Origin of the sequence: Acinetobacter sp. YH16053, from assembly GCF_013417035.1 — a bacterium.
Lineage (GTDB): Bacteria > Pseudomonadota > Gammaproteobacteria > Pseudomonadales > Moraxellaceae > Acinetobacter > Acinetobacter towneri.
In genome coordinates this window covers 57,672-110,597 of record NZ_VPEP01000007.1, presented here as the reverse complement: position 1 = coordinate 110,597, position 52,926 = coordinate 57,672, and the positions used below count along the sequence as shown (strand labels likewise).

Below are 52,926 nucleotides of genomic sequence, written 5' to 3'. Positions count from 1 at the left end.
CAGCTTGCTTCAAGATACTCATGATCAAGCTGTCTGAATACTTAGATGTTTTCATAGAAAATCTCCTTAAATCAAGGTTATTCGATTTTCTACTTTTAAACTCAATTATTTTTAGGGGGGATTACCATTCCACTGATAATTAATTTTATTACTGAATAACGTTGGTGACTTAGGCAAGCTTATTTTTTCTTCAATAATCTTCTCCCCACCCTCAAAACAATGCTGTCCTGCTTTCGCCTCAAATTTAGCTGAAGTACTCACAAAAACACCTTTTGAATTAATTTTGATTTGTGAACCACCTGCCGTTAGCACAATTTCTTTTGGACTGGTAATTTCCACCCGATCTTCCGTAGAAATCAGCTTGATTTTCTGGCGTGCAATTGCATCTATAGCACCATCTTGTGCCTGAATTTCGACTTTACCCTTGGCTGCAAAAGCACGTATACCTTGCTCCGCTGCAAATAAACTGATTTTATCGCGTGCATGTGTAATCACAGATTTTTGGGTAGAAACATTAATACTGCCTGCGGCACTTTGATGAATATGTTGATCTGCAGAAAGGTGTAAATCTTGCTGAGTTGAAACTGCAATTGAGTTGGGCGCACAAAGAATCATAACCGCCTGCTTAAAACTTGCCGCTTTAGTTTGATCTTCTAGTTCAATTTGATTTAAAAATTCTTTGAGATGCTCCAGTGTTTCCAAAGGATCTGTTTGCTGATTTTGTGCCAACTCACTTAAGCCTTTGCTTGCCGCTAAACTGGACTCCAATTGCCTTTTGGCAGGACTCGCATCTAAATGATACGCTTGTGCCTGTGCTTGTAGATGAGTTGAAAGCAGTAAGCCTGCACCTGCACGCACAGCTCCCCACCGATCAGTTCTTAATTCAAAGCCTTCGCCGCGCCCAATTGAATCCTCCTGCCGCATTGGATGGCTCAAATATCCTAAATTCAACTGACTCGCAGCATGACTACTCTGCAATTGCGCACTGAATTGTTTGGTGGTGTCATTGAAGCGAAGTTGGTTAAACCCTGCACCACGTATTTCTTGTGAACGAATCCCGCTCAAGTATTTGGTATCGGGTAGAGTTCCAACTGTATCGAATTGTGTCTGTTGTCGTTCTGCCTCATGTAAACGTCCAACCACAAAAGGACGATCAATATTGCCATCAAAGAAATCCACCACCACAATTTCACCAATACGTGGGTGAAATCTTGCACCATAACCCTCACCTGCCCACGGTGTGAGTACATCCACCCACGCCGAATCGCTCTCATTGTCGTTGGCACCCGCACCACCATCATGCAAGTGGTCATCACTTCGGGTAAATAAAAACCGAACTTTAATACGCCCCCACGCATCTACATGCACGGTTTCATCCTCAGGTCCAACCACTTTAGCGCGCTGTGGATAAGCCACGGGACGATGCAGTAATGGATTAAACTCTGGAACGAGCGCAATATGTCGTCGAATCAAATTCAATTGACAAAATTGTTGAGGATCACCCTCCAACGGTAACTGAAATGTCCACTGACTTTGTTGCAGCAGACTCAAAAAATGCTGTTGTAATTCAGGTGCTAAATTGTTTTGGTTATAAAACTGTTTGGACAGTATTAAAAACTCTCGTTCAGTTTGGGGATGTTGATCAATTTCAGCATGCCCGTGTAATTCAAACCAATACCCCACTTGCGCATCACGTAAATTACTTTGCGCGGAAAAATATTTTGCCTGCAAATCATAATACTGAGCCAATTGTTGTCCCAATTGTTCTAATTGTTCGGTACTTGCAGCTGTCACCTGATCTTGCCCAGTTAAGTCTTGCATCCACGCAGGACTCACGCACCACGCCTGTTCTAAACTTAAAGCTTTACTATTTTGTGTGCTACTTTGTAAGGGCGATGTGAACTGTACTGAATTTTGGTCCTGTGCCAAAAGATCGGGTTGCCAGCGTTGTAACTGTACTTCAGTGGGTTGCAGGTTACGCTGTGCCATCCAAGTGTAAATGCTATCCCGCTGCTCGATTGCACTTGTACGCTGAAATGCCACTCGTCTACGTTTTAAGGGCTGATAATGACTATTCTGCTCAATCAGTCTTAATTTTTGTGTATCCATAGGCGTTAAAAAATGCTCAACCCAAGGTTGTTTTTCATCCACCAACCAATTGATGCCTTCGCTACGCCACAAACGGGTTAAAAACTCATAATCGCTTTCGTTGGATTGTATGATGAGAGGTCGAACTGCATAACGCTGACTGAGACCACTTAAATCTAAACTTAAACTTGCAGCAAATAATGCACTGCGGTCTTGCCATTCTTTAAACAGAATTTCACTCACCTCCACCACAGTTTTATTCATAAATACCCGACTGTTGCGGCGTTTATGCCACAAAGCCGTTGCATCCTGAATCTGCAATCTATAGAGACTGAGCGTGCCATCACTTTGCCATTGCGCTGCTGCAGTAATAATGCCGCTATGTCGAAATAATTCGCCTTGATCGGTGAGTTGATCTACAGCCACCCGACTGCCAATAAATTGTTTCAACGGCAAATTTGCATGCGGTGAGAGGCATAAGACATCCATCTGCAAACCTTGGTTGATGGCATGCTGACCATAAACGCACTGCAAAAAGACCTGATGATTTAAGGCTGAATTAGAAAACTGGATATGAATTGTGCGGTGTTGAGGGCTTAAGCCAAATTTTTCTAATACAGCAAAGAGTGAACTTTGCATTGTTATTATCGTTGCTATTTTTATAGTGGCGCTATTCTAATCAGCAACTTGGCAATTATCTAGAGCGTAAAATGGATAAAGCGATAAACGGAATTTGCAGTTAAGACCATCTCCATCGCCAATTTTGATAATCCTCAATCCCTCTATTGATGAAAAATCAACAAACATGACACATTGCGTTACTCTGCAGTCAAGACAATCTTCAATCGCTATGCTACAACTGAGTTATGCCGTCAAAAAAGGAGAGGTGAAGAAATTTATTGTTTTTTATCAAAACCTTTTTTTATTTTTATTTCGTCATCTCAGCTTTCTACATAAAAGGGTCATCATTAAGCTTTAGCATAATAAAAGCATGCAAATGCCTTACATATATAACTGCTATTCGGGAGCGAACATGAATAACAGCCAAAATTATGTCAAACAAATTAAAAATGCTAAACGTGGAGGATATACGCCTACCATCGCCAAAGACATCAACAAACATAAGATTCAAAAAGCCATTCGCCTAATTGAACAATGGAGAACGCTCGCAAATGAACTCAAACCACAAATGCAACTTGATATGGCCTTTACCTTAGAAGAATGTGCACAGGATTTAGATCGCATCTTAAGAAATAAATAATCGCTTTTCACACTTCATTTCAAGTTATTTTCTTCAATGAGCCCACCCGCTGGGCTCATTTCATACAAAACCTTCTATGTGATTTCCTCGTTTGTAACGCGCCAAAATACTGTGTACAAAATCTTCAAAAACTCTATGCCCTGCATTAAACGGTTACTTTTTGGCTTGCGCACACGTAAAAATTCTGTAAAATTCTCTACACAACGCCGGCATAGCTCAGTTGGTAGAGCAACTGACTTGTAATCAGTAGGTCCACAGTTCGAATCCGTGTGCCGGCACCATATTAAACCTCATAAGCTTTTAATTTATGAGGTTTTTTGTTTCTATAAACGTATATTTTATCTTCCTCATGCTGCTCGAATCTCCAATTTATTTAGGGCTTCGATTTATCTGCAAAACTTCAATTGCAATACAAGATTGTGACTTTTCACTTGTTAAATGTATTTTATGATTTAGAATGCTGTACACATATTTCAGATCGTATTTTTATATTGATGGTCTATTTTGTTGATGTTTCATCCATATAAACTGACATTTAAAAATATTTTTGTGAATTAAAATAAAAATTTAAAATTATAAGTCTTAGAAAATTGAGTATTAAAACAATGCTTCTCTAAAATTTTCCAGTTTAAGGAAGACCTCATGGCTCAAAGCTTTGCAACGCATCATTCCATGACCAATCATGGTGGAATCATCCTTGCCAATCAAATGCGTGTTTCTCAAATGGGAAATTTATTTTTAGTGGCGGGTAATGGACATTTCTGCCCTAAGTGCCAGCGTTGGTCCACAATTATAAAAAGTCACGATCATATTCTTTTTGATGACAAAGCCGTGGCTTATGTCGGGGATCAATTGACGTGTGGCGCAAAAATTTTACCGAAACAGTTTCATGTGGTGGGTGGGATTTAAAGCCAATTATGAACATCCAAACACCGAAAAACTTCATTATCTAGCAGCTGATTACGATAGATTAAGCTTTTTCCGCACTCACCTGCACATATTTAATCCAGCCATCCGCATAGAGCTTGGCACATAAACGTGCGGTCATGGCAATTTTAAACCAGTCTGTATCTCGCGTTTGTACTCGATGCTTGAGATGCTGATTCACATAGTCAGCAAAACCCGCCAAAACTTGTGCCGACAAATCTTCCACCTGAATCTGTTTAAATTCAAACTGTTCTAAAACCGCTCGAAGCTGACTTTCAGACATCAGATCTTTAAAATTGACAGCGGCAGATTTTAATAAGGCACGATATTGCAGCTGTTTGAACGCATGCGTTGGCGCTTGTTCTGCCCAAATTAAATAATGAAAGCCCAAACGTCCATTTGAATTCAAGACCGCACTGACCTGACTTAAAAATGAATTCAAATGACTGTGATATGCTGCATCGATACAGAACACCACATCAAAACGTGGTTGTGGAAAAAGTGCTTTTAAATTTAAAAATGAAGCAGCGTGAATTTTAATATTTGAATTTAAATGTTGTCGAATCGACTGCACATGATGATCTTGTAGCTCAACAGCTTCAAGTCGTTGTATTTGATAGTGTTCCAACCAATATTTAAGACTGGCACCTTGCCCACAGCCTAAATCCAGTACAACATCTTTTGAATTTAAATGCACTGCTGCTGCCAAATGCGCTGCCAAATTTTGACATGCAGCGGGATAATCAGATCCCACTGCATCTGACCAATAACCTAAATTGCTCCACGGCAATGCGGAAGTATCTCCCAAATATGCCGCTTGAATGGCATATTTATGTTTTGGAAAATGCTGTCGTATCGCCTGTTGCCATTTCATGCTGACTCAGTCTAATTCAAAAAAGAGGGGCTGTTGATAATTCATCTATGTTTGCGACAACGCATATTTTTTAGCTGATATAAGGCATGAGGCAGGAAATTTAGTCATTCTAAATGACTGACTCATAACGCAATAGCAGCAAAAAATATGCTTGTCCTTCGCTGCGACTTGCGCTACAAACAAAGCAGTGCTTGTTTTTGCTCAGGCTGTGGCTAAAACTTTCTCAGATTGCGTTATGAAACTTGGCAATAGTCTCGCTATTCCCTGCGTTTCATGCCTGATCTGCTCAGTTTTAGCCTACAGCACAAACCATTTATGAAATATCAACAGACCCTAAACTTAATAACCTAATTGCGGCGCAACCTCAACTTGTGGTTTTAAATCAATAAACGGTAATGGTGCACCAAAAATTTCTGCAATATGCATAGCGGAAGTCACTGCAGATTCTAAAATTGGTAAACCATCGCACGACCATGAACCGCAGAAGAACACTTTACGATTGTCTTGGTGATGGCGCTGCTGCAACTCTTTGTTTAATGCCACTGTCTTTGAATCCACCACAGCGCGGGTTAAAGTTACCGTTGAAATGATCTTTTTCGGATCAATTGGTGTAACTGGACGCCATGTTTGGAACACTGGCGATTTACCGACCAAAGTTGGTTCGATCGAGTTAAGCCATACCGTAAATTGCTGACGAGTAAATTTACGATCCATCATATAACTTAAAACAGACCAATCTTTACGTTTTGGCGGCATCACCGTTTGATCAGTGTGAATCACCAAATCACCCTGCTCGAATTTGAACTGTTTAAGCAATTCAATATCTTCTGCAAATTGTTGATTGTCCAAGAAGTCTTGGACTTTAGTGGTTGGCGTTGCAATCACCACACGGTCAAATGTTTGCGACTGACCCTCAGAATTTTCAACAATTACACCATCTTCTTGTTGATGAACACGAGTAATCGCTGCACCACTTTGAATATTAATACCTTCAATCAACTTATCAACCAATGCAGGCGTGCCACCTTGTAAACGCAATAATGCATCACCATCAGTCAATTGGCGTAAAAATACCAACAATGGTTTTGCTGGCCATTCACCAATGGTTTTAGGGTCACAAGTACAAATGGTGTAAAGCACTGGCATCACTGCACCATGCCAAAACACTTCTTCAATTTCGTTACGGTTGATAAATTCCGCAAGGGTAATGTCTTGGTTTTTAGATTTGAAAAATTTAGCGATGGCTGTTTTTAACTGCAACATGCCTTTTACCAAACGCCAGCCGTATTGTTGTATGCCTTTACGGTTGTTAATGATTGGGAAATTACCAATACGGGTACGGCTTGTGGTCAGCCAAGTTTCGGTACGATCTTCAAATAACCAACTGCACGCCATATAAGTACGCACAGGATAAGTTTTAATGCCTAAATGTGTGGCCAAGCTGAGGGTGTTTTTCCACAAATGTGGGTTCATGACCCGTAACGGCGCATCAATTAAACCATCCTCAAATTCGATGCTATGACTGTCCATTCCACGACCAGGCAGCGCCTCAAAAATTGTAATGTTATGCCCTGCATCTTTAAGAATTCTTGCGGTAGCCAGTCCAGCCATACCACTACCGATCACTGCGATATCCAAACCGATCATCCATCTTTTTACATACTTTATGAAATTATGAACCATGCCTAAGGAAAATGAGCTATTAAAAACTACCAGATTGTGTACTTTTCACAGAGAAACAACACAAAGTGCATTGGCAATATGATTACATTTTTTAACAATCAGAAAGTGCTTAAATAAGCCTTAGAATTTATTCATATTATTTCTTTAATACTATAAATAGTGTTCTAAACCATGTAGATAAATTCACCAATTTTATAATTTTCGTTTTACAAATAAATCTCTAAACGCTATGATACCAAGCACAAAAATGATAACTACATCACATATAATTATCATAAGGAATATGATCAATCCGCTAAAACTAGAAATTTGACAGCGCCAGAACAACAAAAGCCTCGGTCGGGACATCGACATGAGGCTTTTTTCTTGGCTAAGATTTTTTAAAGCTTAACCCGCTTGATGTTGAATCGGAATTTCACCAAACTTGCCTTGATTAAAATCTTCAAAAGCTTGAATGATTTCCTGCTTGGTATTCATGACAAATGGACCATAGCCTTGAATAGGTTCATTTAATGGCTTGCCTGTCAGCACTAAAAATTGCGTATCTTGCAGTGCTTCAAGCTGAATTAACGCTTCACCATCTTGAGCAAATAACACCACTGAGTGATCTTGCACAAGTTGACTGCCATTGACCCGCACTTCACCTGCCAACACCACCAATAAAGTATTGTGATCTACCGGCACATGCAGCGCTTGGGTCTGTGCAGCTTTCAATTGTCCATCCCAAACATTGACAGGGCTAAAGGTGCTGGCAGGCCCAGATTGTTCTGCGTACTGACCTGCAATAATGCGTAAATGCCCCGCCTGATTTTCAAACTCAATTTCCGGAATATTTTGAGATTCAATGGCTTGATAACGTGGCGATGTCATTTTGTCTGCGGCAGGCAAATTCACCCAAAGCTGCACCATTTCAAACAATCCGCCTTGTGCTGCATAGTCTTTGGAGTGAAATTCCTCATGCACCACACCAGCACCTGCTGTCATCCACTGCACATCACCTGTTTTAATGGTGCCACCACCGCCTGCCGAGTCTTTATGCGTCACTTCACCCCGATAGGCAAGTGTCACCGTTTCGAAACCGCGATGTGGATGCGAGCCAACTCCATGTTGTGCCGTTGTCGCATCAAAATGATACGGCGCTGCATAATCCAAGAGTAGAAATGGACTGATCGCCTGCCCTAAACGGTCATAAGAAAATAGATTTTTGACTGGAAAACCATCGCCCACCCAATGCATGTTTTGGTTGCGATATAAACCGATTATTTTTTTCATGTGTTACACCTATTGCTAGGAGAATAGATGTTTTGATCTTAATCGCTCATCACACCACAACCTAGTGCAAATTTGGCATACAGCATTGCAAGAATGGAATAATCTTGTTGAAACTTATACATGGTTAAACAAATCATGAGCATAAAAAATCCAGAAGCGAAGTTCTGGATTTTTAAAATTGAGTAAGATGACTCGATTAGATTTTACCCACCAAATCAATAGATGGTGCTAGGGTTGCATCGCCTTCTTTCCACTTGGCAGGGCAAACTTCGCCAGGATGCACATGTACATATTGCGCTGCTTTCACTTTACGCAACAATTCTTGCGCGTCACGACCAATACCACCTGCATTGATTTCTACAATTTGGATTTTACCTTCAGGGTCAATCACGAAAGTACCACGATCTGCCAAACCTTCTGCTTCAATCAGCACTTCAAAGTTTTTAGACAATGTCCAAGTTGGGTCGCCAATCATTGGATATTGAATCTTTTTAATTTCTTCTGAGGTGTCGTGCCATGCTTTATGGGTAAAGTGTGTGTCTGTAGATACTGAGTAAATTTCCACACCCATTTTTTGGAATTCAGCATATTGATCGGCTAAATCGGCAAGTTCAGTTGGGCAAACAAAGGTGAAATCTGCAGGGTAGAAAAACACCACTGACCATTTACCAATAAAGTCTTGCTCAGATACGTCAATAAATTGACCATTGTGGTAAGCGGTTGCGTTAAATGCCTTGACTTGGGTATTGATTAAACTCATGGATAATTCCTCATTTCATTTCAGGGATTGCTTATCTTGTGTAGTTAGAATACGAAAAACCAATGAATCGGTAAAACAGTGTTTTTTTATAAAAATAATCGGATTTACAAATTAACAATCCTATCATAGTTTGAAATTTAATCGAGAAAATAGATATTTGCTGAATATCTGCATAAAAAAACCCTTTGTCGAAACAAAGGGTTTGGATGATAATTTCCATTTTAATCAAATGGTTAGTCTAAAATGGCAAGTCATCATCTAAATCTGCTGGTGCAGTTGCAGGCGCAGCTTGTGGCTTCGGTGCAAAACCACTCGGGTTATTGTTGGCATAGCCGCCACCCTGATTTTGGTTAAAACCGCCTTGATTTTGATTCGCATAACCTGTGGCTGGAGCTTGGTTATTGTTAAAACGTGGTTGTGCAAACCCACCATCTTGCTGGTCAGATTGTCCACGGTTCGAAGAATCGAGCATTTGCATTTGATCACCACGAATTTCAGTAGTGTAACGCTCTTGACCGCTTTGATCGGTCCACTGACGTGTACGCAATGAACCTTCAATATATACCTTAGAACCTTTGCGTAAATATTGCTGTGCAATCTCGCCTAAACGGTTATGTAAAACAATGCGATGCCACTCTGTTTGCTCTTTACGCTCACCTGTGTTTTTGTCTGTCCAGACATCACTGGTTGCGATAGAAAATTGAGTGAGAGAACCCCCATTTGGGAAAGTTTTTGTTTCAGGATCACGACCTAAAGTACCCACTAAGATGACTTTATTTACACCACGCATTAGATGTTTTCTTCCTATTTGTTTCTATTATTTACTTTATAAGAGTTATGCTTAAATGGCTACCTCTTTCCCAAACAAGTGCGTTAATTGTTGTCGCGCAGCATCATCAATATGCTGTTTATCAACCTTTACATACGCCACTTGTTGGTCAGACATCACCACGACCTCTTCAATACCACGAATTGCCAATAACTGAGAAGTCCATTCATCTGTTTCTCGATTCTCAGGCAAGCGCAATACCAAAGATGAAAGATAGCGCGGCTGCGCCAATCCAAAACTAACAAGCAACCAAATTATAGCAATCGCAGTCAAAATACTCCAACCCATTGCGGTGTGGTTGAGCATCAACAACTGCCCACCAATCATCCCACCAAAAAATGCTCCCAAAAACTGACTGCTCGCATTCACACCCATCGCGGTGGCTTTAGATTGAATTGGCGCAGCCTTTGACAACCACGAAGGTAATAAAGCTTCCATAACGTTAAAAGCAATAAAGAATAAGCCCAAACCCAATAAAAGGATGTACTTCGATTCAAACCCAAAAATCAGCACCAACAGACCTAAAATAATACCTGCAATGGCGGTCAGGAAAATGCCACGCATTTTGCGATATTTTTCTGCCAAAACAATGCTTGGAAATGCCACGAACAGACTGACCAACAACAATGGCAAATACACCCAACCATGATGCTGCAAAGGAATATCGGCAAATTGGATTAATTGCGAAGGCACATAAATAAACATGGCAGTCAGCAATAAATGTAGGGTAAATACCGATACATGCAGGCGGTTTAAATCGCCCATTTTCAGGACTTGCTTTAACTGAGTGATATAGCCTTGCTGAAAATTACGATGATGGCGCGTGACTTTAGGCACCAATAACAGCATGAGAATTGCTGCCAACCCCATCACTGTGGTCACCCAAAACAGTCCTGAAATACCGACCCAGCCCGTAAGCCATGGCCCTAAACTAAAGGCCACTACAAAAGACATACCGATACTCATACCCATCACCGCCATGGCTTTCATGCGGTTTTCTTCGCGGGTCACATCGGCCAGTAATGCCATCACCACGGCAGATACTGCGCCACCACCTGCAATGGCACGACCAATAATCACGCCATAAATGGTGTCAGACATGGCTGCAATTGCACCCCCCAAAGCAAACAGTAATAAGCCAAAAACCACCAATGGCTTACGGCTATAACGGTCTGCAATTAAACTAAACGGAATTTGTAAAATGGCTTGGGTGAGTCCATAAACACCAACGGCAAGACCAATCAGTGCAGGAGTTGAGTATTGATATGACTGCCCTGCTACTGAAAATACAGGAATAATCATGAACAGACCCAACATGCGCAATGCAAAAATACTGCTTAAAGCAAAGGTCGAGCGGCGTTCTAAGGCATTCATCATATCAATCGACTAAAACTAAATAATTTTGAATTTGCAGATATCCTACAACATTCAGCTTAAGGATGCTGATTTTTCCCGATGTTTATTCAACAGACCCTACTTTTTCAATAAAAAAGGGCGCAACGTTGTGCACCCAAATTTATATTTTATACAGTCTTCATCACCGTATTGCTCTGTGATTTCGCGGCAATACAGCAACGGGCATCACCATAGCATTAACCCGCTTTTGCCTGACGTTTTTTAAATTGAATAGATGCAATCACCGCCCAAACAATAAAGGCAACACCAATTAAACCTGTCACCACTTCTGGCACATGCAAGCCTGTACCGCTGGCAATCATAATAAAGGCCAACGCACCAATCGCATAGTGCGCACCGTGTTCAAGGTAAATATAGGCATCCAACGTGCCTTTTTCGACTAAATAAATCGTCATCGAACGCACGAAAATTGCACCAATCGCCAAGCCTAACATGATGATCACCACATCAGAGGTGATTGCAAATGCACCAATGACACCATCAAAACTGAACGAGGCATCTAGCACTTCCAGATATAAAAAGCCCCCAATACCCGCTTTCACCACGCCTGTCGGTACGCCATTTTCGTCATGACGCACAGCATTGCCCTGTTCATCGACCTCTGGTTCACCGCCCAACATGTGACTCAGCACTTGTACGCCAATATAAATCACGATGCCCCAAATACCCGCCATCGTCACCACAAGGCGCTTATCTTCCACCACATTGGCCGCCATGATTAACAAAGTCACTAAGGCCAAAAATACCGACATGGCAGGCACGCTTGCCAGATTGCTCAAACGACGCTCAAACCATCTAAACCAGTGCGTGTCTTTTTCATCATCCAAGAAAAAGTTTAGGAAAACCATCAACAAGAATGCGCCACCAAAAGCAGCAATTTCAGGGTGATGTGCCATCAGTTTAGCCGAATATTGCTTCGGATCATTCAATGCCAGTTGCACCACTTCCATCATGCCCATATCGGCAGTGACCGCCACAATGACCACAGGGAAAATTAAACGCATACCAAAAACTGCAATGATAATCCCCACGGTTAAAAACAGCATTTTCCAGAAATGATCCCAACCGCGCAGCACTGACGCATTCACCACCGCGTTATCAAACGACAACGACACTTCCATAATCGCCAAAATTGCGGTAATGGTTAGTGCGGTAAGCATGGTTTGCACACCTGCTTCTGGGCCATGGGTATAGCCCCAGTATGCAGATAGCGCAAGACACACAATCGAAAATACGATTGAGAAACCAAAATGTTTCATCATGAGAAACGACCTATCACTATATTTTGATCTGAACTTTTCATCTGCCGAATCTGTACCATCAACGCAAAGTACAGTTTTGATTAAGCTTTAACAGATACAAAAATTCTGAAAATTGAATTGCCCGAATTTTAAATCAGACAAAAACTGAGAATGTAAAATTTTATGCTGCAATTATGACGCTTTTTCCTCAACTTCGGCAAAATTCTTCGTATGATTTTTGGTTTCCCGATCAGATACCGTGAAAACCGTGTTTTTCATTCCCAAACTGCTATAGTGAAATGCAACGACATATTAGGAATTTAGGATGCGCTTTTCTCAAGACGCTTGGCAACGTAACCTTGCCCTTTATCACAAGACGCTCGCTTTACCATTTAATCAGGAGTTGGCACAAGGCACCTTAAGTAAAGCTGCTTTTGCACATTATGTGATTCAAGATTCACATTACTTAATTGCCTACGGGCGTGCACTGGCAGTCTGTGCGGCTAAAGCTTTTGATGCAGATGATATTATTCAGTTCGCAGATGCCGCCAAAATCGCAATTGTGGTGGAACGTACCTTACATGACAGCTTTATGCAGGAGTTTGATATTTCCAAACAGGAATTTGAAAGTACTCCGCTGACCCTTGCCTGTCATCACTACACTTCTTATTTAGTCGCAACCGCATGGTCAGAAAGCTATCCTGTGGTATTGGCATCACTACTGCCATGTTTCTGGATTTATGCCGAAGTTGGTAAAGATATCGTCAATAATTCTGCACCGAATAATCCGTATCAGGCATGGGTCGATACCTATTCGGGCGAGGAATTCCACACCGCAGTCAATAATGTGATTCAAACCATAGACCGTGTTGCTGCGCGCTGTGATGCCGATACCCTTGAAAAAATGCACCACGCCTACACCAAAGCTGCAGAACTGGAATGGTTATTCTGGGATAGCGCCTATCATCAACGTCAGTGGCCGGGTTTAGATCAAGCTTAACGGCCGCCCTCACGCACCGTATGGGGATCACTCCATACAGTGCGACAAGCCATGACCGATAAAGCATGAAAAATAACACTTGAACAATTTTCATGCGCTATCATATATAGGTTTTTCATTTGCAAAATATCGAGAAGTTTTTATGAGCCAAAGTCATATCCGTATTCGAGGTGCACGTACCCATAACCTAAAAAACGTGAACCTTGATATTCCACGCGATAAATTTGTGGTAATTACGGGTTTATCTGGTTCAGGAAAATCTTCACTGGCGTTTGATACCCTTTATGCCGAAGGACAGCGTCGTTATGTCGAATCGCTTTCTGCATACGCACGCCAGTTTTTATCGCAAATGGAAAAACCTGAAGTCGACTCGATTGAAGGTCTAAGTCCCGCAATTGCCATTGAACAGAAATCGACCAGCCATAACCCGCGTTCAACCGTGGGTACCATTACCGAAATTTACGACTATTTGCGTTTACTGTATGCACGTGTCGGCACACCTTACTGTCCTGAACATGATTTACCAATGGTGGCGCAAACTGTTTCAGAAATGGTCGATGCTGTAAAAGCACTGGAAGAAGGCACTGCCTTAATGCTACTCGCGCCTGTGATTCGTGAGCGTAAAGGCGAATATGTGCATCTGTTTGAACAGCTACAAAGTCAGGGTTTTGTACGCGCCCGAGTTGATGGCGAAGTCATGGACATTGACCCACCACCAGAACTCGATAAAAAGAAAAAACATACCATTGAAGTGGTGGTAGACCGTTTTAAAGTCCGAGATGATTTGGGCAACCGTATTGCCGAAAGCTTTGAAACTGCACTGCGTTTAGGTGGCGATTTAGCCATTTTATCGTGGATGAATGCGGAACAACCTGATCGTATTTTTTCGGCCAAGCACTCTTGCCCGCAATGTGACCGTGCCGTGGCAGAACTTGAACCGCGCCTGTTCTCATTTAACAACCCTTTTGGCGCTTGTCCAACTTGTGATGGTTTGGGGACACGTAGCCATTTCAGTGCGGAAAAATTGATTCCAAACCCTGAACTGTCGATTAGTCAGGGCGCAATTCGCGGCTGGGACAGACAGCGTCCGTATTATTACAGCATGCTGGAAAAAGTCGCGGCACATTATGAACTCTCACTCGATACGGCATGGAATCAGCTGGACAGCGTGACACAAAAGAAATTCCTGTATGGCACAGGTAAAGACAAAATTGACCTGAGCTATACTGATGAACGTGGACGCCACCATAAACGTGTGATTGCGTTTGAAGGCGTGTTACCGCATTTAGAACGTCGTTACCGTGAAACCGAAAGTAATTATGTACGTGATGATTTGGCGCAGTATTTATCTAATGCTGCCTGTGATGCCTGCGGTGGTTCACGTTTAAATGAAATCTCTCGTAATGTCCGCGTGAAAGACAAAACCATTGCTCAAATTACCCAAATGTCGATTGGCGATGCCGAAGACTACTATCAAGGCTTAAATCTTGAAGGGGCCAAAGGTGAAGTCGCAGATAAAATCTTTAAAGAAATTCGTGAACGTCTGCACTTTTTAGTGTCGGTGGGTTTGAATTATTTAAGTCTGTCACGCTCCGCCGAAACTCTTTCAGGCGGTGAAGCACAACGTATCCGCTTGGCATCTCAAATTGGTGCGGGGCTTATGGGCGTGATGTATGTGCTAGATGAACCTTCAATTGGCTTGCACCAGCGTGACAATGATCGCCTGTTGGAAACCCTGATTCGTTTACGTGACTTGGGTAACACGGTGTTGGTGGTAGAACACGATGAAGATGCGATTCGCGCTGCCGACCATATTATTGATATTGGCCCAGGTGCAGGTGTGCATGGTGGACATATTATTGCCGAAGGCACCTATGCAGAACTGGCCGAACATGCAGACTCCCTAACAGGGCAGTATTTATCGGGCAAATTAAAAATTGAAGTGCCGAAAACGCGCACCCAACCGCCACATCCCGAACAACAAATTAAGCTAATGGGCGCAGCAGGACATAACCTGAAAAAAGTGGATCTCACTTTGCCTTTAGGGGTAATGACTTGTGTCACAGGCGTGTCGGGTTCAGGAAAATCGACCTTAATTAACCGCACTTTATTGCCTTTGGCTGCAACACAATTAAATGGTGCCACGACCTTAAATGCAGAAAAGTTCGACTCAATTGATGGTTTGCAATATTTAGATAAAGTCGTGGATATTGACCAAAGCCCAATTGGACGCACTCCACGCTCTAACCCTGCGACTTATACTGGCTTGTTCACTCCAATCCGAGAACTATTTGCGCAAACGCCTGAAGCCAAAGCGCGTGGCTATGCGGCTGGTCGCTTCTCCTTTAACGTTAAAGGTGGACGCTGCGAAGCTTGTGAGGGTGACGGTATGATTAAGGTAGCGATGCACTTCTTGCCAGATATGTACGTGCCTTGCGATGCCTGTCATGGTAAACGCTATAACCGCGAAACTTTGGAAGTCAGTTATAAAGGTCGCAATATTTCTGATGTTTTGGAAATGACCGTTGAAGATGCCATGCATTTCTTTGATGCCATTCCTGTGATTCATCGTCGGTTGGAAACGTTAAATCAGGTTGGCTTGGGTTATATCCGCCTTGGTCAATCAGCTACAACTTTATCTGGCGGTGAAGCACAGCGCGTAAAACTGGCGCGTGAACTGGCCAAACGAGATACAGGCAAAACCCTGTATGTACTGGATGAACCGACCACTGGTTTGCACTTCCATGACATTGCCAAATTGCTCGACATCCTGCATGAGCTACGCAACAAGGGTAATACCATTGTGGTGATTGAACACAACCTAGATGTGATTAAAACTGCAGACTGGATTGTCGATTTAGGCCCTGAAGGTGGTGCAGGCGGTGGACAAATCATTGCCGAAGGCACACCTGAAACTGTCGCAAAATCTAAAATTTCACATACCGCAAAATTCTTAAAACCGATGTTAAAAGGCTAAAATAGATTATTTCAGTTTTTAAGCCCATTCAAGTTTAAATACAGATTCAGCACAAACTTGTGCTGAATCTTTCACTCTAGGCTTTTTATCACTTCGGAAATGCTCGTGGATCAATTACTGTGACTTAGTCACCAGCAACGGCATTGCGCCCACGTGCTTTGGCTCTAAATAAGTGTTTATCGGCTTTTTCCAACAATCTGCTCCATGACGCAGCACCCACCGCCACGCCAGCACTGACCGACACTTGAATATAATCATTCAGTTCTGGAATAAAAATTTCTTGATTCACAATATGGCAGCGCAATTTATCTGCCAAATACAGCGCCTCAGTAAATTCTATTTGCTCAATCAAAACCAAAAACTCATCGCCACCATAACGCACCACCAAGTCTGAGGCACGGACATGCGCTTTGAGAGTATCGGCAATACATTTTAAAGCTTGGTCACCTACCACATGCCCGAAGGTATCGTTAATGTGTTTGAATTTATCCACATCCATAATAATCAGACCAGTTTTGCTCAATTTTTCAGGTCGATGTTCTAAATATTTGATGTATTCCTCAAGCGCCAAACGGTTGGAAACACCAGTTAAGGCATCGGTATTGGCAATATTACGCAGCTGAAATTCTAAAATATCACGCTGCTCTAGGCGTTGTTTTAATTTTTGAATGGCCTCTAAGAGCGTTACCTTGTCTGGATTTTGCGTCCCTTGAGCTTCATCATCATAAGCTGCCAAGCGTAAAATTTGGCTACGTGCCTGAATTAAAGGAATAAAGACCTTTGAGCGCGCATAGACCATGGTGAAAATAGCAGCCAATAACGAAATAATTGACGCTACTAGGGTTAAAATGAAAATACGCTGAGCTTGATGATAATCTTTGTGCGCAACCTGCAAACTGTGCGCTAATATAAATGACTGCAAACTGACCACAGTGTTGAATTTATCCACCATTTTTTGGGTGAGTTCAGTGCCTGTCAATGAATAGGGTTGCCCATCAATACTTTGCTGAATCAATTGATTGACGATAGGAATTCCCTCATCCAGAAACTCCTTTTTTAATTGATCATGCAAAATATTATATTCAGGAATTTTATGTGCTTCAGGCAAAATGGTATGGATTAAATCCCACAAATAATAAGCTTGGCGTTGGGTTTGCAAAGAGCTCGCCAAATTGGTTTCAGGAATTTTTTCAGCAAACGTTACCGCGGCAATAATATTGGATGCCACCCTTCCCGCTTGATCACGCAAATCTGAAAGAACAAAAATCACACTATAATAGGTCGATACCGATGAGTCTTTTGCCACTGAATCGAGCATGACGTGTTTCAGCACATGCTGAGAACTGTCCCATGCCGCAAACATTTTTTGAATCGCATGATCCATCTGTTGAGAGCTACGCAAATGCTGTGGAGTTGCTGCATATTCATCGACCGCCTGACGCCCTTGTTCTAAAGCGGTCTTTAAATGATGCGCATGGATAATAAAACCTTCTTTTCTTAAAATATTGATGGTCTGTTCTACTTGTTGATCCACGCCAGCACGGTACGCTTTCAATTCTTGTAAATTTTGCTGAAATTCAGCTGCTGAACTCGACATGACTTTGTTCGCAGGCGCTCGTTCACGCGAAATACTATTGGTCAGTTCAGCCACTTTGCCTAATACAGAAATTTCAATTAAAGCACGTTTTGTTTTTTGATAACTCTGATAACTATTCACCATCAGAGGAACGCAAATAAAAAGCAATGACACGATAATAATGATCATCGAGATCAACAGTCGCTGACTGATATGCTCTGTGCGCAATTTCATCATCATGCTAAGTTTCACCTACGTCATTATAACTGTGCAAAATCGTGGACTTGATCACTTAATCGGCGACTATATTACATGAGCAATCTTTAAATTACTTACAAAAAAGATAATTAATTCACTTATATTTTAAAGCCGTCTAACTAAGTCATCTCATTCAAGAAAATTTCTAAAAGCATGCCCTGCGCCGACTTACCTAAAACAACAAATACAAAAAATAATGTTTCAGCATGCAGAAAATATTTTACAGATGCAACATTTGGGTGCATAATGCACCTCATTAGGGCGAGTTTAGTTTTTCCTCAGCAGTAAACTAAATTTACCCGCAAATTTTGGCGAAAAATCCCAGTTTTTGAAAGAAAACTGGGATTTTTTTATGGGTTTTGATCATATCACACCCTCAAACTGCACCATATCAGTGCAATTTTCGCAAAACCATTTGCGTTTTCACATGCAAAAAAAAACCCAACCTTGGGGAAAGTTGGGCAGATAAAAAGCAAACAATTATGGAGAATCAGATCGCACTACTGGATGAACCAAGCTTAGGATTTGATGGTTAAATTATGAGATAAGTCACATAATTTACAAACCCGACTTAAGTAGTAGGACTTCATGGTGGAATTATGAAATAAATCACAGTTTATGTAAAGCCTAGTCAACCAGTCTGATTTATTTTTATACAAATATTAAAAATTAATGTGATTAAATTCACATTATTCCAACTATTTCACTCAAATTTATTCTGAACAGACCTTATTTTTAGTTTGTTTTTTATCCAAAAATCATGATTTCACCCTAAAACAGGTGAGTTTTTCCGTTATTCTTCACTCTCCAAGAATTATTATTACAGATAATTTCAATTAAATTTATCGATTAATCCAATTAATGCTTTGCTTATTATTTCTACTTTTGTTGCAAAAACGAACATATCGACTTGTTATCCATACAGTTTTTAGGTTGACAGCAAAAATTTTATTTGAATATTTTTTAAACACCAAAGTCAATTGGACTTAATTCTTAAATAAAGTCCTTTTAGTTCATTGACTTAATAATTTGTTACACTAAAATGATCAATGTTTCATCCATTTTTAACAAAACTGGTAACTATCATGAAAAAACTCGGTTTAGCCACTGCATTATTATTAGCCATGACCGGTGCTCAAGCGTACCAATTCGAAGTTCAAGGTCAATCTGAATACATCGACAATACAGTAAATGATAAGAATTTCACTGGTGCTGTTCAAGGTACTTACTACTTCAAAAATGTTGATGCGACTAAAGGTCCATTGGCTGAAGCTGCATTCTTAAACCAAGCTTCTAACTTCTCTTTAGCATACAACTATGGTGAATATGACGAAGATGGTTTCGATATCGTTTCTCACACATATGGCGCTAAAGCTGAAGCGTATGTACCAACTAAGCTTGTACCTGTTTATGCAAGTGCAGCATATAGCCATACAATTAATGACAGCAAAAATAACCTTAAATCTGATGACCAAGGTGACCGTTATGCCTTAGAACTTGGTGCAGTAGTAGCGCCTAACTTCTTGGTTGCGGTAGGTTATACAAGCGTTGCCGATCAATATTCTTTAGATGCTTTCAATATCCTTGCTAATGGTGTTGCTAAAGCAGCGCTTGAGTCAGACACAATTGATCAAGACCAAGACGCAATCACTGCACGTACAAAATATGTAGGCGCAATTGACGGCACCAATATGGCTGTTGGTTTTGAAGCAGGTCTTGTATATGGTGAAGATACTATGTACAACTTAAAAACTGATCTTTACTTAACACCAGCACTTAGCGTGGGTGCTTCTTATGCAGAAACAAGTGCTAATACTGATGTCGATTCTGCTTGGGGCGCGAACGTAAACTACTTCATCACTCCTGCAGTTGCTGTAGGTGCTAGCTATGTAAATGCGAATGCTGTTGGTGTAGCTCGTGACACTCAAACTGTTGGTGTAAACGCTAAATTCCGTTTCTAATTTCACATTAGATACTGAAGTTAAAAAAGACGCTCATCTGAGCGTCTTTTTTTATGCCTGAAATATTTCATGAAAAAATTGAACTGCTATTTCACTCAGATGAATCATCATGGTGATGATGCGGTAAGTGGCGAATGTACTGCAATGCGATTAAACGTGACACGATCAATGCCAAATACATTACCCCACAAAACATTTGTAACATGGCAATCACCCGGGCTTCTGGGCTAACAGGCATTAAATCAGATAAACCTGTTGCAGACTGCAAACTAAAACTCAGAAACAGTAAGTCTAGCCAGCTTTGCATGCCTATAACATTTGGATTTTGAAAACTCTGCGGAATTAATATCTGGCAAATGCTATATAAAAATGCAAATCCCCAAGCAATTAAAGTAAAGACTGCTGCCGCAGCAAACAGCTCATCTTTGGTTAAATAGCGATCATGAAACATATAACGCAGTAAACCATAAGCAGCACTAAAATATGCAGCCGCTTCGCAGGCATGACTCATCACCAATACCAGCGGATGCCGCACCCCCAACAAAATCAATACTGAAAAAAATAGTGAAGCATATACAAAACTTAGTCCCAGCACGCTCAGCATAGGAGTCTGACGTATAACTTTGGCAATCAATAACAAGACCAGTACGCCGACCATCCATGTTATGACTTTATAAGGCATGTTGTGATGTGCAAAAAGTGAGAGCAGCAAAATCACAAATTGCAAGAACAACAGCCATGCCGAAGGTAATACCCGAAAACCTTTTCATACATTTTGTAGTGCTTGCATACGCCTCGGCTGCCTTTTTATTGTTTTGATTTCTAACATAACATGCTGCCAGATCACTGCATGCATGGACTCTGTATCAAAATTGCATATATAAAACCTCTCTCTATGCTTTAGATGAAATAGCCCTCCTAGATGCTAGATAGATCATCCACAAAATTTCAGCCATAAAAAAAGTCCCATTGCTGGGACTTTTTTGAGGTGTTTCAGACCTTAGTGGTCAGATGCACCAGAGATACCAATACCAGTTTGTGAGCGTACGAACTGTGCATCGAATGCTTTACGTTCAGCTTGTGCTTGCGCAGAGTTGTCAGTGATAGAGAACAACCAGCAGCAGAAGAATGAAAGTGGCATTGCAAAGATCGCAGGACCGTTAAATGGGTTGATTGGTGTGTCAGAAATTTGAAGCGTATCTACCCAAACTGCTTTAGACAATACAATCAAGGTTACTGCTGAAGCTAAGCCTGCTACACCACCAATCACTGCACCGCGAGTCGTTAAGCCTCTCCAGAACATAGACAATACAAGTACTGGGAAGTTTGCACATGCTGCTACAGAGAATGCTAAACCTACCATGAACGCAACGTTTTGTTTCTCGAAAAGAATACCCAAGATCATTGCGAAGATTGCTAAGCCTAAAGTTGCAATTTTAGACATGCGAAGTTCAGATTCAGGAGTCGTTTGACCTTTCTTGAATACGTTAGCATACAAGTCGTGAGAGATTGCTGAAGCACCAGACAATGTCAAACCAGCTACAACCGCAAGAATTGTTGCGAATGCTACCGCTGAAATGAAGCCCATGAACAAGTCACCGCCAACTGCGTCAGACAAGTGCACCGCAGCCATGTTGTTACCACCAACAAGTTCTAACTTGCCAGTAACTGCCATTTTCGCAACATCAAGGAATTGTGGGTTGTTTGATACATAAAGGATCGCACCAAAACCAATGATGAACGTTAATAGGTAGAAGTAACCAATGAAACCTGTAGCAACTACAACTGATTTACGCGCTTCTTTTGCATCTTTTACAGTGAAGAAACGCATCAAGATATGTGGTAAACCTGCAGTACCGAACATTAATGCAAGACCAAGCGAGATTGCATCAATTGGGTTAGAGGCTAACTTACCAGGACCCATAATGTTTGCAGCATCTGCCAAGCTCAAGTCATGTACTTTAGCGAAGACTTGGATCGATTGCTCAAACATGTTAGTGAAGCTGAAGCCCACACCTTTCATTACCATGAAGGCCATGAAAGTTGCACCTGAAAGTAACATCACCGCTTTGATGATCTGTACCCAAGTTGTTGCCAACATACCACCAAACATTACGTAAGCCATCATGAGTAGACCCACGATTACTACTGCAAGGTTGTAGTTCAAACCAAAGAGAAGTTTGATTAACTGACCCGCACCTACCATTTGTGCAATCAGGTAGAATGCAACTACGACAAGCGAACTGAATGCTGCAAGGGTCCGTACTGGCTTTTCAGCTAAACGGAACGATACAACGTCAGATAGGTTATATTTACCTAAGTTACGTAAACGCTCAGCAATCAAGAACAATACAATTGGCCAACCGACCATGAAGCCAAGTGAATACAGCAAGCCGTCAAAGCCTGACATAAACACCATTGCGGAAATACCCAGGAACGACGCTGCTGACATATAGTCACCTGCAATCGCTAGACCATTTTGGAAACCTGAAATACCACCACCTGCGGTATAGAAGTCCTTAGTGCTTGTGGTTTGCTTCGCTGCCCATTTAGTAATGAACAAAGTTGCGCCCACGAAAATCAAGAACATAATAATTGCAGGCCAGTTGGTTGGCTGCTGTTCTGCTGCACCTAAATCTGGTCCTGCAAATGCCATACCTGACATTAATACAGTAGACGCAGCCAGTGCTTTCAATGAATTCCATTTCATCTTAGTGCGTTCCTTTCTCATGTGTAATTGCTTCAACTTCACGCATCGCTTCTTCGTTCAATTGGTCAAGTTTGCCATTCGCAATTGATGAATAAACAGCACACAAAATGAAAGATAAAACGATAATGCTCAGACCTAATGGAATACCCCAAGTCGTCACACCGCCAGAAATTGAACTCAATAAGAATTCTTTGTTATAGCCCACTAAAAGCATGAAACCTACGTACACAAACAACATGATTGCTGTTAATGTCCAACTTAGGTTACTTTTTCTGCGAACCATTTCTTTGAATTTTGGGTTTTGTAGAATGCGTTCTACTTGTACCTCATCCATAACCTGCTCCTTCAAGCGCCCTGCCTTAGGCGCAAATTTTTAATTCGAATTATTTCGAACTTAAAATTAACAATGTTGGAGCCGATTTGCAATTTAGACTTTGGTCGCTAAAAAAATGATCAACCTCAGCGCAAAGGCAATGGAATAGGCTATCATAGCCCTATTGTCGATACTTTTAAGGCATCATGAACAGCTGGCTCATTATGGGGGTTTTAGCCCTCTATATCGCATTACTTTTTATTTGTGCTTTCTATGGGGAAAAACACGCCAGTCGTTTAAGCACGCGTGGGCGCATGCTCATGTTCAGCTTAACTTTAGGGGTGTATTGTTCGTCATGGACTTTTTATGGCGCAACGGGCGCAGCCGTTCGTGAAGGGATCATCTTTTTACCGATTTATTTAGGGCCATTGCTGTTTGTCGCAATTGGTTATGATATTTGGCGACGTTTAGGTCGAGTACGGCAACACCACGCCATTTCATCGATTGCGGACTTTGTCGCTGCACGTTACGGTAAAAGTGGGCCATTAGCATCCTTAGTCACCATTTTAGCGGTGATTGCGATTATTCCCTATCTGGCCTTGCAGTTACGTGCCATTGCGCTGAGTGCCGCAGTGATTTTGGATCAAAGCACCAATGTAGAAAGTACCACCAATGCGGTGTTGTTCCTGACAGGTTTATTGGCAATTTTAGCTATGCTGTTTGGTACCCGACAAATTGCCAATACGGAGCAGCACGGCGGTTTAATGCTTGCGGTTGCCTTTGAATCGTTTGTGAAACTGTTTGCATTACTCGCAGTAGCATTCTTTTTTGTTTTTGAAGCACCCGGCAATATTCATCAAATTGCCAATGACGTTTCAATCACATTTAATGAAGTCCAGCTATTTGGTGTGCCTGAAACCTTCTGGGTACAAACCTTATTGGCTGCATTAGCCATTATTTGTTTGCCACGTCAGTTCCACGTGGCTGTGGTTGAATTGCGTGATGAAAAGCACATTCGGGGCGCACGTCGCTGGTTTGCCGTTTATCTGATTTTAACCACAATCGCCATTGTTCCCATTGCCAGTTGGGCCTTGCACGCAGCGCCACAATATTTAGCCATCCCTGATGTAGCAGTATTGTCCTTACCACTTAGCTACAACCAAGACTGGCTAACTCTGTTGGCATTCTTGGGCGGTTTCTCAGCGTCTACAGGTATGCTGTTGGTGTCTTCTGTTGCGTTGTCAATCATGTTGAGTAATGACCTGATCATGCCTGCCTTGTGGCGCATGGGCATTTTCTCACGCCATGACAAGCGCTTGCCTTTGGTACTGAAATTCACCCGACGCATTTGTATTTTAGCGGTGATGCTGCTCGGCTTCCTGTTCTTCAACTTCTTTAACGATATTGATCAACTTTCTGTGTTTGGCTTGTTGGCCTTTAGTGCAGTGGCACAGTTCTCCCCTGCCCTGATTGGGGGGTTATATTGGCGTGGTGGCAGTAAACAGGGCGTTTATGCAGGCTTAATTGTTGGATTTGCGATGTGGGCCTATACCCTGCTACTTCCGACTATTTTACGCAGCCTGCCAAGTCAGTTCAGCGAGTTTACCCGTGAATTTTTATTGCTGGGACCTTTAGGCATCAACTGGTTACGCCCTGAAGCCTTGCTGGGCTTTGAATCTTTTGCCCCGCTCACACATGGGGTGGTTTGGGCGCTCGGTTTAAATATTTTGTTATATGTTTGGGTGTCACGTATTTTCCGCCCAAGTGTGGCAGAACAGATTCAGGCCGAAAGTTTCTTTTATTATGAAACCAAGCCTTTGCCAACTCAGAACATGAGCAACGAGGTCAGCTATTCACATCAGGATGTAGCGCGTTTAAAAGTAGGCGATTTAATCACACTGGCAAAACGCATTACAGGCGAATCTCCAACCCGACAAGCCTTTGAGCAGTTTAGTCAGCAAAATAATGTGGTGCTGAATGAAAATGCCAATGCCAACGGCATGTGGTGGCGTTTTACCGAACAATATTTGGCAGGCACCATTGGTGCAGCATCTGCGCGTACTTTGCTCACCACTGCCATGGTCAATAACGGACTCGCTTTAGGGCAAGTTGCGAATATTCTTGACCAAGCCTCACAATGGCAACGCTTTAACCAAAACCTAATCATGACCATGATTGACCACATGACCCAAGGGGTGAGTGTGGTAGATGAAAATATGTGCTTGGTGGCGTGGAACAATCAATATCTTAAACTATTTGATTATCCTAAAGATATTGTCTATGTTGGCTGCCCAATTGCCGATTTGATTCGCTACAATGCCGAACGTGGCGAATGTGGCCCAGGTTCAATTGAAGAACATGTGCGTAAACGCATTCATTGGATGAAAATGGGCAGTGCGCATGAGTTTGAGCGCATCCGTAAAGATGGCCGTGTCATTCAAATGCGTGGCAACCCAATTGAAGGTGGTGGTTTTGTAACTACCTTTGCCGATATTACTGCGTTCCGTGAAAATGAAGCCGTACTTGAAGCACGGGTGCAGGATCGTACCCAACAATTGGCCGATGCCTTGTCCGAACAACAATTGGCTCGTGAACAAGCCGACAAAGCCAATATGTCCAAAAGCCGCTTTATTGCTGCAGCCAGCCATGACTTATTACAACCGATGCATGCGGCCCGTTTGTTCAGTACAGCTTTAGAGCAAACTATTCAGTCGGATGAAGACCGTAAAACCCTGCAGCAGCTAGATCGCGCCCTGCATGGTGCAGAAAGTATGCTTTCCGCCTTGCTGGATATTGCCCGTTTAGAGGGCGGTACCATTCAGCCAAAACGTCAAGCATATCCACTGCATGATTTACTCAGCGATTTAAGCCTGCAATTTAAATCGATTGCAGCACAACGTGGCATTGAATTCCGTGTGCATGATGTGCAGTTCTGGATTGATACCGACCCACAATGGATTCGTCGTATTATCCAAAACTTTGTCAGTAATGCCCTGCGCTATACCGCCAAAGGGCGTGTTGTGGTAGGGGTACTGCGTTCTGCCGAGCATCCACAGCATATTCGGATTGGGGTTTGGGACACCGGGCCGGGCATTGCCGAAGAACAGCGCATTAAACTGTTTCAGGAATTTGAACGTTGTGGACATACTTCACCTTGGGGTGAGCAAGGTCTGGGCTTAGGCTTGGCGATTGTGCAACGTATGACCAGCCTGCTGAACTACCCTGTGCATGTCTATTCTGAACTGGGCAAAGGCTCTTGCTTTATGATTGAAGTGCCAATCGTAGAAGCACCAAAAGTGGTGGCAGCGCCTGTGCAAGTGGTACCAATGAAAACCAAAGCCTACAAAATTTTATGTCTGGATAATGATGAGACCATTTTGGAAGGCATGGCGACCCTGCTCAGCAAATGGGGCTATCACGTCTTTAAAGCCACTGAACCTGAACAAGCCATTGACCTGATTCAGCGTGAACACATTCAGGTCTGGTTGGTCGATCAACACTTAAATGACGATAAAATTGGTTTAGATTTTATTCTGGAACATCGTCAAGCCGATGTACCTGTGGCGTTAATTACTGCTGACTCTGATCCAGAACTACCGCAACGCTTAAAAGAACTCAACATCGTCTTGCTGAAAAAACCATTAAAACCAGCATCGCTACGTTCTTGGTTATCGGGTCTGAAAATTTCGGAGACTTGATTCACATACCTAACTTTGGCTAATTTGGGGCGCTCATCCCACAGAGATAAAGCTGAGATGAACGCACCGACCTTGTTACATTTTCTGGTTTGGTTACATTTGTTAGTCTGATGACCAAGCTTCACTTTACATAGCGAAATATGGCTACAATGAAAATCCAACACATTTGCTGTCAATATTGACAGCGATTGACCTGATGCAGCACACCAATTGACCAAACTTTTCAAAAACACTGCCTTTTGATGCGCTACAATTCACATTAAATATCATGGTCAGATTCGCTATGGCAAAGTCTGACAAGATCGTAAGCAAATACACCCAAACTTGCTTACAATTTCTTTAATTGCCGAGTTTGTAAAGGCTTTTCTGAGCACATTGCAATACATTAGACTTTAGTCTTATACATCTATTGACTATCTGCGCGCATAACTAAGTACAAGAAATGATCAGCGCATTCATCTTCAAGCCACATCCAAACAAATTTCCTGCCCTATTAAGCGTTGATCGACCTGTTTTCACGTTTTAGGAAGAATCTCATGAATACCGTGAACCATGAACAGCAGCTTGCCGAACAATCTCAGCAGCTACAGCGTCAATATGGCGTAAATGCGCTATTGCCCGAAATTCACTGGGATCGTCTGTTTCAAAACAGCAAACTCAAAGCTCCTCATCTACAAGCGCTGAATACCCTGTATCAAACCGCAGTACCCTTAGCCCTACAAGTCTTTGAAGAACTCAATTTTGATGTGTTTCGCCCTGCGGCGTATCAACCACAAGGTTTAGGTCTGTTAAACAAACTTTCAGCACAGGAGGAGCAATTACTGGATGTTTTGGAACAAGAAGCGCAAGGCTTAGATCAAAGCACCCGCCAGCATATTTGGAGTATGTTATTACGTGGTGGTGCGGTACTGGTCTTTAAAGCATGGTTAGGCAAAGTCAAAACAGATGAGGCACAACTCGATACAGCTCAATTTGATGAATTGTCCGATTTGCTGTTCATTAAAACCTCACCTTTTGAGCTGGCAGAACGCTTAAAAGTCGATGCGCATGCACCCACTGAACATATTTTTCTACTGTATGGCAATGACGTGTATTTAGACCGTTTTAACAGTCTTGAAACGGCAGCCTTATTTGTCGATTTAGGCGTGTACGATGCTGCGTTTATAAGCCTGAGAGATGACCACGTTGCAAAATACCTGATTGGACAAGGCTATGTCAGTGAGCAGCAAATTGATGAATTGCAATGTGCCTTAAATCCTTTGAATTGTGCCGATTTAAATCCAAAACAGAACTATATTGCTTAGTGTGAGTTGAAGACTTAAATTCCAAGTAATCACATCGCAAACCCCATCCTATTCCAAATAAAAACAAGGCGTGCAACAACACGCCTTGTGGCTTATTTCATTAACAATACACGAATGAATTTTGCTTAAAACGTCACACGTTTATAATCACGATATTCAGGCTTCCAGAAATTAGCCTCAATTGCCTCTCGTAATGCCTCATCACTCATGACAGCTGCAACGCCTGCATCCATTGCTGCTTTTGCGACTCTAAATGCAATAAATTTAGACACCTGCTGAATTTCATTTAAATCAGGCAATAAATCTGCATTTGGATCCTGCAACAATGGTGAGCAGTCCGCCAGCGCATTACTTGACGCAATCAGCATACTGTCTGTCACACGTGTAGCCCCTGCAGCGATTACTCCTAAGCCTATACCTGGGAAAATATACGAGTTATTGCATTGGGAAATATTATAAAGTTTGCCCTGATAGTTCACTGGCTCAAATGGGCTACCTGTTGCAATTAAGGCCTTGCCTTCAGTCCACTCCAAAATATCGGCAGGAAATGCTTCAACTTGTGAGGTTGGATTTGACAATGGCAACACAATTGGACGCTCGCAATTGGCAGCCAAGGTTTTAATCACCTCTTCAGTAAATAAACCCGGTTGCCCCGAAACCCCAATCAATACCGTTGGCTTGGCGTTTTGAATGACGTCCAACAGCGAAATCACACCTTCAGGATTGCCCCAATGTGCAACACGGTCAGGACTTTGTGCCAATTTACGTTGGAAATCGAGCAAGTTTGGCTGATTGCTGGTGAATAAGCCAAAACGATCCACCATATACACACGAGCACGTGCTTCAGCATCGCTTAAGCCTTCCACCACCATTTGCGCCACAATTTGCTCGGCAATACCACATCCTGCAGAACCCGCGCCCAAAAAGGCAATGGTTTGATCTTTCAGCTGCTTGCCTGCCGCACGTGATGCAGCAATTAAACTGCCCACAGATACAGCAGCAGTGCCCTGAATATCATCATTAAAACAGCAAATCTGATCACGATATTTATTCAGCAAGGGCATGGCATTTTTCTGAGCAAAATCTTCAAACTGAATCAATGCCTTTGGCCAACGGCGTTTCACCGCATCAATCACCTGATCGACAAATTGATAGTATTCCTCACCACTAATACGTGGCTGATTCCAGCCCATATAGATCGGATCATTCAGTAATTGTGGGTTATTGGTGCCTACATCTAAGGTAATGGGTAAGGTATAGGCAGGACTAATACCGCCACATGCTGTATATAAAGACAGTTTTCCAATTGGAATACCCATGCCGCCAATGCCCTGATCACCCAAGCCTAAAATACGCTCACCATCGGTAATCACAATCACTTTGACATTCTTTTTATTGATGTTTTGTACAATATCATCAATATGGGCACGGTCTGGATAGGAAATAAAAATACCCCGATGACGGCGGTAAATATCGGAAAAACGCTGACATGCCTCGCCTACAGTTGGGGTGTAAATAATAGGCATCATTTCACTCAAATGCTGTTCAATCAGGTGATAAAACAGGGTTTCATTGGTGTCCTGAATGTTGCGCAAATAAATATGCTTGTTGATGGCATCGCTAAAAGCAGAATATTGCTGATACGAACGCTGGCTTTGTTCTTCAATATTTTCAATTGCATGTGGAATTAAGCCATGCAAGTTAAAACGGGTGCGTTCTTCTTCTGAAAATGCAGAACCTTTATTTAATAAAGGCAATTCTAAAAGGCCGTTGCCCGCATAGGGAATATATAAAGGACGTTTCTGCTGCAAATTTGCGGTTGTCATTGTTCATCTCATTCTAATCGGTTGCTGATGGCGCATGGATTGAGATGCACCATCTGACATCTGACTAGCTTAGCCCGAATTGCAGCAAATAGGGCATTTAGAAGTTTGATAACCAAATCTGAATGATTTTTATTTCTGATAGCCCATGTTATATAGGCATCGAACCTAATTTATTTGGGTGGTTGCAGTGGCGTCATATCTACAATTAAGCCAGTGAACTTACGCACCAAAGGCAGCACACATAATACGACTGGAAAAGCAAACGCCCAAGAAATCATCCAGTTATGCAACCACAGGGTAAAAAATCCCTCAATCCAGCCCAAATTTCGGATCATATTAATCAACGAAATGATGCCACTCATCAAACATGATAAAAAGAAAGGCATTACCACCGTGGCCCATTTCATGGGTAATTTGGGTACATTGCCAAAAATCATTGCACGTTGTTTCATGCTCCAGCCTTTTCGCCTCACTGAATGCCGCATACTATGCCATGAATTGCTTGCTTAAAGGATGATTTTTCAGGCAATTTGTTCATGCTTAGCTACAATCTCTGAAATTCGATAAAGCATACAATTGCACTCCCCTAAAGCCCCTGAAATTTGCTATATTTAGCGTTTTTCTGCACATCTATTTTTCGACTAAATATGAATACGGCAATACAAGCAGCGCTCGATCATGCAGTGCAATCCCTTCAAGCTGAAGGTGTACTCCCATCTGACTGGAACAATACGAGTAATTTAACCCGTACCAAAGACCGCAGCCACGGTGATTTCGCATCAAATATTGCCATGATTGCCTCTAAAGCCGCAGGCATGAAGCCACGCGATTTAGCCGAAAAAATTCTTGCTGCTCTGCCTGAAGTTGCAGACATCAGCAAAGCAGAGATTGCAGGCCCTGGTTTTATTAACTTCTTTTTAAATGCCGACCAGCGTTTTAGTGTTTTAGATCAAATTCAAGCACAAAAACAACAATTTGGACGCAGCCAAATCAATGCAGAAAAACGCATTCAGGTCGAGTTCGTTTCTGCTAACCCAACCTCAAGCCTACACGTGGGTCATGGTCGTGGTGCTGCTTATGGTATGACAGTTGCCAATTTACTTGAAGCCACAGGTGCTAAAGTTGACCGTGAATACTATGTCAATGATGCTGGCCGTCAAATGGATATTTTGGCGACTTCAACTTACTTGCGTTATTTGGAACTGGCAGGTCAAACGCTGGTGTTCCCCAAAAATGCGTATCAGGGTGACTACGTTAAAGACATCGCACAAAGCATTTTAAAACAGGATGGTGAACGCCATGTACGCCCTGTTGCAGATGTATATAACAATGTGCCTGAAGATGTGCAATATGCGGCAGAACTCGATGCCGATGGCAACAAAGTGGTCTTGTCGGGCGACAAAGAAAAACACATTGATGGTTTGATTTTCAATTCACAAACGCTCTTGGGTGATGATTATCGCGTGTTCCATCAGGCTGCGCTGAATGCTATTTTGGCCGACATTAAAGATGACTTGGGCGAGTTTGGTGTCACCTTTAACCAATGGTTTAGCGAAGCGTCATTGACTGAAAAAATTGATGAAGCTCTGCAAACACTAGATCAACGTGGTTATCTATACGAACAAGACGGCAATATCTGGTTTAAATCGACCGCATTTGGCGATGAAAAAGACCGTGTGGTGAAACGCCGCAATGGTCAAACCACTTACTTTGCTTCAGACATTGCTTATCACCTGAATAAATTACAACGTGGCTACACAGACCTAATTGATATTTGGGGTTCAGATCACCACGGTTATATTTCACGTGTGAAAGCGGCCATTGATGCACTAGGCTACGACTCGAAAAAATTAACGGTACTGTTAGTGCAGTTCGTGAGCTTATGGCGTGGTGGTGAAATGGTACAAATGTCATCCCGTTCAGGTCAGTACGTGACCTTGCGTGATTTGCGTAAAGAAGTCGGCAACGATGCTGCACGTTTCTATTACGTCATGCGCAAATCTGAACAGCACATTGACTTTGACCTAGATTTGGCCGTTTCACAAAGTAAAGACAATGCGGTCTACTATATTCAATATGCTCATGCACGTATTTGTCGTATGCTCGAAAAAGCTGCTGCTACGCAATTGAATTTTAATGCGACAACTGCACGTCAGTTTGCCGCTAAACTTGAGCTAGATGCTGAAACTGAAATTTTAGCCAAACTGGCTGCGTATCCTGAAATTTTAGTACGTGCTGCCAACAGCCACGAACCGCATCAGGTAGGTAACTATTTGAAAGAATTAGCAGCATTGTTCCACGGTTGGTACAATGAGCATAAAGTTCTGAATGATGATGCAGCCTTGACTCAAGCACGCTTATTGCTTTCAGTAAACGTACAACAAGTCTTGCGTAATGGTTTAGAATTATTAGGTGTCTCTGCACCAGAAACAATGTAAAAGCCAAATAAAAGCATAACAAGAGGAAGTCCACGTGTTTGGAAAAACGCAACGCGGTGTATCTGAACGACCGAATAAGCCCAAAAAACCACTAATTCCAACGTGGTTAGGCACACTCGTGGTGATTTTAATCGTGTTGTGTTTTGCTGTAGCCTTAATGCTATGGAAACCGTGGGCACCTGTACAGCCTAAAGGGCAAATCAATTCTGAGCATTATCAGGAAGATACCAACAAAGACTATCGTTTTTATGATTTGCTGCCACAGCAACAGGTTACCCCAATTCCTGAGCAAGCGGTGCCTGAAACACAGCAACAGAATACCGTAGTCATTGTTGAAGCGCCTGCTGCTGTAGAGGCGCCAGCGGCCAGCGAAGCCAATGTTGGTCTGACAGAAATGCCTGCCCCTGTGGTACAAGCCAGCTATATTCTACAAGTGCGTAGCTATACCGACCCAGATGCTGCAGATGCACGTCGTGCCGAAATTATTTTGAATGGTTTATCGGCAGATGTAGTGAAAAGTGTAGAAGGTGGTGAAACTTGGTATCGGGTGATTTCAGGCCCTTATGATTCAGCCGATGCTGCAGTGATTGCTCAGCAAACTTTGCAGCATAGTGGAATTGATTCAATTGTCGTGAAACGCTAAGCCTCATTGTTATCAATCGACCAAAATCAATTAAAAAAAGATGCCTCGGCATCTTTTTTTAGGTCTATAGAACGATGTACTCACAAAAATCATCGCTAGATTTGCATTAACTGCTGCTCACGTTCGCGTGCACGCTGAAATGCAGGACGCTGTTCCACGCGTGCCAAATAAGCCGCAATCTGTGGATAATGATGCCCAGTACGGCTTTGCAATGCTTGGAGCGGGAAACCCATTTGAATATCGGCAAAAGAAAAATCCCCTGCAAAATAATCATGTTTGCCCAAATAATCTTCTAAATAAGCAATATGATCTTTTAAACGAGGCTGAATAAACCCTGCTTTAACACCTGCAGTAATTTTTTGCGCCATTGGTCGAACTAACCATGGCACATGCTGCGGCACATTAGTCATCACCAATTGCATCACTAACAATGGCATTAGCGAGCCTTCTGCATAATGCATCCAGTATTGATATGCTTGCTGTGCTGAAGCCTGCTGCGGTTTAAACTGCCTTTGCGTATCATAATGCTGCTGCAAGTACTCCAAAATGACTGCAGATTCTGCAATGGTCTGCTCTGCATCCGTCAAAATTGGTGCTTTACCCAATGGGTGAATCAGCTTCAATTCATTGGGCGCACTTAAATTGGGCTGACGGTGGTAAAACTTGATTTCATAGTCCAAACCCAGCTCTTCGAGCGCCCACAAAATGCGGAAAGAGCGGGATTGATCAAGGTGGTGTAAAGTAATCATAAACGTCCTATTTTGTTTTTATTACATCTGTTTTAAGTGATTGTTATATCTTCTGTTTCACGCAACATTATAAAAAGGCATGTCCTGCATGCCTTTTTATAAGAGACGGATTCAACTCTAGGTTTAACCCAATTCAGTACGAATTTCCACACTGCGTAACAAGGTTTTCGTCACAGGTGTTTTTTGACAGATATTCAGTACTTTTTGCTGTAATTCTGCATCTAACGCTGCTTCAGTTTGCACACGGCGTTCAATCCACTCCTGCCCTTCCTGATTGGTAAAGAAGTCCGCCTCGACCTGAATTTTGCCAAAATCCAAACCCTTATGCTGTGCATACATACGCAAGGTAATCATGGTGCAAGCGACCAAACTGCTACATAACAGATCATAAGGTGCAGGACCTGCATCTTGACCACCTAACTTTTCAGGCTCATCTACCTTCCATTGGTGCTGACCACTTTGGATCTGACCTTGCCATGCCGTGTCTAAACTGCGTACCTGTGCTGTGCCAATCTTGGCCATAAGATGCTCCCTATAGATTGATATTCCATCATTTATTTTGATGCACGCATTTTTGCGGGGAAAGTCGGCGCTTCTAAACGTGGTCCATCGTAGTCTGGTATTGTGCCAAAACGAGGATCATGATTGACCCATTGCTCACGTGCAATGCTGAGTTCCTCTTGGGTACGACCGACGAGATTCCACCACAACAAAATTGGCGACTCAAAAGGTAAACCGCCCAATAGCAACAGACGCGCACCCGCATGTAAATCTAGCTGAATTTCGGTTAAGCCCGGTTCAAGCACCAGCATATTTTCATCGTTTAATTCATGCCCATGCACAGTGGCTGTGCCTTCCAGCATCATCAAACCATATTCAAATTTAGGATTCAGCGGCAAACGGGTTGTCGTGCTGGTTTCACTATAAATATCTACCCCTAGCAACTCACTATGTACTAATACTGGTGAAGTGGTATTTAAAAATTCACCAACTAAGATGGTAAATTCCACTCCATCTAGCAAAACCACAGGCAAGTCAGGGTAATGATCAAAACGTGGCGCCATATTGCGCTGATCATCAGGTAAAGCAATCCACAGTTGCGCTGTATGCATGTGTGTTTCGGTGTCGGGAGCAACTTCGGTATGTGAAATACCATAACCCGCGGTCATTAAATTAACCTGTTTGGGACGAATCAATTGCTTAGTACCCAAACTGTCGGTATGCATAATGCTGCCTTCAATCATCCAGGTGAATGTTTGCAAACCAATATGTGGATGCGGCCCGACATCTAAGCCTTCACCTTGTGGAAAATTAACAGGACCTGCGTGATCTAGAAAACACCATGCCCCAATCATGCGTTTATGCCGACTCGGTAAAGCACGTTTAATTAAAGTTCCCTGCCCAATTTCAGCACTACGCAGTGGAAATTCCTGTATAAATTGCTTGACGTACTTATCACAATCGTCTGAATTGGAAAGCTCGGTATAATTGCTGTTGCTCATCCTATACCTCTTATATTTCTGTAAATTCCTTGACTATTAAATATAGTAAATCACTAACGAAGAGCAAGATGAAATTTGTTGTTCTGATTTTTATGGTTCAAACTTGAACTACACCTTAAAATATATGGCATAATTTTGACCAAAATTTAAAAAAAATAGAGAAAATACCCAAATTTAGGGAGGTTATTTTTTCTGCATTTTGCGCATAATCCTCACTATAAGTTGTCAATTTGAGTAAATATCGCTATGTCTGTAAAAGCTCGAATGGGGGAACAGACCCGTTCGAAGATTTTAAGCAATCAGGAAGCCTCAGAAAAACTTTTAAAAACAACTGAGTGTGATCTTGAAAACCGACAAGCAATTGAAAAAGCATTGCAGCACCCTGCTGCGCAACTCCCGCCGCAATTTGAAACACATTTTTATCAACACCAGAATTTACATCAGCGTCGTTATTTACGCCAAGTCAATTACATTGGGCAAATGACGTTCCTGCTGTATTTCTTTATCGATTATTTCATCATTCCAGATGTCACTACACTCTCGGCCACACTCCGTCTCAGTGCTGTTGTATTGGCGCTGATTGGCAATTATTTCTGCTTTAAATTGATCAAAGATATTCGCCTGCTAGATTTAATTTTACCGGTCAGCGCCACACTGTGCTGCGGTATTTGGTTCTATATCCTGTCGCAATCACAAAGCCCTTGGATTTCCACGTATGTGTATGCCTCGGTCATTTTTGTGCTCATGGCGAACCTATGTATTCAAGTGCGTTTCCGCCCTGCGGTCTACAATTCATTGGTCATGAGCGTACTCATGTTTTTTGGGGTGATTTCCCTCACCAACTTGCAGGATGCCTTAGTTTTTATGGTGGTGTATATCCCTGTATGTTTGTTGAGTTTATATATCAGCTGGATCAACACCCTAAATGCCCGCCATCACTTTTTACGCAGTTTGCTAGATGACTGGAATTTTCATACCTTGCAAGCCTTGGCTCATACCGATGAACTGACCCAACTCAATAACCGACGTCAGTTTGTACACATGGCAGAACACAAAATTCATGCATGGCCTAAATCTGAATCGGTCTGCTTGTTGATGTTTGATGTCGACTTTTTTAAACAAATTAACGATACCTATGGGCACGATATTGGAGATCGAGTCTTACAAAATATTGCAGACATTGCCCGTAAAGAAATGCGCCGCAAGGATATTTTGGCACGCTTTGGCGGTGAAGAGTTTATTGCACTGCTTAGTGAAACCAGCTTAGATGAAGCACTGATGATTTCGGAGCGCTTAAGACAAAAAATTGCTCAGCATGAAATGTGCATTGATAAAAAATGTTTTAATTTTACGGTCTCCATTGGCGTGTCGAGTTTAAAACCACAACAAACCGACTTGCAGACCCTAATTAAAGAAGCCGATTTAGCCTTATACCAAGCCAAACAACGTGGACGAAATTGTGTCATCAGCTTTGATGTGGGGATGCCTGAGCCCCCTAAATCTGCGGTAAAAAAAGAAATTAAATCTTGGATTGTTTAGCATGCATAAAAAAGAGCACATGGAGTGCTCTTTTTTATGTACAAGAGAAAAACTAGTTGCCGCAAACATCTTGCGCCTATCTTAAAGCTGTGCTTTAAAATGGGCTCATGTCGTAATTTAGGAACGAAGCAGTGCTGTCCGAAATCCCTCACTGCCGCGCGCATCTTGCACCCATTTTAAAAGCCGTGCTTTAAAATGGGCTCATGTCGTAAAACTGGCAAGCAGCAGTGCTTCGTGAAATCCCTGAATTACTCCCATTCAATGGTTGCAGGTGGTTTAGATGATACGTCATAAACCACACGTGAAACCTCTGCAATTTCATTCATAATGCGTGTTGAAATACGATCCACCAAGTCATACGGCAAGTGTGCGAAACGTGCGGTCATAAAGTCCACGGTTTCTACGGCACGTAGTGCGATTACCCATGCATAACGACGGCCATCACCTACGACACCAACAGATTTTACAGGTTGGAATACTGCAAATGCTTGAGCTGTTTTGTCATACCAACCACTTGCACGTAATTCCTGCATGAAAATATCATCAGCTAGACGCAAAATGTCTGCATATTCTTTTTTCACTTCACCCAAAATACGCACGCCCAAACCTGGACCTGGGAATGGATGGCGGTAAATCATGCTGTGCGGTAAACCTAAAGTGGTGCCAAGTTTACGAACTTCATCTTTAAACAAGTCACGTAATGGTTCAACCAATTCAAAAGCTAAATCTTCTGGTAAACCGCCCACGTTGTGGTGTGATTTAATCACATGCGCTTTGCCTTGTTTACTGGCTGCAGATTCAATCACGTCTGGGTAAATCGTACCTTGTGCCAAGAATTTCACGCCATCCAGCTTACGTGCTTCTTCTGCAAAAACTTCAATAAATTCACGACCAATGATTTTACGTTTTTTCTCTGGATCAACTTCACCAGCCAATGCGCCCAAGAAACGCTGTTCAGCATCAGCACGAATTACGCGAATCCCCATGTTTTCTGCAAACATTTGCATCACTTGATCGCCTTCGTTCAAGCGCAACAAACCGTTGTCTACAAATACACACGTTAATTGATCGCCAATGGCACGGTGCAATAACGCAGCAACCACAGATGAATCGACACCACCAGACAAGCCAAGTAATACTTTCTCATTGCCAATTTGCTGACGTAATTGTTCTACACGCAAGTCGATAATGTGTTCTGGTGTCCACAAACCACGACATCCACAAATTTGATGCACGAAGTTAGACAGTAGTTCTGCACCTTTAGCCGTGTGCGTTACTTCTGGGTGGAATTGAATACCATAGAAACGGCGTGTTTCATCAGAAATCATCGCCACAGGGCAGCTTGGTGTGCTTGCCGTAATTTGGAAGCCTTCTGGAATGCGTGCCACTTTATCGCCATGGCTCATCCAAACGTGCAATTGGTTTTCACGGTCTTGCAAGTTACCAATCAGTTTGTCACGTACCAAAATATCGACTTCGGCATAACCGAATTCATGCACTGAGCCTGCTTCAACCTTACCGCCCAGTTGTTCTGACATGGTTTGTAGACCATAGCAGATACCCAATACAGGTACGCCTAAGTTAAATACAATTTCAGGTGCGCGTGGACTACCCTCTTGGTGAACACTTTCAGGTCCACCCGATAAGATAATACCGTTTGGATTAAATGCACGAATGTCTTCTTCCGACATATCGTAGGCATACATTTCAGAATATACGCCCGCTTCACGAACACGACGTGCGATCAGCTGGCTATATTGCGAACCGAAATCCAGAATCAGGATACGATCTTCAGTAATTTGAGTATTGGTAGTCATGACAAACAACTATAGAAAGGCAAACGAATTAAGCGCGCTATTCTAGCATTTTTCCACGCCTTGCGCACACTATTCAGACAATCCTAAAAATGGCTATTTTTCTTCGTGATATTGCAGTGACCACATACTCTAAGTTTTAAAAGACTATGCATTTTCTATGGCATAAAAAAAGCAACCTTCTTGAAGATTGCTTAAATTGTTGAGCTGATGTGGAAATCAATGACTTACTTTTTTGCTTCCAAAAGATGGTCTAGACTTATTTTGCCTGCACCGTAAAGCATGATGTAGAAGAAACCGCCAGCCAAACCAATATTTTTCATAAAATTCAGCGCATCTTCTGGTGCAGCATGGAATAAAAATGCAGTTAAAAGACTAAAAACACCTAAACCCAAACCCACGACACGTGCTTGTAAACCGAATAGAATTGCCAAACCACCACCAAGTTCTAGCAAAATCACCAAAGGTAGCAATGAACCTGAAACACCCATAGCTTGCATATAGCCCACTGTTGCATCATAGCCTGCAATTTTTCCCCAACCAGATACAATAAATAAATACGCTAAAAAAGCACGTGCAAATAAACTTACAATGGCTTGCACACTTGCTTTTTCGACCACACTTTTTAACACAACATTTGGATTAAACATCAGATCACCTATATTTTTGATTCATTCTTGAAGACAAATACATCTTAGTTTTTTCAAAATTCAGGATAAATACGCATTTAAAAGACATGTTGTTGCATCTATGCAACGAAAAAGAACCGATGTGGCTGGTCTAGCATCCCTAAAATCACTGTGAAAATTATTTACCTTTTCATACTGACTTTCCGCCTGTGGACTGCTAGGATTTGAGCACACTTTCGCTTGTTTTTTCCCATGGAACTGATTGATTTTATATTACACGTCGATGAACATTTGCTCGAATTCATCACCCAATATGGGGTATGGATTTACGCTATTTTATTCCTGATTATTTTTGTAGAAACAGGCTTGGTGGTCATGCCGTTTTTACCTGGCGATAGTTTGCTGTTTGCAGCAGGCGCACTGGCTGCATCGACAGGGGTAATGGATCCGTGGATTTTGGGTATTTTATTGTTTACTGCTGCGGTACTTGGTGACACCCTGAATTACCATATTGGTAAATATATTGGTCCACGGGTTTTTGAACTGGAATCACGTTTTATCAATAAAAAACATTTGATCGAAACCCAGAAGTTTTTTGAGCGACACGGCGGAAAAACCATTATTTTTGCGCGTTTTGTGCCTTTTGCGCGTACCTTTGCGCCCTTTGTGGCGGGTGCAGGCAGCATGAATTATAAATACTTCCTAACCTATAACGTAATTGGCGCTTTTTGCTGGATCGCGTCGTTTATTACACTCGGTTATTTGTTTGGCAATATGCCAATTGTGAAAGACAATTTCACCCATTTAATTTTCGGCATTATTATTTTAAGTGTCTTGCCTGGGGTGATTGGTTTTATTCGCCAAAAACTCAAGAAAAAAACTGCTTAAGTTGTGAAATTCTTTGGGCATGCCTGTTGAACAGTGCTGCCCTTATCCATTCAAAATAGGTGAGATGAGTGCTCAACTCACCAAAAATCTCTAAATCTTTAGAAAAAACGTGCTACCACTGGCAGCATACACACCACCAACAGCAAAGCCGAGCCTTTATATAACAAATCTGCCGTCACTTTATTGGTTTCTCGCGCCAAAACTGCTCGCCCAAAAGACATCCAAAATAATGCTGTTGGCAATAAAATCAGACCAAATAAGACATAGACCATAGCAAAGTTGGTCGGGTTATCCCACGTTTCTGTAGGAAAAATACCTGCAGCAAATAACAAGGCTTTTGGGTTTTTAAAAGTCGAAAAAAATAATTGTGCAGGGCGAATGGCAGAGTGTTTTTGACAATGTTGCTCTAAATGTGACTGCTTCCATAAATGAAAAGCCATCCAAAACACATAGCCTGCGCTTAAAACATGCAGTATATCAATCAAATAAGGCCAAATTGGCGCACTCAAATGAATGAATAACGCCCACAGACTAATGGCATACATATAACCAAAAAACTCTGCGGGAATCAGCAGACTGGTTTTGGCAATGCCTTGTTGGTGGGCTGAGCTTGCCAATAGCGCATTGGTCGGGCCAGGAATCATCAAGACCGCAATCATTGCTAGGACAAAGAGCCAACTTTCAATCATAAACACCAGAGCATGCAAATCAAAAATAGGAGCACACCTTATATGAAAGCCATTGAAAATGACAAGTTTTTCTATCTGGCAGGACTGACCCAAGGGTATAAATAGAACAGAAAATAAAATTAAGTTTTTGTTTTTAAAATATTAGATTGAGATCAACCTTGAATTATCTTGCTACATTTTTTAAGCAATGGTGCTGCACAAATGGCAGCACCACGGACGAAATATTCGCAAATCCTAAAATTTAAGATGTTACAGGTTTGGGCTTAACAATAATCGGGCAAGCTTTAAATTTTGCTGCTTGCACAATGGCTTCTTGCTCACCTAAAAGACGTGCCAATTCTGTTCTTTTGGTATTGGATGACTGTCCCATATTGACAGAAACACTCGGTGCAACGCCCCAACCGCCACGGCTGCCCCAACCACCGCCTAAACCGATACCCATACCAACACCTGTACGTTTCGGTGCTTCAACACCGCTTTCAATATATTGCTGAATACGGTTATATTCGCTTTGTAATTGTTGGCAATTCAAAGCCTGATAATGTGTAGGCGACACATAGCTAGGTTTCACTGTGGTCGCACAAGCCCCCAGCAATAAACTACTTGCCGCGACAAGACCAATTGCAAATGTTTTCATGTCTACCTCTGTATCACGCTTGCTCAATTTCATTGAACAACGATTGATAAGCTTGCGTCAATTTATGATCTGTTGCCAAATGAATTAATGGCAAATTTTTATGATGTGATTCTTTCATCAACACCGAAGGCGGCAACATGCTATTCAAAACAGGCAAACCTTCATCTTTAAGTTGCTGCACCACTTCACGCGGTAACTTGGCCTGTGCTTGATATTGATTCACCACAATGCCTTCAATTTGCAAGTTTGCATTGTGGTCATCCTGAGTTTCCAACACATTTTCAATCAAACTTTGCAAAGCACGTTTAGAAAAGACATCGCAGTCAAATGGAATGAGCACCCGATCTGCAGCAATTAATGCCGACAAGGTAAAGAAGTTAAATGCAGGCGGGGTATCAATAAACACGCGGTCATATTGATCGGACAATTGTTGCAAGGCATCGCGCAGTTTGTAAATTTTATGTTTCGATTCAAGTGCGTGTGCCAAACCGCCCAATTGCGGACTCGCAGGGATCACATCCAAATTTTTAAATGGCGATTGATGCACATAAGCTTCTAAACCTTTGCTGCGGTTTTTTAAAATTGAGCCCAAAGCATTGCCCAGTAAACCTTTGGATTGGTTTGCACCCAACACTTCTTCAAAATAATTTTCGATGTTGGGCTCAAGCGCAGGCTTGTCGGCAGAATAAGTAGCATCATCACCCAATAAATATTGGCTGGAGTTGGCTTGCGGGTCAAGGTCAATCACCAATGTTTTTAAACCCTGATGCGCACTGATTGCAGCCAAATTGACGGTAATACTGGATTTTCCAACACCACCTTTCTGATTAAACACCACACGTGTGCGCATTGCCGCCCCTCTTTTCAATTTTTGTTATGACATCACTTCAGTTTAACTGAGCTTTCAATATTCTTGCCAAATTATGTCTAACAATTCGCCAGTGCTCAAATATGCAGCCAATCTTTTGCCGATATTTACATACATTCAATGCTCGTGAGTTCACACCCACGAGCAACATCCACAATAAGATCTGCTGACTTAGCCAAAGCTTGGCTTTAACATCACCAAACCTAAAATGGCAAAAAATGCGACTAAGGCTAAGCCCCAACCAACACGGCGTTGAATCAACAAAATACTGTCATCTTTTTTATACGCTTTGATTAAAGATGACAGCATCACCAAAAATAAAATAATTTTGGCATAAAACCATGTTTCGACTTGAAAGTCTTTTAAAAACAAAGCAATGACACCTGTCACTACAATCAACGTCAGTGCTGAATGTTGCAATGCCACAAAGACTGTCCACGCTTTAGGATTAGGCGAGTTATTTTGTGTGCCCTTAAACAAAGTCATGGCACGTACAAACAGCACCAATAATAATAAAGCCGCCGCAGCAACGTGAATGGTATTCAGCATTCCTAAATTTTCCATTTATTTCATTCCATTACGATGTTTTTGGTGCGTGGGCGCATTCTGGACTGCTGGTGTCTTGTCCCTGCCATTCAGATGCAACAAAGGCATGAATTGCCAATGCATGAATTTTACTTGGGGCGAGTAAGTCACCCACAGCAGCATAAATTTTTTGATGACGTTGTACGGCGCGTAGCCCCTGAAAATCTTCACTCACCATCACCACTTTAAAATGCGACTCTTTACCCGGGAAATAGCCGCCATGTCCTGCAGATTCGTTCACCACCTCTAAATGGCTTGGATTGAAAACGGCTAAGCGTTGTAGCAACTGTTGTTCTAAGCTCATGCTTGTATTTCCCCGAATGGTTTTAAAAGCTCTCTGAAGTATAACGTGTTCTGTGTGATTCGCAGCATCTTGCCGTGAGGATTCTTCGATTTACGATTCGCACCACTTTTCGTTATGAAATTTAGGCTGATGACTGCTGTTTTTTCTAAAAATGTTGTTTATTTATTCAGTCAGTACAACGATATGCAAAAAATGATTGACCCTATTTTTGCATCATGTATTATACACCGCATGCGGGAATAGCTCAGTTGGTAGAGCACAACCTTGCCAAGGTTGGGGTCGCGAGTTCGAGTCTCGTTTCCCGCTCCAGATTCTAAAAGCCCCAGTCGAATGACTGGGGCTTTTTTATTGTTGTTTTATTCAATATTTTACTTCATAAGAAATTTTTATACTTAAAAAAGTAAGTTTACAAAAGTGCTCTTTCAAAACTGTGAACAAAAAACCGTGTAGATGATGCTCCAGAGTATCAATCATACAAAATAAAAAAAACTCCAAAACAAAAGATAGTATTAGCTACTACTAAGTGGCTTATGTTAAACAAGATCAGCTTGCCTAGATCCTAAATATTGATGCCGCGCAGCCTGTTAATAATTTCTGTCATTGCTTCTTAATAAAAAAGCAACTAATATGATTCTTACACCACCAAAAAGCAATAAATATGTCTACACTAAATAAGTCTTTACTACAGCAAGTCAAAAAAAGACGAACCCTATTGGGTTTAAAGCAAGTTGATATGCAATCACGTACAGGCATTTCAAGACAGCAGTACCAAAAACTGGAAAGTCAAGGCAATCCTCGATTAGATACCTTAGAAATTATTGCGGCAGGACTAAATGCTCAACTGATGCTCATCCCAGATGATAAGGTTCATTTGATTAGACAATTATTGAATGATGAAATTAAAGTCACTATTGAAGATCAAGATGACTTAATGTCTAACCCATGGAAAGGTCTTCTCGGAGGAGAGGAACCATGAATACTGTTGCAGTCCTGAAATTAACATTACATCACGTTGTCGTTGGATACTTGGCAGGATTTCAGAGCGGAAAAAATATTCTGGTTTTCACAGATTCTTTTCACTTGGATCAGCAACGTCCGACCTTGAGCTTGCTTACTTCCCCTTTATATCCTCAAGCGGATAAGATTTTAGAAAAGACCTATGTTACACATCAGCGCTTACACCCCTTGCTATCAAATCTGCTACCAGAAGGTGCATTACGCGAACTCATAGCACAAAGCCTCAAAATACATATAGACAATGAATTTCAGTTATTGGCAGCTTTAGGTCATGACTTACCTGGGGCACTGATTGCAACCCCAGTAGATCCAGAAGAAATCCCAGATGGAATAAAATTTAAGCTTCAGATCTCGAATCCAGATCAGATATTAAAACAAGAGATTCGGACAAATAATAAGTTTTCCTTGGCTGGCGTCCAAATGAAGTTTTCCATGAAAGCCAAAGATGGGCGTTTTACATTAGCACAGGCAACGGAATCCAGCCTACTCGGTGATTGGATTGTCAAAACTCCTTCTACCAGACATGCTTTTGTTCCGCTGAATGAATACTCTATGATGATCCTTGCCAAAATGGTCGGAATAGATATCCCAGAGATTCGTTTGGTAGATATGGCACTCTTACAAGACCTTCCACCATTAAATCTACCCCAAGAGCAATATGCTTTTGCAATTAAGAGATTCGATAGGCAGAGTACTGCTAATACTACAGAGCTTATTCATATTGAAGATTTTGCTCAGATCTTTGGTTCATATCCACACCAGAAATACAGCACCACAAATTATGAGCAGATCGGTAAGATCATTTATCACTATTCAGATAACAAAATTTTTGATATTCAGCAATTTGCCAGCCGTTTACTCGTCAATATTTTACTCGCCAATGGAGATGCACACTTAAAGAACTGGAGTATGATTTATCACGATAAAACAACGCCAAGATTATCCCCTGCATACGATATATTGATGACAAGTGTATATATTGAAAATGAGCGTCATTTCGCCTTAAATCTTGCCAAAAATAAAGATTGGTATTTAGCTGAGATGAAACACTTTGAACAATGGGCTGAAAAAGTCGGTGTTCCATGGCGTGTTATTGAAAAACAACTTCACGCGATCATGGACAAAGCACGGTCGGTATGGCCAGTGCTATTACTAGACTTACCTATGATTTCTGTTCATAAAGAAAAATTAAGAGAACATTGGAAAAAATTGCATCCGGACTTTCAGATACTTACAGATGATTAGGGTAATCTGAAACCAAACTAAAATTTCTCAAACAAGTTCATCACGTCATTTTCCGTCAGTTTCGCTTCGCCTTCATGATCTGTACTTAGAATAGAGTGTGCCAGTTCTGCTTTATTTTGCTGTAAGGCAAGAATTTTTTCTTCTATGCTTTTATTAGTAATCAGCTTATAGACAAATACCGGCTTGTCCTGTCCAATCCGCCATGCACGATCTGAAGCTTGATCTTCAGCAGCAGGGTTCCACCATGGATCATAGTGAATGACCGTATCTGCGGCAGTTAGATTCAAACCGACCCCTCCTGCTTTCAGACTGATTAAAAATACCGGCACTTGTCCAGACTGAAACGCTGTAATGACTTCATCTCGCTTTTTGGTCTTTCCAGTCAGCTTCACATAGCCAATTTCTGCGTGATGGAACTTTTGTTCAATCAGTTCCAACATTGAGGTAAACTGAGAGAAGATAAGAATTTTTCGTCCCTCTTCCACCATTGGAACGACCATATCCATCAACTGTTCAAGTTTGGCAGAATGCGCCTGCCCAATTTTCACTGAATCCAGCTTTAGTAAGCTAGGATGGCAGCACACCTGACGTAGCTTCAGTAAGGCATCTAAAATTTGAATTTGACTACGTTTAAAGCCTTTTTCTGCCACAATTTTCTGAATGCTTGCCTGCATCGTGGCACGAACAGCCTCATATAACTTGGATTGCTGGTCATTCATATCAATATTGACTTCAATCGTGGTTTTTTCTGGCAACTCTTTGGCTACGTCAATTTTCAAGCGACGTAAAATGAAGGGCTTAATCCGGTTGACCAACTTTTGTCTTAACTGCTCATCACCGCGCTTTTCAATCGGATGACGGTACTTTTTATTAAAAATTTCTTGTGAATATAAAAATCCTGGCATCAGGAAATAAAATAGTGCCCACAGCTCACCCAAATGATTTTCCATAGGTGTACCGGTTAGACATAGACGATGTCGCGCTGTTAATTGCCGTACTACCTGTGCAGCTTTGGCGCGCGGATTTTTGATATTCTGCGCCTCATCCAAAATGAGTTGATGATATTCATATTGCTTTAGTTGCTCTTCATCTCTCGCCAGAAGCGGATAGGTGGTTAACACAATATCATAGTGCGGAATCTGCTCAAAATACTGATGGCGATCGGGCCCCTGTAGCAGCAATACCTTGAGCTCTGGGGTAAATTTCTCCGCTTCTTTGAACCAGTTATGCATCAGCGATGTGGGTGCAACAATTAAGGCGGGACTATCCTGCAAATATCCAGCCTGCTTTTCCATGAGTAAATGGGCTAAAGTTTGTGCTGTTTTCCCCAAGCCCATATCATCTGCCAGAATCCCGCCATGCTGGGTTTCCCTTAAAAACTGTAACCAGCCTAAGCCCTGCTGCTGGTATGGACGCAACTCCCCCTGAAAACCTTGTGGTGTCGGCAGTTGTTGCTGATAGCCTTGTTTGAATTTCTGTACAAATTGCTGCAGGCGATCACTGACCTGCCATGTCATCCCAAGATTATGCTGCAATTCTAATAATTGACTCGCATCATAGCGATCAATACTGCGCTCTTCTTGCTGTAAAATGCTCTGCAGATGCAATAATACCGGCTTAATATCCCTAGCGGATAGCGCCAAATCAGGTTGATCAACTGCAGTTTTCACGGTGAAAATTTGACTGTCATGCAGATGAATAAAAGTCCGCGGATCAAGTAAATCAGGATTTACTCGCACCAAAGCTACGAGCGCATCAAGTAAATTATAAGAATTGCCTGCACTGTCTTGAACCGTCGCCCCGATATTGAACCAGTCCTGCTGGCCTTCAGATTCAGTGATAGAAATATTTAAATTTTCAACATATTGCAGGTTAAAGGGGCTGTTTTCCAGATGCTCTATCTGCCAGCCCATCAACTCAATTTGATTGATGGGCATCAGCTGTTTGATCCAGTCTCCATAGAAAGCAAAAACCATAGAATCGAGACGTTGTTTATCCAGTTTTAATTGCTGGTCATAACTAAGATCTTTCACCCACTTCAGTGATTCGACCAATAGCTGTAAACGCTGGATTGACTGTTGTTCCTGAACTAAGTCCCGAAGCTGTCGCACCATTTTGTCATGCTGCTCACCAATGAAACTGTCACCTGATGTACCTGCTTTAATTCGCCCGCCTGCATAGGAGAATTCAATTTCAGCACAAACAGACTCTTCCCATTTCCAATCAAATTTATCTAAAACACCGAAGCGTAAAATTGGCTGGGGACTACCCTCAAGGACATCAATATGCTGAATAGACTCGGGCTGAGGCAGATTTTTCACGTCTGAATATTGATGAGTCAGTTTCTCAAACTCTGGCAAGAGCATAGATGGAAGATCAGGCATCTGTAAAAAATGGTACAGAAGATTTGCCGTATATTCACCATATAACTGGCCCACCGTGTTCTGTTGAATATCCACATAACACGGTGGCTGGCTAGCGAGAATTTGGATATGTGGATTTGATTTTAAATCGAGTCGAATATCACCATTGACCAATTCAATATTTAAATGCTCTGTCTGTTTGTTTACACCTTGTTGCCAGATCAGTTCGATGTGATAGCCTTGTTCTGACCATTGAAGTGCAGTATGGCTCTTTTTTTGCCAGTACACATCGCCACTTTGAATAAAAGATTTGAAATGCTCCAATAAAATTCCGGAGATATCAAGATTGCTTTGATAAAAACGTTCGTCACTGTTTATTTTGGCATAATAATAAATCTGGTTAAATAATTGTCGTTTTTGTTCAGGTAAAGTCAGATGCTTTCTGGTGATATTTTCATATTGGGTATAATAACTTTCCCCCGCAATTGAGCCGTTTTTATTGCGTCTGGCCTTCTGAACATCAACTGTCAATTTCTTTAAGCTGACAGACTGATCTAACAGGTAAATTAAATAATTGTTTGTTTTGACAGATTGCTCTGGTTCAGTCTGTTGTAAATAACGTTTAAAATCATTCAACCAGCGCTGTGCCTGATCATCCCCCCGTAGGCGTTTTGCGATTCCCTGCGGGGATTGAGAGTCAGCATAACGCTGCTGAAATTCCTGGCGATATTCCTGAAAGAATAACCGCGCTAAAGCAGCAGCATGTTTACAGTTATATCCAACCGGACAAGTGCAGTCGTCATCGATTAAACGGTCTTTTTGGGGATTATAGGTAATTGCAGTATCGTAATAATCTGTCCCTTCAATTTGGGCATACATCGTAACCCCGTCTTTTTCCTCAAAGAACTCAATCGTTTCCCTATCAATGCGTTTAGCATAGCTAAGACTGCGCTGAAGAGTTGCTGTACTAAAGCGAGATAGAAAATTGATCAATGAGGACATAATTACCAGACACTAAAAATGTTTATACAATTATAACGGACAAAGGTGTCAATTCAGAATAGTAGCCGAACGGCCCAACCTGAGCATAACTTGGAATCACTCAAAAGGAATATTGTAAATAAAGACTACTTTTTGCATAAACATTCAAAGCCAAACCTCAATATGTCTACATCACCACAGCATGCATTTCCCACACATATTGACTGCGCATCAATTGCTTTAATTGTTTAAGGTCTTGATATTTTTCCAGTATCTCTTGCGCTCGAGCTAATTTTTGTTGAACATGTCGATAGTCTTGCTCATATTTTCGATACAAATCCTGCACTTTAATTTTACGGTTAGAATATAAAAACTGACTCCAATTAAAAGAGTAAATAATGTCATCTACTTGCATTTGCAAAGTTTCTAACTGTTCTTCTAAAAGCAGGTTATACGCTTTTAATTGTTGATTGGCGAAAGATAGATTGTGCTGCTGACCCAACTGAATTTGCAAATTTAGCAAGGTCAATAAATCATTGGCTTCATAAGCTTGATTGGCTTGCTGCATCAATGCGGTTTTTTCTTGTTTTTTCTGCTCATCTTGCTCACGATCTGGGTGAATCCACGCTGTAATTTTTAAGTAAATCGTTTTGATGGACTGATTTGCCAGTTTCTTTGCTTCTTCACGCTGTTGCTGTTTTTTTGCTGCTTTGGCTTTTTCACGGGCAATTTGCTGTTCGGCAAAAGCTTTTTGAGCACCACTCAACTGACTTAAAAAATCTAACTCCTCTTGATCTTGTATTTTTTGTTCAAATTTTTCTATAAAATCATCTAAATCTAATGGGTCATGCTGAAAATCAAAAAAATCTAGATCTAGGTCATATTCTTCACAAAGGAAATGTTTCAAACTGTCCAACTTGAGCTGTGCTAATCGTTCTTGTTCAGAAGCATCATCTTCAAAGCCACCTTGCTCAAAGTTTTCTTCTGCGGACTCAGCCTCAGTTTTAGCCTCAAACATCTCATCTAGACCATCTAAGTCTGGCTGCTCAAAATCATAGCCATAATGATTCAGCAATTCTGTTAAAAACTGAACTTGTTCGGTAGACATCTGCTGCGAATCCAAAAGTTGTAAACTGAGTTGCTCAATTTTTTGATCCAGCTTAGTTTGCTGGGCTGCCGTCACTTTTTGTTGTTTTTGCTGAAGCAATTGTTGAATTTGCTGAAATATAACTTCACGCAATTGCGCATAAGTCGGTAAAATTTCACGGCTGGCACGTGCCTGAATATCGGCTTGTGCGGTCTGCCATTCATTCAAACGTAGCTGTTCCTGCTCAATTTTTTGGCATAATTTCTGAAATTTTTTCTGTGGCGCAGAAAGTTTCTGCTCTGGCTCTAAAGTACTTTTCTGTAATTCCATCTTCAATCATATCGAACACATAAGTCTGAGCCGTATTTTAACCAACCTCTTACTCATTAAAAACACCTTTGCCCATCACCACATCTTTTCTCATCCATAGTCTTTGACCTGAAACATCTTCAAGCAATTGATCTTCTATTCTGTACAGCACATTGCACATAGTTCGATTATCATAGGCAGCAATACGACTTTTCCAAATATTCAGGATAATACATGAGCAAACTCACTTGTTTTAAAGCCTATGACATTCGCGGAAAATTGGGCACAGAACTCAATGAAGAGATTGCCTATAAAATTGGTCGTGCTTACGGACAAATTTACCAACCCAAAACCGTTGCAATTGGCTGCGATATCCGTCTCAGCAGCGAAAGCTTAAAGCAAGCCACCATTCGTGGGTTAAATGATGCAGGGGTCAATGTGCTAGATTTAGGCATGACAGGTACAGAAGAAGTCTATTTCGCAGCTTTCCATTTAGACGTGCAAGGTGGCATTGAAGTGACTGCTAGCCATAACCCCATGGACTACAACGGCATGAAACTGGTACGTGAAAATGCACGTCCGATTAGTGCCGATACAGGTTTAAAAGACATTCAGGCTTTGGCAGAATCGGGCGAATTTACCCCAGTTGAGCACAAAGGCAGCACTCAAAGCTACAATATTTTGCCTGAATTTATTGACCATTTAATGACTTATATCGAGCCTAGCAAAATTCGTCCTATGAAACTGGTCATGAATGCAGGCAACGGCGCTGCAGGGCATGTGGTCGATGCAATTGAGCAAAAATTCAAAGCTCTGAATATCCCTGTTGAGTTTGTCAAAATTCACAATGATGCCGATGGCACCTTCCCCAATGGTATCCCCAACCCCATTTTAGTGGAAAACCGTGATAGCACCCGCAATACCGTATTAGAGCATCAAGCCGACATGGGCATTGCGTGGGATGGTGACTTTGACCGCTGTTTCTTATTCGATGAAAAAGGCCAATTTATTGAAGGTTATTATATTGTTGGCTTATTGGCACAGGCGTTTTTGCTCAAACAAGCAGGCGAAAAAATCGTACATGACCCGCGTTTGGTCTGGAATACCTTTGATGTGGTCGCGCAATATCAGGGTGAAGCGATTCAATCTAAATCTGGACATGCCTTTATTAAAGATGTAATGCGTGAGCACAATGCCGTTTACGGCGGTGAAATGAGTGCACACCACTATTTCCGTGATTTCGCCTATTGTGACAGCGGCATGATTCCATGGTTATTGGTAGTTTCGGTATTGTCTGAAACAGGACAATCGCTATCCAGTCTAGTCGAAGAGATGATTGCAAAGTTCCCGTGTTCAGGGGAACTTAACTTTAAAGTAGCCGATACTCAGGCCACCATCCAAAAAATCTTTGAGCATTATGCCAGCCAAAACCCAACGATTGATCAAACCGATGGCGTGAGTCTTGACTTTGGGGCATGGCGTTTTAATGTGCGTGCTTCAAATACTGAGCCATTATTACGCTTAAATATTGAAAGCCGTCGTGATCAAAACCCACGCCCGATGCAAGACTATGTGGATGAGTTGACGCAATTAATTCAAGCTTAATCTAAAAAATCAAAGCAATATAAAAATGGGAGTCAAAACTGACTCCCGTTTTTGTGCCCTAAACTTTGTGGCTGAGTGTATAGCTGGAATCATTCATCTTAACGATAACCATTCGGATTCTGCTTTTGCCAGTTCCAACTATCGGCTAACATATCTTCTAAGCCATATTGTGGAGTCCAGCCCAATTCTTGCACGGCGCGGCTATTATCTGCAAAAGAGGTTGCCACATCGCCTTCACGACGTGGTGCAAACTCAAATTGAATCTGCACACCATTGACCTGTTCAAAAGTATTCTTCACTTCTAACACCGAAATTCCATTGCCCGTACCAATATTCCAAGCACGGCAACCCTGTGCAGTCAAACGGTTATTCAAGGCACATAAATGCGCATTGGCCAAATCGACCACATGAATATAATCGCGCACGCCTGTACCATCTGGCGTGGCATAATCCTGCCCAAAAATCGACAATTTTTCACGACGTCCCACCGCCACTTGGGTGACATAAGGCATTAAATTATTTGGAATACCTTGTGGGTCTTCGCCGATGCAACCACTTTTATGTGCCCCCACAGGGTTAAAATAACGCAATAGCGCAATCGACCAACGTGCATCGGCAAGGGCTGCTTTTTGTAAAAGCTGTTCCACAATCAGTTTGGTATAGCCATAGTTATTGCTTGGCATGCCCGTTGGCATCTCTTCATGCAACGGCGAAATATTGGCTTCATCATATACTGTAGCCGATGAACTAAACACCAATTTAAACACATGCGCGCGCTGCATCGCCTGCATCAAGCTAATTGAACCCGCAATATTGTTATCAAAATAGCTCAGTGGAATTTGTTGGCTTTCTCCCACTGCTTTGAGTCCTGCAAAATGAATCACTGCATCAATTTGATGTGCAGCAAACACAGCATCCAAAGCAGCAGCATCACGAATATCACCCTGAATAAACTGCAAGGTTTTGCCCGTCAGTTGCTGCACCCGCGCCAATGATTCTGCCGAGCTATTGGATAAATTATCCAGCACCACCACGCTGTGCCCTGCATTCAGCAACTCGA

Annotated in this window: 40 protein-coding genes, 2 tRNA genes and 1 pseudogene (1 of these 43 cut by a window edge); 16 read left to right on the top strand and 27 right to left on the bottom strand. The window is 41.9% G+C overall.

Translation table 11 applies throughout. The annotated features are described in order from the left end of the window. Positions 1–111: 111 nt before the first annotated feature. Complete coding sequence (locus FTV43_RS08115; protein ID WP_257224103.1) at positions 112–2,727, bottom strand: type VI secretion system Vgr family protein; 2,616 nt, start codon at positions 2,725–2,727, stop codon at positions 112–114. Between the two features lie 394 nt (positions 2,728–3,121). On the opposite strand from FTV43_RS08115, the gene FTV43_RS08110 reads away from it, so the two are divergent. From FTV43_RS08110 to FTV43_RS08100, 3 genes and pseudogenes are all read left to right on the top strand, one after another. Continuing rightward, the gene (locus FTV43_RS08110) at positions 3,122–3,349 is read left to right on the top strand and encodes a hypothetical protein (protein ID WP_004970172.1); all 228 of its coding nucleotides are present in this window, start codon (positions 3,122–3,124) and stop codon (positions 3,347–3,349) included. 205 nt (positions 3,350–3,554) lie between these two features. Further along, positions 3,555–3,630 (top strand) — tRNA-Thr (locus tag FTV43_RS08105). A 361-nt stretch (positions 3,631–3,991) separates the two neighbouring features. Then, positions 3,992–4,249: pseudogene (locus tag FTV43_RS08100) on the top strand (PAAR domain-containing protein); the annotation flags it as partial. A 70-nt stretch (positions 4,250–4,319) separates the two neighbouring features. Here FTV43_RS08100 and FTV43_RS08095 read toward each other — a convergent pair. The 7 genes from FTV43_RS08095 to FTV43_RS08065 form a co-directional block, all read right to left on the bottom strand. Further along, positions 4,320–5,150, bottom strand: coding sequence for a cyclopropane-fatty-acyl-phospholipid synthase family protein (locus tag FTV43_RS08095; protein WP_154321174.1), 831 nt, complete (start codon positions 5,148–5,150; stop codon positions 4,320–4,322). A 339-nt stretch (positions 5,151–5,489) separates the two neighbouring features. After that, the gene (locus FTV43_RS08090; protein WP_004970183.1) at positions 5,490–6,797 is read right to left on the bottom strand and encodes an FAD-dependent oxidoreductase; all 1,308 of its coding nucleotides are present in this window, start codon (positions 6,795–6,797) and stop codon (positions 5,490–5,492) included. Between the two features lie 423 nt (positions 6,798–7,220). Beyond that, the gene (locus tag FTV43_RS08085) at positions 7,221–8,105 is read right to left on the bottom strand and encodes a pirin family protein (protein WP_179995288.1); all 885 of its coding nucleotides are present in this window, start codon (positions 8,103–8,105) and stop codon (positions 7,221–7,223) included. Between the two features lie 196 nt (positions 8,106–8,301). Further along, a complete protein-coding gene (ahpC, locus tag FTV43_RS08080; RefSeq protein ID WP_179995287.1) occupies positions 8,302–8,865 on the bottom strand; it encodes an alkyl hydroperoxide reductase subunit C in 564 nt (187 codons plus the stop codon). 238 nt (positions 8,866–9,103) lie between these two features. Beyond that, complete coding sequence (gene ssb / locus FTV43_RS08075; protein ID WP_179995286.1) at positions 9,104–9,655, bottom strand: single-stranded DNA-binding protein; 552 nt, start codon at positions 9,653–9,655, stop codon at positions 9,104–9,106. Between the two features lie 51 nt (positions 9,656–9,706). Then, positions 9,707–11,071 (bottom strand): MFS transporter, encoded by a 1,365-nt coding sequence (locus FTV43_RS08070; RefSeq protein WP_004970193.1) that lies wholly within the window; start codon positions 11,069–11,071, stop codon positions 9,707–9,709. Positions 11,072–11,286: 215 nt separating this feature from the next. Further along, positions 11,287–12,372, bottom strand: a complete 1,086-nt coding sequence (locus FTV43_RS08065; protein ID WP_004970195.1) for a DUF475 domain-containing protein — start codon at positions 12,370–12,372, stop codon at positions 11,287–11,289. A gap of 304 nt (positions 12,373–12,676) precedes the next feature. Here FTV43_RS08065 and tenA point away from each other — a divergent pair, with 304 nt between their 5' ends. After that, positions 12,677–13,351: a thiaminase II gene (gene tenA / locus FTV43_RS08060; protein WP_004970198.1), complete on the top strand. Its 675-nt coding sequence runs from the start codon at positions 12,677–12,679 to the stop codon at positions 13,349–13,351. Between the two features lie 142 nt (positions 13,352–13,493). Further along, positions 13,494–16,328, top strand: a complete 2,835-nt coding sequence (gene uvrA / locus FTV43_RS08055) for an excinuclease ABC subunit UvrA (protein ID WP_179995285.1) — start codon at positions 13,494–13,496, stop codon at positions 16,326–16,328. A 124-nt stretch (positions 16,329–16,452) separates the two neighbouring features. Here uvrA and FTV43_RS08050 read toward each other — a convergent pair whose 3' ends face one another. Then, positions 16,453–18,141: a GGDEF domain-containing protein gene (locus FTV43_RS08050; RefSeq protein WP_179995292.1), complete on the bottom strand. Its 1,689-nt coding sequence runs from the start codon at positions 18,139–18,141 to the stop codon at positions 16,453–16,455. 1,070 nt (positions 18,142–19,211) lie between these two features. Between FTV43_RS08050 and omp33-36 the strand changes: the two genes are divergently transcribed. Further along, entirely contained in the window at positions 19,212–20,123 is a 912-nt protein-coding gene (gene omp33-36, locus FTV43_RS08045) for a porin Omp33-36 (protein ID WP_257224102.1), read from the top strand. A 91-nt stretch (positions 20,124–20,214) separates the two neighbouring features. Here omp33-36 and FTV43_RS08040 read toward each other — a convergent pair whose 3' ends face one another. The 3 genes from FTV43_RS08040 to FTV43_RS08030 all read right to left on the bottom strand — a co-directional run bounded on the left by FTV43_RS08040 (position 20,215) and on the right by FTV43_RS08030 (position 23,167). Then, the gene (locus FTV43_RS08040) at positions 20,215–20,859 is read right to left on the bottom strand and encodes an ion channel (protein ID WP_179995291.1); all 645 of its coding nucleotides are present in this window, start codon (positions 20,857–20,859) and stop codon (positions 20,215–20,217) included. A gap of 264 nt (positions 20,860–21,123) precedes the next feature. Then, the gene (locus tag FTV43_RS08035; protein WP_167845676.1) at positions 21,124–22,833 is read right to left on the bottom strand and encodes a cation acetate symporter; all 1,710 of its coding nucleotides are present in this window, start codon (positions 22,831–22,833) and stop codon (positions 21,124–21,126) included. Position 22,834: 1 nt separating this feature from the next. After that, positions 22,835–23,167, bottom strand: a complete 333-nt coding sequence (locus FTV43_RS08030) for a DUF485 domain-containing protein (protein ID WP_167845675.1) — start codon at positions 23,165–23,167, stop codon at positions 22,835–22,837. Positions 23,168–23,352: 185 nt separating this feature from the next. Between FTV43_RS08030 and FTV43_RS08025 the strand changes: the two genes are divergently transcribed. Together FTV43_RS08025 and FTV43_RS08020 are read left to right on the top strand one after the other, a co-directional pair. Further along, positions 23,353–26,844: a PAS domain-containing hybrid sensor histidine kinase/response regulator gene (locus tag FTV43_RS08025; RefSeq protein WP_179995283.1), complete on the top strand. Its 3,492-nt coding sequence runs from the start codon at positions 23,353–23,355 to the stop codon at positions 26,842–26,844. Positions 26,845–27,380: 536 nt separating this feature from the next. Continuing rightward, entirely contained in the window at positions 27,381–28,148 is a 768-nt protein-coding gene (locus FTV43_RS08020; RefSeq protein ID WP_179995282.1) for a hypothetical protein, read from the top strand. Positions 28,149–28,273: 125 nt separating this feature from the next. Here the strand turns inward: FTV43_RS08020 and FTV43_RS08015 are convergent, their stop codons facing one another. Together FTV43_RS08015 and FTV43_RS08010 are read right to left on the bottom strand one after the other, a co-directional pair. Continuing rightward, a complete protein-coding gene (locus FTV43_RS08015; protein ID WP_004970216.1) occupies positions 28,274–29,974 on the bottom strand; it encodes an NAD-dependent malic enzyme in 1,701 nt (566 codons plus the stop codon). A gap of 170 nt (positions 29,975–30,144) precedes the next feature. After that, on the bottom strand, positions 30,145–30,426 hold the full coding sequence (locus FTV43_RS08010) for a DUF2798 domain-containing protein (protein WP_004970219.1): 282 nt from the start codon (positions 30,424–30,426) through the stop codon (positions 30,145–30,147). A gap of 195 nt (positions 30,427–30,621) precedes the next feature. On the opposite strand from FTV43_RS08010, the gene argS reads away from it, so the two are divergent. Then, complete coding sequence (gene argS, locus FTV43_RS08005; RefSeq protein WP_104852866.1) at positions 30,622–32,412, top strand: arginine--tRNA ligase; 1,791 nt, start codon at positions 30,622–30,624, stop codon at positions 32,410–32,412. 34 nt (positions 32,413–32,446) lie between these two features. Beyond that, entirely contained in the window at positions 32,447–33,055 is a 609-nt protein-coding gene (locus FTV43_RS08000; protein ID WP_004970222.1) for an SPOR domain-containing protein, read from the top strand. Between the two features lie 95 nt (positions 33,056–33,150). Here FTV43_RS08000 and FTV43_RS07995 read toward each other — a convergent pair whose 3' ends face one another. The 3 genes from FTV43_RS07995 to FTV43_RS07985 all read right to left on the bottom strand — a co-directional run bounded on the left by FTV43_RS07995 (position 33,151) and on the right by FTV43_RS07985 (position 35,306). Next, a complete protein-coding gene (locus FTV43_RS07995; RefSeq protein ID WP_004970224.1) occupies positions 33,151–33,804 on the bottom strand; it encodes a glutathione S-transferase family protein in 654 nt (217 codons plus the stop codon). Between the two features lie 123 nt (positions 33,805–33,927). Further along, positions 33,928–34,326, bottom strand: coding sequence for an OsmC family protein (locus FTV43_RS07990; protein ID WP_004970227.1), 399 nt, complete (start codon positions 34,324–34,326; stop codon positions 33,928–33,930). A gap of 32 nt (positions 34,327–34,358) precedes the next feature. Next, positions 34,359–35,306, bottom strand: a complete 948-nt coding sequence (locus FTV43_RS07985; protein ID WP_004970229.1) for a pirin family protein — start codon at positions 35,304–35,306, stop codon at positions 34,359–34,361. 246 nt (positions 35,307–35,552) lie between these two features. Here FTV43_RS07985 and FTV43_RS07980 point away from each other — a divergent pair, with 246 nt between their 5' ends. Continuing rightward, positions 35,553–36,845, top strand: a complete 1,293-nt coding sequence (locus FTV43_RS07980) for a GGDEF domain-containing protein (protein WP_179995281.1) — start codon at positions 35,553–35,555, stop codon at positions 36,843–36,845. 248 nt (positions 36,846–37,093) lie between these two features. Here FTV43_RS07980 and guaA read toward each other — a convergent pair whose 3' ends face one another. Together guaA and FTV43_RS07970 are read right to left on the bottom strand one after the other, a co-directional pair. Beyond that, entirely contained in the window at positions 37,094–38,662 is a 1,569-nt protein-coding gene (gene guaA / locus FTV43_RS07975) for a glutamine-hydrolyzing GMP synthase (protein ID WP_168525963.1), read from the bottom strand. Positions 38,663–38,886: 224 nt separating this feature from the next. Further along, the gene (locus FTV43_RS07970) at positions 38,887–39,309 is read right to left on the bottom strand and encodes a DoxX family protein (RefSeq protein WP_004970234.1); all 423 of its coding nucleotides are present in this window, start codon (positions 39,307–39,309) and stop codon (positions 38,887–38,889) included. A 231-nt stretch (positions 39,310–39,540) separates the two neighbouring features. Between FTV43_RS07970 and FTV43_RS07965 the strand changes: the two genes are divergently transcribed. Further along, positions 39,541–40,176, top strand: coding sequence for a DedA family protein (locus tag FTV43_RS07965; RefSeq protein ID WP_096902210.1), 636 nt, complete (start codon positions 39,541–39,543; stop codon positions 40,174–40,176). A 98-nt stretch (positions 40,177–40,274) separates the two neighbouring features. Here FTV43_RS07965 and FTV43_RS07960 read toward each other — a convergent pair whose 3' ends face one another. The 5 genes from FTV43_RS07960 to FTV43_RS07940 all read right to left on the bottom strand — a co-directional run bounded on the left by FTV43_RS07960 (position 40,275) and on the right by FTV43_RS07940 (position 43,259). Beyond that, the gene (locus tag FTV43_RS07960; protein WP_004970239.1) at positions 40,275–40,865 is read right to left on the bottom strand and encodes a LysE family translocator; all 591 of its coding nucleotides are present in this window, start codon (positions 40,863–40,865) and stop codon (positions 40,275–40,277) included. A gap of 241 nt (positions 40,866–41,106) precedes the next feature. Then, on the bottom strand, positions 41,107–41,502 hold the full coding sequence (locus FTV43_RS07955) for a hypothetical protein (RefSeq protein ID WP_179995280.1): 396 nt from the start codon (positions 41,500–41,502) through the stop codon (positions 41,107–41,109). A 13-nt stretch (positions 41,503–41,515) separates the two neighbouring features. Beyond that, a complete protein-coding gene (locus tag FTV43_RS07950; protein WP_070155018.1) occupies positions 41,516–42,352 on the bottom strand; it encodes a ParA family protein in 837 nt (278 codons plus the stop codon). A gap of 189 nt (positions 42,353–42,541) precedes the next feature. Beyond that, positions 42,542–42,934, bottom strand: a complete 393-nt coding sequence (locus FTV43_RS07945) for a SirB2 family protein (RefSeq protein WP_131261283.1) — start codon at positions 42,932–42,934, stop codon at positions 42,542–42,544. A 13-nt stretch (positions 42,935–42,947) separates the two neighbouring features. Continuing rightward, positions 42,948–43,259, bottom strand: coding sequence for a BolA family transcriptional regulator (locus FTV43_RS07940; RefSeq protein ID WP_096902208.1), 312 nt, complete (start codon positions 43,257–43,259; stop codon positions 42,948–42,950). Positions 43,260–43,492: 233 nt separating this feature from the next. Here FTV43_RS07940 and FTV43_RS07935 point away from each other — a divergent pair. From FTV43_RS07935 to FTV43_RS07925, 3 genes are all read left to right on the top strand, one after another. After that, positions 43,493–43,568, top strand: a tRNA-Gly gene (locus FTV43_RS07935). A gap of 349 nt (positions 43,569–43,917) precedes the next feature. After that, complete coding sequence (locus FTV43_RS07930) at positions 43,918–44,235, top strand: helix-turn-helix domain-containing protein (RefSeq protein ID WP_004883943.1); 318 nt, start codon at positions 43,918–43,920, stop codon at positions 44,233–44,235. After that, the gene (locus FTV43_RS07925) at positions 44,232–45,521 is read left to right on the top strand and encodes a type II toxin-antitoxin system HipA family toxin (protein ID WP_004970273.1); all 1,290 of its coding nucleotides are present in this window, start codon (positions 44,232–44,234) and stop codon (positions 45,519–45,521) included. The genes FTV43_RS07930 and FTV43_RS07925 overlap by 4 nt, the downstream gene beginning before the upstream one ends. A 17-nt stretch (positions 45,522–45,538) precedes the next feature. Here FTV43_RS07925 and FTV43_RS07920 read toward each other — a convergent pair whose 3' ends face one another. Together FTV43_RS07920 and FTV43_RS07915 are read right to left on the bottom strand one after the other, a co-directional pair. Beyond that, positions 45,539–48,886, bottom strand: a complete 3,348-nt coding sequence (locus FTV43_RS07920; protein ID WP_179995279.1) for a DEAD/DEAH box helicase — start codon at positions 48,884–48,886, stop codon at positions 45,539–45,541. Between the two features lie 166 nt (positions 48,887–49,052). Beyond that, on the bottom strand, positions 49,053–50,282 hold the full coding sequence (locus FTV43_RS07915) for a hypothetical protein (RefSeq protein WP_179995278.1): 1,230 nt from the start codon (positions 50,280–50,282) through the stop codon (positions 49,053–49,055). A gap of 213 nt (positions 50,283–50,495) precedes the next feature. Between FTV43_RS07915 and FTV43_RS07910 the strand changes: the two genes are divergently transcribed. Then, positions 50,496–51,866: a phosphomannomutase CpsG gene (locus FTV43_RS07910; protein WP_179995277.1), complete on the top strand. Its 1,371-nt coding sequence runs from the start codon at positions 50,496–50,498 to the stop codon at positions 51,864–51,866. A gap of 98 nt (positions 51,867–51,964) precedes the next feature. Here the strand turns inward: FTV43_RS07910 and galE are convergent, their stop codons facing one another. Beyond that, positions 51,965–52,926, bottom strand: the 3' portion of a protein-coding gene (gene galE / locus FTV43_RS07905) for a UDP-glucose 4-epimerase GalE (protein WP_179995276.1). It continues 55 nt past the right edge of the window; only the last 962 of its 1,017 coding nucleotides appear in the window; its start codon lies off the right edge, out of view — the gene reads right to left on this strand; its stop codon occupies positions 51,965–51,967.

Bases quoted from the DNA above. Each gene is read 5' to 3' on its own strand.
- ahpC (WP_179995287.1), bottom strand. From the start codon at position 8,865: ATGAGTTTAATCAATACCCAAGTCAAGGCATTTAACGCAACCGCTTAC.
- FTV43_RS08025 (WP_179995283.1), top strand. From the start codon at position 23,353: ATGAACAGCTGGCTCATTATGGGGGTTTTAGCCCTCTATATCGCATTA.
- FTV43_RS07980 (WP_179995281.1), top strand. From the start codon at position 35,553: ATGTCTGTAAAAGCTCGAATGGGGGAACAGACCCGTTCGAAGATTTTA.
- FTV43_RS07995 (WP_004970224.1), bottom strand. From the start codon at position 33,804: ATGATTACTTTACACCACCTTGATCAATCCCGCTCTTTCCGCATTTTG.
- FTV43_RS07940 (WP_096902208.1), bottom strand. From the start codon at position 43,259: ATGAGCTTAGAACAACAGTTGCTACAACGCTTAGCCGTTTTCAATCCA.
- FTV43_RS08065 (WP_004970195.1), bottom strand. From the start codon at position 12,372: ATGATGAAACATTTTGGTTTCTCAATCGTATTTTCGATTGTGTGTCTT.
- FTV43_RS07910 (WP_179995277.1), top strand. From the start codon at position 50,496: ATGAGCAAACTCACTTGTTTTAAAGCCTATGACATTCGCGGAAAATTG.
- argS (WP_104852866.1), top strand. From the start codon at position 30,622: ATGAATACGGCAATACAAGCAGCGCTCGATCATGCAGTGCAATCCCTT.
- FTV43_RS08085 (WP_179995288.1), bottom strand. From the start codon at position 8,105: ATGAAAAAAATAATCGGTTTATATCGCAACCAAAACATGCATTGGGTG.
- FTV43_RS08110 (WP_004970172.1), top strand. From the start codon at position 3,122: ATGAATAACAGCCAAAATTATGTCAAACAAATTAAAAATGCTAAACGT.
- FTV43_RS07990 (WP_004970227.1), bottom strand. From the start codon at position 34,326: ATGGCCAAGATTGGCACAGCACAGGTACGCAGTTTAGACACGGCATGG.
- FTV43_RS08050 (WP_179995292.1), bottom strand. From the start codon at position 18,141: ATGATGAAATTGCGCACAGAGCATATCAGTCAGCGACTGTTGATCTCG.
- FTV43_RS07930 (WP_004883943.1), top strand. From the start codon at position 43,918: ATGTCTACACTAAATAAGTCTTTACTACAGCAAGTCAAAAAAAGACGA.
- FTV43_RS07985 (WP_004970229.1), bottom strand. From the start codon at position 35,306: ATGAGCAACAGCAATTATACCGAGCTTTCCAATTCAGACGATTGTGAT.
- ssb (WP_179995286.1), bottom strand. From the start codon at position 9,655: ATGCGTGGTGTAAATAAAGTCATCTTAGTGGGTACTTTAGGTCGTGAT.
- FTV43_RS07945 (WP_131261283.1), bottom strand. From the start codon at position 42,934: ATGGAAAATTTAGGAATGCTGAATACCATTCACGTTGCTGCGGCGGCT.
- FTV43_RS07960 (WP_004970239.1), bottom strand. From the start codon at position 40,865: ATGATTGAAAGTTGGCTCTTTGTCCTAGCAATGATTGCGGTCTTGATG.
- FTV43_RS07955 (WP_179995280.1), bottom strand. From the start codon at position 41,502: ATGAAAACATTTGCAATTGGTCTTGTCGCGGCAAGTAGTTTATTGCTG.
- FTV43_RS07965 (WP_096902210.1), top strand. From the start codon at position 39,541: ATGGAACTGATTGATTTTATATTACACGTCGATGAACATTTGCTCGAA.
- FTV43_RS08020 (WP_179995282.1), top strand. From the start codon at position 27,381: ATGAATACCGTGAACCATGAACAGCAGCTTGCCGAACAATCTCAGCAG.
- FTV43_RS07950 (WP_070155018.1), bottom strand. From the start codon at position 42,352: ATGCGCACACGTGTGGTGTTTAATCAGAAAGGTGGTGTTGGAAAATCC.
- FTV43_RS07915 (WP_179995278.1), bottom strand. From the start codon at position 50,282: ATGGAATTACAGAAAAGTACTTTAGAGCCAGAGCAGAAACTTTCTGCG.
- FTV43_RS08090 (WP_004970183.1), bottom strand. From the start codon at position 6,797: ATGATCGGTTTGGATATCGCAGTGATCGGTAGTGGTATGGCTGGACTG.
- FTV43_RS08070 (WP_004970193.1), bottom strand. From the start codon at position 11,071: ATGATGAATGCCTTAGAACGCCGCTCGACCTTTGCTTTAAGCAGTATT.
- FTV43_RS08035 (WP_167845676.1), bottom strand. From the start codon at position 22,833: ATGAAATGGAATTCATTGAAAGCACTGGCTGCGTCTACTGTATTAATG.
- uvrA (WP_179995285.1), top strand. From the start codon at position 13,494: ATGAGCCAAAGTCATATCCGTATTCGAGGTGCACGTACCCATAACCTA.
- FTV43_RS07920 (WP_179995279.1), bottom strand. From the start codon at position 48,886: ATGTCCTCATTGATCAATTTTCTATCTCGCTTTAGTACAGCAACTCTT.
- omp33-36 (WP_257224102.1), top strand. From the start codon at position 19,212: ATGTTTCATCCATTTTTAACAAAACTGGTAACTATCATGAAAAAACTC.
- FTV43_RS08115 (WP_257224103.1), bottom strand. From the start codon at position 2,727: ATGCAAAGTTCACTCTTTGCTGTATTAGAAAAATTTGGCTTAAGCCCT.
- FTV43_RS07925 (WP_004970273.1), top strand. From the start codon at position 44,232: ATGAATACTGTTGCAGTCCTGAAATTAACATTACATCACGTTGTCGTT.
- guaA (WP_168525963.1), bottom strand. From the start codon at position 38,662: ATGACTACCAATACTCAAATTACTGAAGATCGTATCCTGATTCTGGAT.
- FTV43_RS08095 (WP_154321174.1), bottom strand. From the start codon at position 5,150: ATGAAATGGCAACAGGCGATACGACAGCATTTTCCAAAACATAAATAT.
- FTV43_RS08015 (WP_004970216.1), bottom strand. From the start codon at position 29,974: ATGACAACCGCAAATTTGCAGCAGAAACGTCCTTTATATATTCCCTAT.
- FTV43_RS08030 (WP_167845675.1), bottom strand. From the start codon at position 23,167: ATGGATGAGGTACAAGTAGAACGCATTCTACAAAACCCAAAATTCAAA.
- tenA (WP_004970198.1), top strand. From the start codon at position 12,677: ATGCGCTTTTCTCAAGACGCTTGGCAACGTAACCTTGCCCTTTATCAC.
- FTV43_RS08010 (WP_004970219.1), bottom strand. From the start codon at position 30,426: ATGAAACAACGTGCAATGATTTTTGGCAATGTACCCAAATTACCCATG.
- FTV43_RS07970 (WP_004970234.1), bottom strand. From the start codon at position 39,309: ATGTTTAATCCAAATGTTGTGTTAAAAAGTGTGGTCGAAAAAGCAAGT.